Origin of the sequence: Ensifer soli, from assembly GCF_041928815.1 — a bacterium.
Taxonomy (GTDB): domain Bacteria; phylum Pseudomonadota; class Alphaproteobacteria; order Rhizobiales; family Rhizobiaceae; genus JBHFEI01.
Map to the genome: position 1 here is coordinate 115,344 of NZ_JBHFEI010000001.1, position 55,604 is coordinate 170,947.

Sequence of the window (55,604 nt, forward strand, 5' to 3'; positions counted from 1 at the left end):
GCAGATGGAACGGCTCCATCGTTCCCGCAGGCCCGAGGTCGGTAGCGTCGCGGCGAAAGATCTTCGCCCGCCCCTGCAGGCCGAGCGCCTCGATGTTGACGCGCAGGAGCCCGCGCCCCTCGACGCCCTGCTCGACGAAAAGCGCCTGCCGACAGCCGCGCGACAGCGCCTCGAGCCCGACCGCGCCGGTGCCGGCGAAGAGATCGAGGACGCGGGTGCCGTCGAGCGCCTCCGGATAGGCATGGCTCAGGATGTTGAACAGGCTCTCGCGCGTGCGGTCCGTCGTTGGACGGATGTCGTTCGACGCGGGCGCCGCCAGCGTCCGCCCCCGGAATTCACCGCCGACGATGCGCATGCCGGATCAGTTTCCCCGCCCGCGCGGCTTGCCGCCCGGGGACGGCCGTCCGCCCGGCTTTCCGGAAGAGGATTTGCCGGAGAAGGACTTTCCGGAGAAGGACTTGCCGCCCGGCTTGCCCGAGAAGGACTTGCCGGCGCCCGGCCTTCCTCCTGCCGCAGTCTTCGCGCCAAAACCCTTGCCGCGCGGCGTGTCGCCGAAGGTCTTCTCCGAGCCGCCTTTCGTCTCGCCGAAACCGCGCCCGCGGGGCTTGTCGGCGAAGGCGCGGCCTTCGCCGCGTTCCCCGAAGCCGCCCTTGCGGCCGCCGCGCTCGTCGCGGGCCTGCGGTTCGCTGGCGCGGATCCATTCGCCCTCGTCATCGGTGGTGCGCGTCACGGCGACGCGCGGCGCCTCGCTGCCTGTGGCAGCGCGCGCGGTCGTCTTGCGGTCCGGATCGAAACGCTTCGTCGACCGGATCGCCTTGCCCTCGGCATTGCGGCCGTAGCGCTTGGTCTTCGGCGCGCCTTCGGGCCGCTCGCGCCGAATCGGGGCTTCCGCGGCCGCGTCGGACGCATCCTTCTTTTCCGCCTGTGGACGGGCGCCGGGCGCCATCCAGACATTCGCCTTGCGGGCGCGCTGGGCCGGATCGCGCTTCGGCCGGTCGGCGCCCTCGTCGCGGAATCCGCCGCGCGACGGTCGGTCGTCGCGGCGCGTGTCGAGGCGCGAGAGCGCCCGCTCGCGCCGGTCGGCGGGCTTTTCGCGGAAGGCGGGACGCTTCTCGCCGCCGCCGGCCGCCTTTGCCGTCCTCTCCGTCTTCGCGGGCGTCTCCTCCGCCTCGCCCTGATGGAGCGGCGCGTCGAAATTGGCCTTGGCATCGGCGATCAGCCGGGGCCCGAGCTGGTCTCGCAACGTCCGGCCGCGGATCTCCTGCACGTCGCCCTCGGCGATCTCGCCCAACTGGAACGGGCCGTAGGAGATGCGGATCAGCCGGTTCACGTCGAGGCCGAGCGCACCGAGCACGTTCTTGATCTCGCGGTTCTTACCCTCGCGCAGGCCCATGGTGATCCAGACATTCGAGCCCTGCACCTTGTCGAGCGTCGCCTCGATCGCGCCGTAGAGCACGCCGTCGACGGCGATGCCGTCCTTCAGCCGGTCGAGCGCCGCCTGGTCGACCGATCCGTGGGCGCGCACGCGGTAGCGGCGCAGCCAGCCCGTCGCCGGCAGTTCCAGCACCCGGGCGAGGCCGCCGTCATTCGTGAGCAGCAGCAGGCCCTCGGTGTTGATGTCGAGCCGGCCGACGGAGAGCACGCGCGGCAGATCCTCCGGCAGGCTGTCGAAGACGGTCGGCCGGCCTTCCGGGTCGGAATTGGTGGTCACGAGGCCGGCGGGCTTGTGGTAGAGCCAGAGCCGGGTGCGTTCGATGCCGCGGATCGGCGCGCCGTCGACCTCGATGCGGTCGGCGAGCGTCGCATTGACGACGGGCGTGTCGAGCACCGTGCCGTTGAGGCTGACGCGGCCTTCCATGATCATCCGCTCGACATCGCGGCGCGAGGCGACGCCGGCGCGCGCGAGGATCTTGGAGATGCGCTGCGGCGGCTCGGCGGCCGCCTGGACCGGCGCAGCCGCGCGATCGCGCTTCGCCGCCGGGCGCGGACGGCTGCCCGCCTCTTGCCTTGCCTGGGGACGCGGGCTGCCGCCCGCCTCCTTGCGCGGCGGCCGCGAGGTGGCGACGGCCGCGGCCGTCTTGCCGAAACGCGCCTTTCCGTCGGCCGCGCGCGGCCTCCCCTCGCCGGATGCGGATTTGGCCTCCGCCGAGCGCGCCGGGCCCGAACGGGCGGGGCGGCCTTCGGACGCGGCCTTGGCGGCGGTGCGATAGGGCTTTCTCCCCTCGCCCGGCCGGCCGGTGCCGCGGCCCTTGCCGCCGTCTTGTCCTGCCGGCTTGCCTTTGCCGGACTTATCCTTGAATGTCATGATGTCGCCTGCCTTTTGCGGCTCTCGTACCAGCAGATGCCCGAGGGGTTAAGTCTCATATCACGGTTTTTCTATCATGGCTGCACCGCAAGGCTTCATGGACCGCGCCCTTGAGGAGGCGAGGCGCGCGGGCATGCGCGGCGAAGTGCCGGTCGGCGCGGTGGTCGTTCTTGACGGCGCGGTGATCGCGGCGGCCGGCAACGCCACGCGCGCGGCGAACGATCCGACGGCCCATGCGGAGATCGAGGCGATCCGCGCCGCCGCCGCCCTCATCGGCAGCGACCGGCTGCCGAACGCCGATCTCTATGTGACGCTGGAACCCTGCACGCTCTGCGCCGCCGCCATCTCCTTTGCCCGCATCCGCCGCCTCTATTACGGCGCGGAGGACGAGAAGGGCGGCGCGGTCGACAACGGCGTGCGCTTCTTTCAGGCCTCGACCTGCCATCACGCGCCCGAGGTCTATTCCGGCTTCGCCGCGATAGACGCGGCGACACTGCTCAAGGATTTCTTCTCACAACGGCGGTGAGATCAGAAGGGCCAGTACCACTTAGAGCCGCTGTTGGCGACCTCGGCTTCCTTCTTGCGGCGGCGCTCCTTGATCTGCTCGTCCTCGCCCAGATCGCTCTTCGCCTCCTCGGGAAGGCGGCGATAGTCGAGCGGCGGGTCGCTCAGATAGCGGCGCCTGTCGGAATAGGCGCCCATCTCGATGGCGCGCGCCTGGCGATAGGCCTGCTGCTGCTCCTTGGCCGAGAGGGTGCGGCCGTTGGCGCTGGCCTTCGCCAGCGGCGAGACGTAGCCCGGACGCCCGGCATTCTCGTCGGCTTCCTCGCGCAGGCGCTGGCGCGTTTCCTCGGGCGATTCCACCCAGTTCGGATTGCTCTCGCGGTCGGCAAGCGACTTCTGCGGCTCGACCAGCGCCAGTTCCTGCTGCGGCGGCAGCACAAGGCCGGGGCGGGGCTGGTACTTGACGTTCTTCTTGCCGGCCGGCTGCAGCGCCACGACGCTGCCGAGGTCGTCCATCAGGTGCTCGCCCGCCGTCTTGTCCGTGCCGTAGGTCGGGCCCCCGACGCAGCCCGAAAGCGAAAGCGACGCGGCGAGGACGCCGATCAGGCTTACCGATAGTCTGAGCATCCGCTCCATACTCCATCAAGCTCCGACGACAGGCACAGGAGACCGCCATCCGTTCACGGGCAGGCGACAACCACGGGATCGCCCCAATCGGGCCATGCCCGCAAAATCCGCCGAATTTCAGGCGCCTTGTACCGGATGAACGGCAAAAACGCAATTCATCCGGTCAACAAAGGGTTAATCCGCGTAACCGAGCTCGCGCAGCGCAGCCGCGTCGCGGGCGGACACGTCCGGGAAGGCGGGATCGGAGCCGACATCGGCGGTGATGCGCCAGGAGCGCGCGCATTTCGTCCCCTCGGCCTTTGACGGCACGACGGAGATCGCGGGCAGTTCCGGCAGGCGGAACGCCTCCGCCGGGCCTTCCGTCCTTTCGATCGTGATGCCCGAAGTGATGCAGATTTCGGAGAAATCCTGCCCGGTCAGCGCCTGGTAGAGCGCCTCGTCGGTGACGTAGACGACAGGGGCCGCCTCCAGCGAAGCGCCGATGCGCTTCTCGCGCCGCTCGACCTCCAGCGCGCCGGTGACCGCCGAGCGCACCGCGCGGATCTTGGCCCATGTCGCCGCCAGCGCCTCGTCCTTCCACCCGGCCGGCACATCGGGGAACTGTTCCAGATGGATCGAGACGGCGGACGGATCGCGCGACAGCCACGCCTCCTCGGTGGTGAAGGGCAGCATCGGCGCAAGCCACGTGACGAGGCAGTCGAAGATCTTGCGGATGACCGCAAGGCTCGCCCGGCGGCGCAGGCTCGACGGCGCGTCGCAATAAAGCGCATCCTTGCGCACGTCGAAATAGAAGGCGGAGAGCTCGACATTGGAGAAGTCGATCAGCGCGCGGGCGATCTTCTTGAACTCGAAGGCGTCGTAGCCGTCGCGCACGACCCGGTCGAGTTCCACCAGCCGGTGCAGCATCAGCCGCTCCAGTTCCGGCATGTCGGCAACCGCGATCTCCTCGCCGGTGTCGTGCTTCAGCGTGCCGAGCATCCAGCGGATCGTGTTCCTCAGCTTGCGATAGGCGTCGACATTGGTCTGGATGATCGCCTTGCCGAGGCGCTGGTCCTCCCAGTAGTCGGTGGTCATCACCCAGAGGCGGAGGATGTCGGCGCCGGCATCCTTCATCACGTCCTGGGGAGCGACGACATTGCCCTTCGACTTCGACATCTTCTCGCCCTTCTCGTCCATGGTGAAGCCATGGGTGACGACGGTGTCGTAGGGCGCGCGGCCGCGCGTCGCCGCACTTTCGAGCAGCGAGGAATGGAACCAGCCGCGATGCTGGTCGGAGCCTTCGAGATAGACGTCGGCCGGCCATTTCAGATCGGGCCGATCCTCCAGCGTGAAGCTGTGGGTCGAGCCCGAGTCGAACCAGACGTCGAGGATGTCCATGACCTGCGTCCACGTCGCATGGTCATGCGCATCACCGAGGAAGCGCTCCTTCGCGCCCGCAGCGAACCAGGCATCGGCACCCTCGGCATCGAAGGCCTCAAGGATGCGGGCATTGACCGCCTCGTCCTTCAACACCTCGCCGGCCTCGTCGACGAAGACGCAGATCGGCACGCCCCAGGCCCTCTGCCGGGAGAGCACCCAGTCCGGGCGTTGCTCGATCATGGCGCGCAGCCGGTTCTGGCCGGCGGCGGGCACGAAACGCGTGTCGTCGATCGCCTTCAGAGCCCGTTCGCGCAGCGTCGTGCCGTCGGCGAGCGTCTTGTCCATGTAGACGAACCATTGCGGCGTGTTGCGGAAGATGATCGGCTTCTTCGAGCGCCAGGAATGCGGATACTGGTGTTTCAGCCGGCCGCGGGCGAACAGCGCGTTGCGTTCGATCAGCGCCTTGATGACGCGATCGTTGGCATCGCCCTTCTTGCCGTTGTCGTCCATGACGCGCGCACCCTCGAAGCCGGGGGCATCGGCAGTATAGGCGCCGGCATCGTCGACCGGGAACGGGATTTTTGTGTCGATGCCACGCGCTTCCAATGCGCGGGCATTGTCCATCCACGCCTCGAAGTCCTCGCGGCCGTGGGAGGGTGCCGTGTGGACGAAACCGGTACCGGCATCGTCGGTGACGTGGTCACCGGCGAGGAGGGGGACGGCAAAATCATATCCCATATCGGCGAGCGGATGAGATAGCTTCAAACGCCCCATAACCGATGCAGGTACATCGGCAAGACGATTGAATCGCGTGACCTTAGCGGAAGCGAAGAAGGATGGCGCCAGAGCGTCGGCCAGAACGATAGTCTCTTCATACCCCAGCCAGTTGCCTTCTGGCGCATCCTCGACCTGATAGACTCCGTAGGAAACCTTGGGCGAGTAAGCAACAGCACGGTTGCCCGGGATCGTCCATGGCGTGGTCGTCCAGATCACCACTTTGGCGCCGGTGAGCCACGTGTTCAAAAGTCCAGCAGCGTCACGCTCAGCACGTGCATCCTCCTCCGTGAAGGAAGATGCCGGCTTGTTCCAACCATCAACAGGCGAAGATGGGAAATAGGTCTGGATCGGAAAACCAACGAAGATCGTGTCGCTCTCGTAGTCGTGATACTCGACCTCCGCTTCCGCCAGCGCGGTGCGCTCGACCACCGACCACATGATCGGCTTGGAGCCGCGATAGAGCTGGCCGCTCATGGCGATCTTCAGGAGTTCGCCGGCGATGCGGCTTTCCGCGTGAAAATTCATCGTCAGGTACGGATTGTCGAAATCGCCGACGATGCCGAGGCGCTTGAACTCGTCGCCCTGCACCTTGATCCATTTTTCCGCATAGGCCCGGCATTCGCGGCGGAACTCGATCATCGCGTCCGGTGACTTAAGGTCCGGCTTCGCCTTGCCCTTGGCGCGATAGTTCTCCTCCTCGATCTTCCATTCGATCGGCAGGCCATGGCAGTCCCAGCCGGGCACGTAGTTCGAGTCGTAGCCGCGCATCTGGAAGGAGCGGGTGATGACGTCCTTGAGGATCTTGTTCAGCGCGTGGCCGATATGGATGTTGCCGTTGGCATAGGGCGGGCCGTCATGCAGCACGAATTTTTCGCGACCGGCGGCCGAGGCGCGCAGCTTTTTGTAGAGGTCCATCCGCTGCCAGCGGGCGACCGTTTCCGGCTCCTTCTGCGGCAGGCCCGCGCGCATCGGGAAATCGGTCTCGGGCAGGAACAGGGTCTTCGAATAGTCGATCGTGTCGGCGGTCTCGGTCATCGGATCTTCATCGTCTTTCGGCGCGGCTCAGCGCAGGCCAGGGAATAAAAAGGGGGCTGCCGCAAGGGCAAGGCGTCCGCAAACGCCGACATCCCGGACCTCCCGGCCGTTTCAGGCAGCGCGGAAGGCCGGGCCCGTAATTCGCGCAGCGATCGTCGGGCGGGACAGCGTCATGATGGGCGGTTGTTTATGCCAGATGGGGCGGAAAGAAAAGGGGTACGCCGCGCCGGCCGCGCCTCAGAAGCACAGCGTCGCGTCGAGGTCGGTCAGCGGCGCCACGCCGGACAGAAGCGCGCGCGCCTCCTCCTCGTCCTTCCGGATCTGGGCGACCAGCGGCTCCAGCCCGTCGAATTTCAGTTCGTCGCGCAGGAAGCCGAAGAAGGAGACCGAACAGACCTCGCCGTAGAGATTGCCGGAAAAGCCGAAGACGAAGGTTTCGAGCAGGGGCTCGCCATTGCTGTCGACGGTCGGCCGGCGGCCGTAGCTCGCCACCCCGTCGTAAAGCGTGCCGTCCGCCCGGCGGAAGCGCACCGCATAGATGCCGTTCCTCAACGTGACTTCGCCGGGAAGACGCATGTTCGCCGTCGGATAGCCGAGGGTGCGGCCGAGCTGCTGCCCGGAGATCACCTCGGCGGCAACCGTGAAGCGGTAGCCGAGCAGGCCCGCCGCCTCGACGATCCCGCCCTCGGCGAGCGCGTGGCGGATGCGGCTCGAGGACACGACCGAGGCGCTCTCGTCGCGGAAAGCATCGACCAGGGTCACGCCGAAGCCTTCCTCCGCTCCGGCCGCCATCAGGAAGGCCGGACCGCCCTCGCGCCCCTTGCCGAAATGGAAGTCGAAGCCGGTGACGACATGGGCCGCATGCAGCCAGTCGATCAGCACCGTGCGGATGAAATCGGACGCCGACATCTGCGAGAAGGTGCGGTCGAAGGGATATTCGATGACGGCGCTGAAGCCCATGCCCTCGAGAATCAGCGCTTTCACCGGCGCCGGCGTCAGGCGGAAGACCGGCTCGTCGGGACGGAACACGCTGCGCGGATGCGGCTCGAAGGTCAAAACCAGCGCCGGACGCCCGCGCTCGGCGGCGACGGCCAGCGCCCGGTCGAGCACGGTGCGGTGGCCGCGATGCACGCCGTCGAAATTGCCGATGGCGATCACTCCGCCGCGCAGATGGTCGGGGAGCGGCTCGCGTGTCTCGTTGCGGTGGAAGACTGTCATGGGCGTCGCAATCATGAATGGCTGTCAGGCGAGATGGGGCATCCACCAGGCGGGCGTCGCCCCTTCGGCCTTGAGGAAGGCGGCAAGCTTCGCCTCGTCGGTCCGCTCGCCCGTCATATAGGCCCTGCTGTGGATGCCGCCGCTGATATAGAGAAGATCGAGGCCGAAATCCTGCGCGCCCCTGACGTCGGTCGGCATGCCGTCGCCGACCGCGAGCACCCGGGCCTGCTGGAAGCCCGGCTTCAGGGCCTTGGCGACGGAGAGCGCGGCGCGGTAGATCGCTGGATAGGGCTTGCCGGCGATCAGCGTCTCGCCGCCGAGCTCCTCGTAGAGCTTCGCGACCGCGCCGGCGCACGGGATGAGCTTGTCGCCGCGCTCGACGACGAGATCCGGATTGGCGCAGATGAACGGCACCTTGCGCTTGGCGAGCCCCATCAGCGTGTAGCGATAGTCCTCCGGCGTCTCCGTCGTGTCGTCGAAAAGCCCGGCGCAGACGATGGTCTTTGCATCGTCGGAAGCCGAAAGCTCGACGTCAAGACCCTCGATCAGCGGCAGGTCGCGCTCCGCGCCGATGAAATAGACCTTCCGGGCGGCATCGGCGATCAGCGCGCGGGTGACGTCGCCGGAGGTGACGATGCGGTCATAGGCGGCGTCCGGAACGCCGAGGCCGCGCATCTGCACGGCGACATTGGCGGCGGGGCGCGGCGCGTTGGTCAGCATCACCACCGCCGCGCCGTTCTGACGCGCCTCGACCAGCGCCTCGCAGGCTGCGCCGAACGCCTTCACGCCGTTGTGCATGACGCCCCAGACGTCGCACAGGATGACGTCGTAGCGGCCGGCAATGTCGCGAAGGCTTGAGATCCGAGCGCCCATGAAGGTTTCCGCGTGAGTAAGGACACCGGCTGACATCGCAAGGAAGCGGCGAGAATACAAGCCATTTCTCCGGAAAATCATGGTGTTTTCAGGGGTGGCAAGCTCATCCGCCGGAGCGGATCGCCGGCGACAGCCGGCAGGTCGACGCCGTCATCGCGCCATCCGATCGCGCGCAGGTTCCCTCTCGTTGAAAAAATTTTGTGCCGTCGTCGTCATTGGCGGGCGCGCGATCCTTGACTCTCGTCCGGGCAGTCCTTACATCGACCGTCGCTGGCACTCATCCAAACAGAGTGCTAATCGCCATCCTAGGATCAGGGATCCTGGTCCGCGACGTCATTTGATCGAGGGATTAGACAATGACAACCACGAACTTCCGTCCGCTGCATGACCGCGTCGTCGTACGCCGTGTCGAGTCCGAAGCCAAGACCAAGGGCGGCATCATCATCCCCGACACCGCCAAGGAAAAGCCGCAGGAAGGCGAGATCGTCGCCGTCGGCTCCGGTGCGCGTGACGAGTCCGGCAAGGTCGTGCCGCTGGACGTCAAGGCCGGCGACCGGGTGCTCTTCGGCAAGTGGTCGGGCACCGAAGTCAAGCTCAACGGCGAAGACCTTCTGATCATGAAGGAAGCCGACATCATGGGCATCATCGGCTGATCCTCACCGGTTCGCCTTCCCCTTCAAGACAACAAGAGACATTGGGAGTTTTCTCACATGGCTGCTAAAGATATCAAGTTTGGCCGCAATGCCCGCGAAAAGATGCTGCGCGGCGTCGACATCCTCGCGGATGCGGTGAAGGTCACGCTCGGCCCCAAGGGCCGCAACGTCATCATCGACAAGTCCTTCGGCGCGCCGCGCATCACCAAGGACGGCGTCTCGGTCGCCAAGGAAATCGAGCTCGACGACAAGTTCGAGAACATGGGCGCCCAGATGGTCCGCGAAGTCGCTTCGAAGACCAACGACATCGCCGGTGACGGCACGACGACCGCGACGGTCCTGGCCCAGGCCATCGTCAAGGAAGGCGCCAAGGCGGTTGCCGCCGGCATGAACCCGATGGACCTGAAGCGCGGCATCGACCTCGCCGTCGCCGAAGTCGTTAAGGACCTCCAGGCCAAGGCCAAGAAGATCACCACGCCGGAAGAAGTCGCCCAGGTCGGCACGATCTCGGCCAACGGCGAGAAGCAGATCGGCCTCGACATCGCCGAGGCGATGCAGAAGGTCGGTAATGAAGGCGTGATCACGGTCGAAGAGGCTAAGACCGCCGAGACCGAGCTCGAAGTTGTCGAAGGCATGCAGTTCGACCGCGGCTATCTCTCGCCCTACTTCGTCACCAACCCGGAAAAGATGGTCGCCGACCTCGAAGACGCCTTCGTTCTCCTGCACGAGAAGAAGCTGTCGAACCTGCAGGCGATGCTCCCGGTTCTCGAAGCCGTCGTCCAGACCGGCAAGCCGCTGGTCATCGTCGCTGAAGACGTCGAAGGCGAAGCCCTGGCGACCCTCGTCGTCAACAAGCTGCGTGGCGGCCTCAAGATCGCTGCCGTCAAGGCTCCGGGCTTCGGCGACCGCCGCAAGGCCATGCTCGAAGACATCGCCATCCTGACCGGCGGCACCGTGATCTCCGAGGACCTCGGCATCAAGCTCGAAAACGTCACGCTCGACATGCTCGGCCGTGCGAAGAAGATCTCGATCACCAAGGAAAACACCACGATCGTCGACGGCGCCGGCGCCAAGAACGAGATCGAAGGCCGCGTGGCCCAGATCAAGGCGCAGATCGAGGAAACCACCTCCGACTACGACCGCGAGAAGCTCCAGGAGCGCCTGGCCAAGCTCGCCGGCGGCGTTGCCGTCATCCGCGTCGGCGGCTCGACGGAAGTCGAAGTCAAGGAAAAGAAGGACCGCATCGACGACGCGCTGAACGCGACGCGCGCTGCCGTTCAGGAAGGCATCGTACCGGGCGGCGGCGTCGCCCTGCTGCGTTCCTCCTCGAAGATCGCCTCCAAGGGCGAGAACGACGACCAGGACGCCGGCATCAACATCGTCCGCAAGGCCCTGCAGTCGCTGGTTCGCCAGATCGCCGACAATGCGGGCGATGAGGCCTCCATCGTCGTCGGCAAGATCCTCGACAAGAACGAGGACAACTACGGCTACAACGCCCAGACCGGCGAATATGGTGACCTGATCGCGCTCGGCATCGTCGACCCGGTCAAGGTCGTCCGCACCGCGCTGCAGAACGCCGCGTCGGTCGCCTCGCTGCTGATCACCACCGAGGCCATGATCGCCGAGCTTCCGAAGAAGGAAGCGGCCGGCGGCATGCCGGGCGGCATGGGCGGCATGGGCGGCATGGACGGCATGATGTAATCAGCCGTCCGGATCACCCGATCCGAACGCATGCAATTGTGAAGGGGCGGGCCGCAAGGCTCGCCCCTTTTTCATGGCGGAAGGGCGAACCACGGTGTCCATACGGCATTCGACGCATTGCATCGCCGCGCCGAGCCTGCTGAAAGCGAAAGCGCCGGCCGACGCGCCGTCGTCACGTTAACCGTGTTTTAAGCATGGATTTGACGAAACCCTGCGAAAGCGCGATGACGGAGAGGCGTGAGACTTTGCGTCCGGCGATCGCCGCGGTGAGGGGCGTTGCGGTCAAGGCGGAAGACGGGCAGGCCGCGCGGAGGAACCGGGGATGTGATCCACGGACCCGCCGCTTTCGTAATCATGTCTCCCTTCAAGCCGACGCAGAGACCGCAGGCAGGAATACTCTCGATGCCCCGAGGTAGACGGTGTTCAAGATAGTCCAGGCGCGCTTGTCGCAGCCTCTCCTTGCGGATGGCAGACCGGCCGACAGCCTGTCGGCGGACATGCTGTCGACGTTCTGCACCTCGGAGGCCTGGCAGGGCGACCTGTCGACGGGACTGATGCGGATCGGCGAGACCTCGGCGCAGGTGCATGGCATTTCGCCCGGCCATTGCGGACTGCTCAGCCTGGTGCGGGCCTATGACGCCGAGGATCGCCTGCGCGTGCTCGAGCTTTTCGAGCAGGCCGCCGCCTGTTCCTCGTCCTTCTGCTTCTCCACCAGCGTGGTGCAGCCGCATGGCGGACGCCAGCCGCTCTTTTGCGTCGGACAGTCGACGGGGCTGGAGCGGCGCTATTGCGGCCAGATCGACGGCGTCTTCTTCTTTCCGAACTTCCAGACCTGGCCCGTCGGCCCCGCGCTGCACCGGCAATAGGCCGCCTCAGCCGAGAAGCGCCTTCAGGTCCGTCGCCGGATCGGCGATCGCCGCGCGTGGCGGCGTCATGCCGGCCTCGATCATCTTCTTGCCGACGACATAGGCCTTCGCGTCGTTGATCGCATCGACCGCGATCAGCGCGCCTTCGCGATAATACCAGACCGAGACGCTGCCGTCGCGCGCGCCCGGCCGCACCACCGTCTCGTCATGGCCGAGGCCGAAACCGGCGATCTGCAGCTTGACGTCGTACTGATCCGACCAGAACCACGGTTTCGGCACATAGGGCGCCGCGGCACCGGCAAGGATCGCGGCGACCGCCTCGGCCTGGTCGACGGCGTTCTGCACCGATTCGAGGCGGATGAGCATGTCGCCGAAGGGCAGCACGGCGCAGTCGCCGGCGGCATAGATCGCCGGATCGGACGTCCGGCCGAAGGCATCGACGACGATGCCGTTGCCGGTGTCGAGCCCGGCGCGCCGGGCTAGGCCGTCATTGGCGGCGACGCCGATGCCGACGATGACGAGATCGACCGCGATCCGGCGGCCGTCCGACAGGTCCGCGGCAACCACCCGGCCGTCGCGGCCTTCGAGGGCCCTGAGCCCGGTGCCTTCGAGCAGGGTGACGCCGCGGGCGCGGTGGATGTCGCGGACGATGTCGGAGGTCGCGGAGGCGGCGACACGCTGCAGGATGCGGTCGGCCATCTCGATCAGCGTCACCTCCAGCCCGCGCTGGCGGGCGACGGCCGCCGCCTCGAGCCCGATATAGCCGCCGCCGACGATGAGCGCCGTCCGCCCGGGTTGCATCGCCGCGCCGAGCCGGTCGGCGTCGCGATAGTCGCGAAGCGTGAAGACCCCCTCGAGGTCACCGCCGACGGCGGCCGGCAGACGGCGCGGCGCGGCGCCGGTGGCAAGCACGAGGGCGTCGTAATCGAGCAAGGCGCCGTCCGACAGCTGCACGCTCCGGCGATCCCGGTCGATCGCCGTGACGCTGGTCGACAGGCGCAGGTCGATCCGGTTGTCGTCGTACCAGGCGTGCGGCCGGTAGGTCAGCCGGTCGAGCGGAAGTTCGCCGGTCAGGTATTTCTTGGACAGCGGCGGCCGCTGGTAGGGCAGGCTCGCCTCGTCGGCGACAAGCGTGACCGGCCGCATGTCCTTCAGCGCGCGCAGTTTCGCCGCAAGCGCGAAGCCCGCCTGCCCTCCTCCGACGATCACCAGCCGATTGTCCATTCGCCCCTGCCCCTTCCTTCGGCCCCGGCCGGCATGGCCGGCCCATTTTTGCTGTCTTAGCCGATTATTTCGCATCGCGTGCCGCGCATTTGCGGCGAATGCGGTCAATCTCCGTCGCTTGCGGGCAGACTGCCGATCGTGCCGAGCCAGGGCACGGCGGAGCGGCACCAGATTGCCCCGCGCGGCACCAGCATCGCCCGCTCCTCGATCGCGCCCCAGCGGATCCCACAGTCGTCGGCCTCGTCTCCCTCGCCGGCGGTGAACAGCGGCGCGCCGCAATCGCCGCAGAAATACTGGCGGCGGCCGCGGCCGTTGTCGCCGACCTTGCGATAGAGCTTCGGCGTACCGCCGGTCAACCGGAGCGCGGCGCGCGGCACGAGCGCCGTCACCCGGAAGGGCGATCCCGTCAGCGACTGGCAATCGGTGCAATGGCAGACGCCGACCGCCTCCGGGTCGACCTCGGCCGAAAAGGTCACGCGGCCACAATGGCACCGGCCATTCACGCGCATCAGCGGGATCTCCCTTTCAAAACCGTATCGTCAGTCCCGCTTCGGGATTTCCATGCCGCGTTGTGCGGCCGGGCGCGCAAGACCGCGATCGACCCAGGCCATGACGTTCGGGAAGCGGGAATATTCCAGCACGTCGGCTCCGCCGTAGAATTTGCGCGCACCCTCGATCCAGGGATAGGTGGCGATGTCGGCGATCGTGTAGTCGTCGCCCATCAGCCATTGCCGGCCTTCGAGGCGCCCCTCCAGCACGCCAAGAAGACGCTTCGCCTCGTCGCGGTAACGCTCCATCGGATAGGAATTGTTGGCGACCTTGTCGGCGGCGAATTTGAAGAAATGCCCGAACTGGCCGAACATCGGCCCGACGCCGCCCATCTGGAACATCACCCAAGCGAGCGTCTCGTAGCGGCCGGACGCGCTCTTCGGCAGGAGTTTCCCCGTTTTTTCCGCGAGATAGACCAGGATCGCGCCGGATTCGAAGAGCCCGATCGGCGCCCCGTCCGGTCCGCTCGGATCGATGATCGCCGGGATGCGGCCATTCGGATTGAGCGAGACGAATTCCGGCGATTTCTGGTCGTTGGTGCCGAACGAGATCAGATGCGCCTCGTAGGGCAGTTCCAGTTCCTCCAGCGCGATCGACACCTTCACGCCGTTCGGCGTCGGCAGCGAATAGAGCTGGATGACGTCCGGGTTCTTTGCCGGCCAGCGGGCGGTGATCGGGAATGCGGAGAGATCGGCCATCGGAGCGGTCCTTGGGAGGGAGAGGCGGGAGGCCCGATATAGGCGCGGGCGAAAGCCGGAACAAGGGAGCGGGCCGACCGCCCGGCCCCTCATCCAGACGTCACCGAAGTGTCAACCTTCCATCACCCGGACGTCACGCAGCCCGCCTATCCGGTGGCCATCCGCAGCAACGAAAGGATAGCACCATGAGGAAGACCCTGCTGGCGTCCGCAGCCCTCCTTACCCTTCTCCCCGCTTTCGCGCAGGCCGGAGAGACGGAATTTCCGGCAAAGCTCGTGCGGCACGCGATCCTTCCGGCCAATACGATCATCGCCGCGCCGGCCGACGCAGCCGAACACCTGAAGACGTCGGGAAAATTCACCACACCGGACCGCACGCGCGCCGAGGGCCTCGGCACCGTCGTCGGCAAGGACGGCGTGCGCGAGACCGATCTGTCGCTCCCCTTCGACGGCCAGCCGATGCAGGGCTTTTCCGGCATCAAGGCGATGGCGGACGGCACGTTCTGGACGCTTTCCGACAATGGCTTCGGCTCGAAGGCCAATTCGAGCGACGCGATGCTGATGCTGCACCACATCCGTTTCGACTGGGAGAACGGCACGGTCGAAGCGGTCGAGACGGTCTTCCTCTCCGATCCCGACCGCAAGGCTCCCTTCCCGATCGTCATGGAAGGGGCGGAGAAGCGCTATCTGACCGGCGCGGATTTCGACGTCGAATCGATCCAGCCGGTCGCGGACGGCTTCTGGATCGGCGAGGAGTTTGGCCCTTACCTGTTGAAATTCACCCGTGACGGCACGCTGACCGACGTGATCGCGACGAAGGCCGGCGAGATCGAGGTCAAGTCCCCCGACAATCCGACCCTCGTCGTCCCCGCCAACCCGACGGCGAAAATTCCCGCCTTCAACCTGAAGCGCTCCGGTGGTTATGAAGGCCTCGCCTTGTCGATGGACGGGACGAAACTCTACGGCATGCTCGAAGGCCCGCTCTACGGGCAAGACGGCTCCGTCGAGAAAGACGGCGAGCTGACGGCGCTGCGCGTCATCGAATTCGATATCGCTTCCAAGGCCTGGACCGGCCGCACCTGGCTCTATCCGCTCTCGGCCGGCGGCGAGGCGATCGGCGACTTCAACATGCTCGACGCGACCACCGCCCTCGTCATCGAGCGCGACAACGGCGCCGGCCGCGCGCCGGTCTGCGCCGATCCGAAGGCACCGGCCCCGGACTGCTTCCAGGCGGAAGCGAAGCACAAGCGCGTCTACAAGATCGAGATGACCGAGGAGAACGGCGGCAAAGCCGTGCGCAAGGTCGGCTATATCGACCTGATGACGATCGCCGATCCCGACAAGCGCAAGCGCCAGGGCGGCGGCGAAGGTTTTTACGACATGCCCTTCGTCACCATCGAGAATGTCGACCGCGTCGATGAAACACACATCGTCGTCGGCAACGACAACAACCTGCCCTTCTCGGCCGGCCGCGCGTTGCACAAGACCGACGACAACGAGTTCGTGCTGCTCGACGTCGCCGATTTCCTCGCGGCGAAGTAACTGGTGAACGGAGGCGTCCGGTTCCGCCGGGCGCCTTTTTCGTCAGAGAACGGCGCGGACGCGCCGGACGATCTCCGCGATTTTAGGGTCGTCGTCGTGCGAGGCCTTGCGGGCGCGCACGAGGCAGGCCTCGGAGCGCAGGATGACGCCGTCCGAGAGGATCTTCAGGTGGTTGGCGACGAGCGTCGAGCCGGTCGAGGTGATGTCGACGATGATGTCGGCCGAGCCCGAGGCGGGTGCGCCTTCCGTCGCGCCGAGGCTTTCGACGATACGGTAGAGCTGGATGCCGTGGCTGCCGGAGAAGAAGGCCTGCGTCAGCCGCCAGTATTTCGTCGCGATCGACAGGCGCCGGCCGTGGCGGGCGCGGAAATCGGCGGCGACGTCGCCGAGATCGGCCATCGTCTCGACGTCGAGCCAGATGTCGGGCACGGCGACGACGACGTCGGCATGGCCGAAGCCGAGCCTTGCGCAGATCTCGACGCGGGCCTCGGCGTCCGCCAGCCCCTCGCGCACCAGATCCTCGCCGGTCACGCCGAAATCGACGGTGCCGTTGCCGATCTCGCGGGCGATCTCCGAGGCCGAGAGATAGGCGATCTCGACGCCCTCCTCGCCCTCGACGCGGCCACGATAGGACCGGCCGTTGCCGATGCCGGTGATCTTCAGCCCGGCGCGCTCGAAGACGGCGGAGGCGTCCTCCTTCATGCGCCCCTTGGACGGCAGGCCGATGGTGACGGTCATGCGCGCCCCCTCAATGCGTCGATCCGGTCGAGCCAGAGCGAGAAGCCGACCGCCGGAATGCGGGTCCTCGCGCCGAGCAGCGTCATCAGCCGGTCGAAGCGGCCGCCGCCGGCGAGCACCGCCGTTTCGCCATGGGCGACCACCTCGAAGACGAGGCCGGTATAATAGTCGAGCGGACGGCCGAAGGCGGCGCGATAGGCGATCGGCGCCGTGCCGACGCCCGCCCGGCCGAGTGCTGCGACGCGCGCGTCGAAGAGCGACAGCGCCCCGTCGAGCCTCAGCCCCGAGGTTTCCGCGAAACGGAACAGCACGGCCGGCGCCTCGGAAAGCGGCACGTCGATCGAGAGGAATTCGCGCAGGATCGACAGCGTGCGGCCGTCGAGCGCGATGCGGGCGAGCGAAAGCTTGTCGCGCAGCCGCCTTGCGATGTCGGCCGGGCTGCGGCTCGCATTGGTGGAATAGCCGGTCTCCTCCATCCGCCCGTCGATCCAGCGGACGAGCGCCTCCTCATCCGCGTCGGCGAGGAGGGCCTCGACCTCGGGCGAGAGGCCGGTGACCGGCTGCGGCGTGCGCAGGCGTGCGAGCAGGGCGTCGAGGCGCGCGGCATTGCCGAAGGCATGAATCAGCTGCTTCTGCCAGCCCGCCGGCAGGCCGCAGGCGGCGACGACCGCCTCGAACACCGTCTGGTCGCCGAGGGTGACGTCAAGCGTCCGGCCCGGAAGGAGGTCGGCGAGGATCGCGATCGCATCGCCGAGCGCGCGGGCGTCGGCAGCGGCGACGTCCGTCTCGCCGAGATCCTCGATGCCGGCCTGGTAGAACTCGTTCGGCCCCTCGCGGCGCTGGCGAAAGACCTCGCCGAGATAGGCATACCGCTTCGGCGTGCCGGTCGCGGTCTCGATATGGCGCAGGCAGACGGGAATGGTGAATTCCGGGCGCAGGCAGAGGCTTTCGCCCGTCTCGCTCGCCGTCATGAAGATGCGCCGGCGCAGGTCCTCGCCGGCCATGTCGAGGAAGGGTTCGGCCGGCTGGATCACCGGCGTGTCGACGCGCTCCGCGCCCCTGCGGGCGAAATCGTCAAGAAGCGCGCCGGAAAAGTCCGGCATGTCGATCAGCGGCATCGGCGCGCTTTCCTTCCCCTGTCCGTTCCCCGCCGTCCGGGCGCGCCGGCGGTCACGCCCCGGCCCGGGCGCGGTCCTCGGCCTGGGCGTCGAGGATCTTCCGGACCTCGGCGACGAGATCGGCTTCGGCGACCGAGACCTGCGCGGCGCGCGCCTCGCGCCAGGCGGCATTGTCGGTGATCTCGCCAGAAAGCCGCTTGCCTTCGATCAGGTCCTTGATCTGCACCTCGCCGGCCTCGCGCTCGGACGAGCCCTGGATGATGGCGACGGGCGAGCCGCGACGGTCGGCATATTTCAGCTGGTCGCCGAAATTCTTCTTGTTGCCCTGGTACATCTCGGCGCGGATGCCGGCATTGCGCAAGCTCTGCGTCAGCTTCTGGTAGCGGCCGAGACTGTCGATGTCGCGGTCCATGACGCAGACGACGACGGGAGCTGCGACATCGTCGGCGCCGAGCTTGCCGAGGTTCTTCAAGGCCGTCATCAGCCGCGAGACGCCGATGGAAAAGCCCGTCGCCGGCACCGGCTGGCCCATGAAGCGCGAGACGAGCCCGTCATAGCGCCCGCCGCCGCCGACCGAGCCGAACACGACCTTCTCGCCCTTCTCGTTGGTGACGGCGAAGGTGAGTTCGGCCTCGAAGACGGGGCCGGTATAGTATTCGAGGCCGCGGATAACGGAGGGGTCGATCTTGATGCGGTCGGCGCCGTAGCCGCCGGCGACGACCAGGGCCTCGATCTGCCGCAGTTCGTCCATGCCCTGGTCGTAGAGCGGGCTTGACGGCCGGAAGTCCGGGTCGCCCAGATAGGAGAGGATCACGCCGATCTGCCCGGCATCGAGGCCCGCGCCCTTGGTGAAGTCGCCGCTCTCGTCCTTGCGACCCGCGCCGAGCAGGAGTTCGACGCCGGCAAGGCCGAACTTGTCGAGCTTGTCGATGGCGCGCAGCACCGTCAGCCGGCGGCCGGCATTCTCGGCGCCGCTCAGGCCCACCGCGTCGAGCACGCCGTCGAACACCTTTCGGTTGTTGACCCGGATCACATAGTCGCCGCGCGCAATCTCCAGCGCCTCCATCGTGTCGGCCATCATCATGCACATCTCGGCATCGGCCTGGACGCCGGCGGCGCCGACCGTGTCGGCGTCGAACTGCATGAACTGGCGGAAGCGGCCCGGGCCCGGCTTCTCGTTGCGGAAGACGTAGCCGGCGCGGTAGGTGCGGTGGGGAAGCTGGATGTCGTTGAAATTCTCCGCCACATGGCGGGCGAGCGGCGCGGTCAGGTCGTAGCGCAGGCTCATCCACTGCTCGTCGTCGTCCTGCACCGAGAAGACGCCCTCGTTCGGCCGGTCGCTGTCGGGGAGGAACTTGCCGAGCGCATCGGTATATTCGAAGAGCGGCGTCTCGACCGGATCGAAACCGTAGCGCTCATAGACCTCGCGGATCTTCGCCGTCATCTCGGCGACCGCGCGGATGTCGGCGGCGGAACGGTCGACGAAGCCGCGCGGCAGGCGGGCTTTGAGCTTTTGCGGTTTCTTCTGTTTCTCGGCCATCAAAAATCGTCCGGAATTGCCAGCGTTTCGGGCGTTTCCCTATCCGATCGGGGGGGCTGCGGCAAGGGCGCGATCGGCCGCTCCGCCTATGGCGCGCGGACGAGCTCGTCCCAGCCGACGATCACGGCGCCGTGCTTGATCGGAGCCTCGGCGTAGGCGATCATCCGGGAATGGGTGTCGCAGCGCAGATGCCCGGCGATCTCCGACTGGAAGGTCATGCGCTTCACCTGGACGAACCCGTCCGGCATCGTCGTGTTCGACAGCGCCGTGCCGCCATAGATCTCGACGCTGGCGATCTCGCCGGCCTTGGCGCTTGCCATCAACGCGTGGTTCTCGGAAAAATCGCGGTAGAGGCCGGTCAGCAGCGGGCGGATGCTGCGGCCGATGACGGCGCGCATCTGCGGCGTCTCGACGAATTCGCGCGGCGAACCCGCGACATAGCGGATGTCCGCCCCCTCCCAGATGTTGCGCACGTCCGTGGCGGTGCGCACGGCGTTGAGCAGCGCCTTTTCCGTATGCGCATCAGCGCGGCGCAGGAAATCGACGATCGCGCCGATCGCGCGCAGGTCCGGCGCGCAGGCGCCGCGCTCCCAGCGAGAGACGGCCGGGACCGAGAAGCCGAGCTTCCAGGCGATGTCGGCCTGCGTCAGGCCCACCTTCAGCCGGTAGGCGCGAAGCTGGCGGACGAGTTCCGTGCAGGGCTGGAGCGATGGCTGGAGCGAGGGCGCGAAGGGCTGGCTCAACATGTCACCTATGCGGGAAAATTCGCCCAATGGTTGAGCAAATGATCAGTCAGGGCCGTTTCGGTATAAAGCATAAAACGCTAGTCTGGCGAGGATTTTATCGTCGCGCCCGCGTGCCGTTGCTGTCGCCCGGTCACGCGGCGCGCACGTCTTTCCGGGACGCGATCCCCAGGGGCATTGCTGCGGCTTCCGGCCCGGCGCTCGCCTCCGGGCGAAATCGGCCCATTCCACCGAAAGGACGGCGGCGCCATGGACATGCTGCGCTTGGCGGCACCCGGTTTCTGCGTCATCCAGCCCGCCATCGACGGCGCGCACGAGCATTGGGTGGCGAGCCTTTCCGGCTCCGGCCACCGCATCGAACAATGGGCCTGCGACCTTGCGAGCGGCATCTTCTCGATCGGACCGGCCGCCGCCCTCGCCCATGGCATCAGCGGCGCCTCCTGCGGCATCCTCGACCTTTTGCGCGCCTATCACCACGAGCACCGCACGCTGATCCTCAGCGTGCTCGAGAACGCGACAACGGCGCCGATCTCCTTCTGCTTCTGCGCCACGCCCGTCAGCGCCGGCGGACAGGCGACCCGGCTCTTCTGCATCGGCGCGTCCGGCACAGGCAAGGGTGCAAGCGGGGGCACCGAGCGTCTGGGCGGCATTTTCGCCCTCCAGGCCTGACGCCTTGATTTCGACGCGGGGTCGCGACAGTGTGGCACCCATGCGCCGCATCGTCCTTTTCCTCCTGATCTTTTCCGCCGTGATCAGCGGTCCGACGGTGACGCTGGCGCGGCTTTCGGAAAGCGGACGGATGACGGTGGACGCCCATCACGGGACCATGGCGCATCCTTGCGACGCCGATCACGGCACGGCATGCCGCGCTCATGGCAAGGCGCCGGTCCATCCGCTTCTTTGCGCCGCCTGCTTCGCGCTCTCGGTCGACCTGCCGGTTGCGCCGGCGCGCCATGCCCGCGTCGACCGCCTGGCGCCGGCGACCGTTCCGGCGATCCCCGACCGGCGGCCGCGACCGCAGGTGCCGCCGCCGCGATGAGGGATGCCGTGCCGCGCAAGGGCTGCGACCCTTGCGGCCCGACATCCCCATCCAGAAGGAAAATCACCATGAAGAGACTGACCCTGGTGCTTGCCACCATGACGGCGCTTGCGCTTTGCGCGGCATCGCCGGCATCGGCGGAAGACGATGCCATGCCGGGCCATGCCATGCCGCAAGAGGGCATGGCCGGCCACGGCGCGATGGACCACGCCGCCATGCCGGGCAACACCCCGGCGCAGGGCGACACCGGCCCGTCGAGCCGCGCCTTCGCCGCCGCCAATGCCGCGATGCACGCCGCGATGGACATCGCCTTTACCGGCAATGCCGACATCGATTTCGTCCGCGGCATGATCGCCCATCACGAGGGCGCGATCGCCATGGCGCGCATCGAGCTCGAACACGGCAAGGACGCCGAAATCCGCAGGCTGGCGCAGGAGATCATCGCCGCCCAGACCGGCGAGATCGAGAGAATGAAGGCCTGGCTCGCCAAGAACGGCGGCTGAACCGAAGCACCCCCGGGCGGACGCCCGGGGGTGCTTCCCATGCTCTGTCTTTTTGTTCTTGCCGCATTGTCCAACGCCGAAGCGATCCCGCTTCGGCTGGACATGCTTCTACGGCCGGACGAAGAGCCCGCGCAGCCGTTCGACCTCCGGGCGGCAGACGCAGCCCTCGATGTGATCGTTGACGAGGCCCATCGCCTGCATGAAGGCATAGACCGTCGTCGGCCCGACGAAGGTCCAGCCGCGCCTCTTCAGGTCCTTGGAGACGCGGATCGAGGCGGCGGTCGTCGGGTTGGCGACGAGGCTTTCATAGGTCAGGACGGCCGGCCGCTCAGCGGCCACCGGCTCGTGCCGCCAGAAGTAACGCGCCAGCGAGCCGAATTCCGCGCGCATCTCCTGCGCGCGGCGGGCATTGTTGATCGTCGAGACGATCTTGCCGCGGTGGCGCACGATGCCGGCATCGGCGAGGCAGCGCGCGACGTCGGCCTCGCCGAAGGCGGCGACGGCGTCGATGTCGAAACCGGAAAAGGCGGCGCGAAACCCCTCGCGCTTACGCAGGATCGTCAGCCAGGACAGGCCGGACTGGAAGCCTTCGAGGCAGATCTTCTCGAAGAGACGGCGGTCGTCGGCGACCGGGCGCCCCCATTCCTCGTCGTGGTAGCGACGGTATTCTTCGAGATTGCCGTGCCAGAAGCAGCGCTCCAGCCCGTCCTCGCCGGTGATCAGCCCCGTCTTCGTCATCGTTCCCTTTCCCTTCCTGAAACGTGTCGCGATCTTTGAGCTTTGCTCATAAGCGCGCGATCTGTCGTTTTCACGCCTGTCTTTTCGCAAGACCGCGGCTCAGTCCTGCGAAAGACGCTTCAGGCGAACCCGCCCGCCGATTCACGTTTCGCCAACCATAGGCCGACACCGGGCATTAACCCTACCGTAAGGTTTCATCCGGCTGCCGCCTTTTCATGAATGGCCGTTTACCAATCGATGCGAGGCTTTGGCCATCGCGCGGTGCCACGGCGGCATCGACGTCCCGATAGAATTTCATCCCGCTGCGGCCGACGTCCGGCCGGTGGCGAAGCAGTGTTCACGGCGAAAGGTTGCGAGTGCGTCCGATGAAGAAATCCCTTGTTGTCATGACATCCCTCTTGGTGGCCCTGACCGGCACCGCGCAGGCCAGCGACCGCTACGGCCAGTCGCGCCCGCCGGTGATCGTCAGCCCCGACCTGACCGCGCCCTGGCTGCTGCAGCTCGGCGGCGCACCCGGCCCGGTCGTCTATCGCGCAGCGCCGGCCCCGGCCACCCGAAAGGCGATGCGCGAACGCGATTCGGTCCCCCGCGCCGGCGCTGGCGTCGCCGTCGGCTCCGCCCTGCCGGATGGCCAGCAGGTCGCCGCCATTCGCGCCGAACGGCCGCAGAAGCAGCAGATGGACCCGCAATTCCTGCCGCAGACCGTCGCCTACGACACGAAGGAGCGGCCGGGCACCATCGTCATCGACACCAACAACCGCTTCCTCTACCTCGTCACCGGCGAGGGACAGGCGCGGCGCTACGGCGTCGGCGTCGGCAAGCCGGGCTTCGAGTGGGCCGGCACCCACAAGGTGACGCGCAAGGCGGAATGGCCGGACTGGCGCCCGCCGGCGGAAATGCGCGCCCGCGAACGGGCCAAGGGACATGACCTTCCCGTGCACATGGCCGGCGGCCCCGCCAATCCGCTCGGCGCCCGCGCGATGTATCTCGGCTCGACCCTCTATCGCATCCACGGCACCAACGCGCCCTGGACGATCGGCTATGCCGTCTCCTCCGGCTGCATCCGCATGCGCAACGAGGACGTCGTCGATCTCTACGAGCGCGTGGATGTCGGTACGAAGGTGATCGTCATCTGATTCGCGGCCATCGGGGCGGCGGTGTGGCCGCCCCCTGCCCGCTGGGTCAGGACGTGGCCCCGCCTTGCGAGGCGCACGCGCGCGCGCCCCGAAAACCTGCCGTCATTGTGGCGAAACCTTGAAACGGGCGAAAAATCGCCTAGCCTTCCTGCATGTCCGGACCGGCACGGGTCGCGGCACCATGCAAGGGGGAACATGATGAGACTGTCGATCAAGGCCTGCCTGGCGGCGTTCGCCACCGCCTGCGCGCTTTTCGCCGCCGGATCCGCCGGGGCCTTCACGCCTTCGGCCGGGCGGCCGCCCGCGGCATCCGAAGCGGCCGCGGTTCCGGACGTCCTGACCGTCGCCGCGCAGCGCCAGACCGTCGATCCCGCCTTCAAGCGGCGCAAGGTGACGCTCGTCACGAACGAGGCGCCGGGCACGATCATCGTCGATACCAACAACAAGTTCCTCTATTACGTCGAAGGCCGGGACCGGGCGACGCGCTACGGCATCGGCGTCGGCCGCGAGGGCTTCGGCTGGTCCGGCGTGGTCAAGGTCGGGCGCAAGGCGGAGTGGCCGTCCTGGACGCCGCCGGCGGAAATGCGGGCCCGCGAGCGCGCCAAGGGCCGGATCCTGCCGGCCGTGCAGGACGGCGGGCTCGACAACCCGCTCGGCGCCCGGGCGCTCTATCTCTACAAGGGCAACCGCGACACGATCTTCCGCATCCACGGCACCAACCAGCCGTGGACGATCGGCCAGAACATGTCGTCGGGGTGCATCCGCATGATGAACCAGGATGTGGAGCACCTCTACGATCGCGCCGGCCTCGGCACCAAGGTCATCGTCGTCGGGCCGGGCAACCGGCAGGGCAAGGTCAGCTTCGACGACCGGGGCGTCAATTTCCTGCGCGACCTGTTCAGCGCGCTCTGAGCGGGTCGGGTGCCGCAGCGAACGGGCTTCGGCACGGCAGGCCTTCCGATTTGTCGGCGGGTGATGCAGGCCTGCACTTGTGGGACGCGGCGAAACGGATCTAGATTCGGGCGAAAGCGACAGGCGTCCCCTGCCGTTTTTCCGGGGACGCGCTTCCTGCCGCGTCCCGGCCCCTCGTTTCTGACGGATCCAACCATGGCCCTTCGTGTCTGGTGTCTTCTTGCCTCGACCATGCTCACGCTGACGGCGACCGAAGCCTCGGCCGGGATGGACGTTTCGATCTATGGCGGCGTCCAGGGTGCGCCGCACAGTACGGTGACGACGTCCGACGGCACCGACTTCACCGCCGGCTGGGAGGGCAAGTCCTTCGCGGCCCCGCCCTATTACGGCGGCCGGGCGACCTGGTGGCTCGACGACCTCGACATTCCCGGCTGGGGCGTCTCCCTCGAATTCAGCCATGCCAAGGTCTATGCGGACGAGGAGACCTTCGCCAAGACGCCGGGCTGGAGCGTTCTCGAATTCACCGACGGCCTCAATCTCGTGACCATCAACGGCCTCTACCGCTTAGAGAGCCCGGGCCGGGCCTGGACACCCTATGTCGGTCTCGGCGCGGGACTGAACATTCCCCATGTCGAGGTGACGCGTCCGTCGGGCAAGACCTTCGAATACCAGGTCGGCGGCGCGACGCTGCAGGCCGAGGCCGGCATCGCCTATCAGTTCGCCGAACACTGGTCGGTGTTCACCGAATACAAGGGCAACTATTCCTTCGTGAATGTCGACATCGACCATGGCGCGACGCTGAAGACCGACATCTTCACCAATGCCATCAATGTCGGCCTCACCTATCACTGGTAGGACGCGGCGCGACCCCGTCTTTCAGGGGGCAAGCGCGGCCGGCTTCGGGCCGCCATAGGCCCAGTCGAGCAGTTCGACCGTGTGCAGGATCGGCAAAGCCGTGCCGGTGGCGATCTGGGTGATGCAGCCGATATTGCCGGTGGCGATGAGATCGGGCTTCGTCGCCTCGATGTTTTTCACCTTGCGGGCCTTGAGCGTCGCCGAAATCTCCGGCTGCAGGATGTTGTAGGTGCCGGCCGACCCGCAGCAAAGGTGCCCCTCCGCCGGATCACGCACGGCGAAGCCGGCATTGCGCAAAAGCGTCTTCGGCTGCAGCACGATCTTCTGCCCGTGCTGCATCGAGCAGGCCGAATGATAGGCGACCGTCAGGCCGCGCGCGTCCTGTTTCGGCAGATCGAGGCCGGCGAGATATTCGGTGATGTCACGGGCGAGCGCCGAGACGCGGGCCGCCTTGTCCGCATAGGCCGGGTCGAGCCGCAGCATGTGGCCGTAGTCCTTGATCGTCGTGCCGCAGCCGGATGCGGTGATGACGATCGCGTCGAGCCCGCCGCGCTCGATCTCGCGGATCCAGACATCGACATTGCGCCGCGCGGCGACGAGCGCCTGTTCCTCGCGGCCCATGTGATGGACGAGCGCGCCGCAGCACCCCTCCCCTTCAGGCACCACGACCTCGATGCCGAGCCGCGTCAAAAGCCGGATCGTCGCCTCGTTGATCTCGGGTTTGAGCACCGGCTGGGCGCAGCCGGTCAAAAGCGCGACGCGGCCGCGCCGTGCAGCGTCCGGGCGATGGGTGCCGGGCTCGGAAGCGCGCGAAGCGGGTGCGGCCCGCGCAGGCGCGAGATCGAGCATGACGCCGAAGGTCTTGAACGCCGGGATCCGCTTGAGGAGCGCGGCGAAAGGCCGACCGAGGCGCGCACCGGCGAGCGCCAGGCGGAAGCGCGCCGGGTAGGGCAGCACCATCGCCAGCACGCCGCGCACCAGCCGGTCCTTCAGCGGACGGCGATAGGTGCGCTCGATATGGATGCGCGCATGGTCGACCAGATGCATGTAGTCGACGCCGGAGGGACAGGTCGTGGCGCAGGACAGGCAGGAGAGGCAGCGGTCGATATGGGTGACCACCTCCTCGTCGGCCGCCCGGCCGTTTTCCAGCATGTCCTTGATCAGGTAGATGCGGCCGCGCGGACTGTCGAGCTCGTTGCCGAGCGTGACATAGGTCGGACAGGTGGCGGTGCAGAAGCCGCAATGGACGCATTTGCGCAGGATCTTCTCCGAGGTCGCGACCTCGGGATCGGCCAGCTGCGCGGCGGTAAAATTGGTCTGCATCAGTTTCCAGTCTCCGGCTCGAAACTGAATTTCACCGTGTAGCGCATCAAGCTGAGATTTGGAATCGCTTTAGATGCTGAGATCGTGCGCCTGTCAAATTCATGAGCCACAATAACACCACGAATAGCCTCAGCTTTATCCTCATCGACAAGGTCACCCATATAACCGAGTAATTGCCCTACAACGCGCGCATCCGTTTTTCCCGCTTTAAGCTCAACCACGACAAGAATTCCCAATTTGTCTCGACATAAAATATCAACAAAACCAGACGCAACTGCACGCTCCGCGCCATCGTCAACAATGACGAGCCCGGGTTCTAAAAGTTCAATATTCCTACGCAAGGCAGCCTGCATATCGCGTTCAAGAGAGAGCCTACGTCCCTCCAGGACTGACTCCTCAATGATCGGAGATACCGAAGTTATATTTTGCGTTCCAGCACTTCCCGCGCGACAATATTGCTCCAAAAACCCGCGATAACGAACGATAGCATTTTTATATGATTGCAGATTATTCCGAATATTTCCTTCGAATTTTATTTTTGAAGGATTTGCTTTCCCCATACGCTCATCATTCGTTGAGTAATTCAACTCCGCAATCAAATCATCATAAGAACCAGCCAAATAAAGAGACTCAAGATCTCCGTAGCACTGCTCCACTTTTAGAACTCTATGTATCTGAGCCACCTGAGTGTTTTCAGCATACTCTTGAGCTGATAGCCAATTCCGATACTCGCTTCTCATGTATTCACCCCATCCGGCCGGGATTGAAGATGCACTGCGGGTCGAATTTCTGCTTGAGCCGGACCGACAGCGCCGCGACGGGGGCCGCGAGCGGCTCGAACACCGGCACGGTGGCCTTCACCGCATCGCCGGCGCGTACCAGCGTCGCATGGCCGCCGCCGAGTTCCCGGATCAGCCGGCGCAAGAGGCCGGCCTCGGGATCGGCCTCCATGCGCAGCCAGACGAGGCCGCCCTGCCAGTCGTAGAAGGCATCGACGCCGGCATGCAGGCGCAGCGCCGCGACGACGAGGTGACCGGCGCCGGGGGCGACGGAGACCCGCCAGAGCGGCCGGCCGCTGCCGTCCTCGGCGTAAGGCGCGACGTCGCGGATCTCGCGCCAGAGGCCGGCCGTTGCCTCCCGGTCGAGCGTCGCGACCGGGCCCGCGCCGGCAAAGGCGGCGGCGAGCTTCCGTGCCCGCATCTCGACCGAGGCCGGCAGACCCTCGATACGCAGCAACGTCGCGGGGCCGGACGGCAGGGCGCCGCCATGCACCTTGCCGCTGACGAGCTCCGGCAGGTGCGCCGCACCGCTGACATCGCAGGGCAGCGCCATCGCACGCGCCATGCCGGCCGCCGCCTGCGCGTCGTCGAGGCCGGAGACGACCACCGTCGCCGAGGCGGGCGGTACCGGCAGGACCTTGAAGGTGACCTCGGTCAGCAGCGACAGCGTGCCGTGCGAGCCGCAGAGGAACTTGGCGAGGTCGAGGCCGGTGACGTTCTTCATCACCCGGCCGCCGGCCTTGATCGTCTCGCCGGCACCGTTGACGAAGCGCACGCCGAGCAGATGGTCGCGCGCCGCCCCCCCGGTGTAGCGGCGCGGGCCGGAGGCGTTGACCGCGATCGCCCCGCCGATCGTCGGTTCACCGCCCGTGCCGTAGAGGCCGCGATGGTCGATCGGCTCGAAGGCGAGCATCTGCCGGTTGTCGTCGAGCGCCGCCTGGATCGCGGCAAGCGGCGTGCCGGCACGCGCGCTCATCGTCATCTCGGCCGGCGTGTAGGTGGTGATCCCTGAGAGCCGCGCGGTCGAGAGCGACCGGCTGACCGCGACCGGATGGCCGAGGCCGCGCCGCGTGCCGCCGCCGAGGATCGCCAGCGTCGTGCGGCCCGACGCGGCCTCCCGGATCACGGCCGCGGCCTCCGCTTCGGTTTCGGGCAGGAGATCGGCACTCATGCGGCGGGGCGTCCTTCGAGCGGGAAGACCTTGGACGGATTCATGATCCAGTCCGGATCGAAGGCGGCGCGGGCCGCCATCTGCTGGTCGAGATCGACCTGCGCATACTGATGCAGCATCAGGTCGCGTTTCTCGATGCCGACGCCGTGCTCGCCGGTGAGACAGCCGCCGGCATCGACGCAGAGCCGGAGGATGTCGTTGCCGGCGGCCTCCGCGCGGGCGGCGTCCTCGGGATCGTTGATGTTGTAGAGGATCAGCGGATGCATGTTGCCGTCGCCGGCATGGAAGACGTTGGCGACGCGCAGGCCGTAGCGCGCGACGATCTCGGCGGTCTTCTGCAGCACGTAGGAAAGCTGGCCGAGCGGCACGGTGCCGTCCATGCAGATATAGTCGGCGATGCGGCCCGTGGCGCCGAAGGCGGACTTGCGCCCCTTCCAGATCAGCGCCGCCTCCAGCGCCGACTGGCTCTCCCTGATCGTCGTGACGCCGTGTTTCCGCGCGATCTCGATGATGCTCGCCAGCATCGCCTCCATCTCGGCCTCGGAGCCCTCGACCTCGACGATCAGCAAGGCCTCGGCGTCCATCGGATAGCCGGCCTGGGCGAAGGGCTCGCAGATGGCGATCGCCTGCTTGTCCATGAACTCGATCGCCACGGGGATGATGCCGGCGCCGATGACGTCGGCGACGCAGGCGCCCGCTTCTTCCGCCGAGGCGAAGCCGAACAGGACCGGGCGCGCGCCCTCCGGCTTGGCGATCAGCCGCACCGTCGCCTCGGTGACGATGCCGAGCTGGCCCTCGGAGCCGCAGATGAGGCCGAGCAGATCGTAGCCGGCCGCATCCAGCGCCTTGCCGCCGACCTCGATCACGGTGCCGTCATAGAGCACCATCTTGACGCCGAGCAGGTTGTTGGCGGTGACGCCGTATTTCAGACAGTGCGCGCCGCCGGAATTCATGCCGATATTGCCACCGATGGTGCAGGCGAGCTGCGAGCTCGGATCGGGGGCGTAGAAGAAACCGTCGGCGGAGACGGCCTCGGAGACCGACAGATTGGTGACGCCCGCCTGCACCGTCGCCGTGCGGTTGGAAAAGTCGACATCGAGGATGCGCGACATCTTCGACAGGCCGATCACCACCGCGTCCTCCTGCGGAATGGCGCCACCGGAGAGCGACGTGCCGGCGCCGCGCGGCACGACGGGGATGCCGTAGCGGCTGCAATAGGTGAGCACGGCCGCCACCTGCTCGGTCGTCGACGGCAGGGCGACGGCGAGCGGCAGGTTGCGATAGGCGATGAAGGCGTCCGTCTCGAAGGGCACGAGGCCGCGCGGATCGCTGACGAGCGCGCCTTCGGGGAGAAGGTCGGCGAGATCGGAGACGATCACCTCGCGCCGGCTCAGAACCTCCCTGCGGGGCTTGAGGAATTCGATCGTGTCCACCCGCGCCTCCCTTGAAACTGGTCTTTTTTGTTTACCACTTTCGCGCTGGCGGATCAAATGCTAAACAGTCTTTCCTTTCCGGCAACAATCCCCGGAGCCCGATGACCAATCTCGGCGACCTCGAAATCTTCGCCCGCGTGGTTTCGACCGGCAGCATGTCGGCGGCGGCGCGCGCGCTCGGCTATTCGCCGGCCGTCATCTCGAAACGCATCCGCCGGCTGGAGGAGCGGCTCGGCACGCGGCTCCTGCAGCGCACGACGCGCCAGATCTCGCTGACCGAGGCGGGACAGGGGTTTCACGAACGGGTGCTGGCGATCCTTGCCGGAGTCGAGGAGGCGGAATCCTTCGCCTCAGGCCGCTCCGGCCAGGTCCAGGGACGGCTGCGCATCTCCGCACCCGCCTCCTTCGGCCACCGCCACATCGCGCCCTCCCTTCCGGCCTTCCTCGAGGCCAATCCCGGCCTCGTCGTCAACATCGTGCTTTCCGACGCCTTCACCGACATCGTCGCGGAGGGCTTCGACCTGGCGATCCGGATCGGCGAGCTCAGCGATTCGAGCCTCGTCGCGCGGCGGCTCGCCGGCGTGCGCCGGGTGCTCTGCGCCGCACCCGCCTACCTTTCCCGCCACGGCACGCCGTCCGGCATCGCCGACCTCGACGCACATCACTGCATCCCGCAGCACAATGGCGACCCCTGGAAGCTCGAGGGGCCGGACGGGCCCTTCGTCTACCGGCCGCAGGGGCGCATCCTGACCAATTCGTCCGAGGCGGTGCGCGAGGTGACGCTGGCCGGCGCCGGCATTGCGCTGCGCTCGACCTGGGACGTCGGCGCCGACATCCGCGACGGGCGGCTGGTGCGGGTGCTCACCGACTGGGAGGGCTCGCGCAGCCTCGCCGTCTCCGCCGTCTATCCGAGCCGCCAGTTCCTGCCGGCCAAGGTGCGGCTCTTCATCGACCACCTTGCAGAGCTCTACGGGCCGGTGCCCGAATGGGAACGGTAGAGCATTTCCGGTGATCACGGGATCACCGGAAATGCTCTCAGTCGTTCTTTTTGTCGCATTCTCCGGCACCGAAGCGATCACGCTTCGGCTGGAAATGCTCTAGACGCGGCCGTCACGAAGCGCGTCGCGTCCCTTCAGGGCGGCTCATGCGAAGGGCCTCTCCGCCCTGACGCAGGACCTTTCGGCCAATGCCCGGCAGAGAGGCGTCAATGGGGCGCGTCGTCCTTGTGGCGGCGGCGGATGGCGCGCACCACCAGCCAGATGGCGAGCAGCACGAAGGGCACGGCAATGCCGGTCAGCACGCCCGACTTCAGCGGCAGGCCGGCGCTTTCCAGCGCCTTGGCGAGATAGCCGATCAGCCCGACGACATAGTAGGAGATCGCCGCGACCGACAGGCCTTCCACCGTCTGCTGCAGCCGGAGCTGGAGGTTTGCCCGCCGGTCCATCGACATCAGCAGGTCGGCGTTCTGCCGGGCGAGCTCGACGTCGACCCAGCTTCGGATCAACGAGGTTGCCCGCGACAGTTTTCGCGACAGGTTCGCCTGCCGCTCCTCGACCGACTGGCAGGTGCGCATCGCCGGCGCGAGACGGCGTTCGAGGAAGGTGGCGATCGTCTCGTAGCCGGCGACGGGCACCTCGCCTAGGGTGCGCAGGCGCTCCTGCACGATGCCGTAATAGGCGCGGCTCGCGCCGAAGCGGTAGAGGCTCTGCGCCGCGCCGGCCTCCAGTTCGGCCGCGAGCCGGGTGATCTCGGTCAGCATGCCGTCAGCCGTCTCGCGCACCGTCTTCGTCATCTGCTGGGTCACCGCCGTCAACCCATCCTCGATGCGGCGGATGTCCGGCCAGAGCGTCTGCGCCAGCGGCAGGCCGGTCATCGCCAGCGTGCGATAGGTCTCGATGTCGAGCAGGCGCTGCACGACGGCGCCGGTGCCGGCCTCGGTCATGCCGCGGTCGATGACGAGAATGGTGGTAAGCCCGTTTCCGTCCTGGCGGAAATCCGTGAGGATCGCCGCCTGCCCGTTCTTGATCTCGCTGTGACAGAGGCTCGCCCGGTCGAAATGCGCAAGCGCGGCGCGCGTCTCCTCCGTGTCCTTGCGCACCTCCAGCCGGATACCGGAGATCAGCGGCCCCGGCGGACGAAAACCGTCGCCGAAGGGATGCAGCGGCACCTCGCCGCCAAAGCGCTCCGGCGCCGGCGCATCCCAGAAATAGGTGGAGAACTCCGTGTGCCGCTCCCAGCGCAGCGTGCCGGGGCCGAAGGAGACCGCGTGATGGTTCGCCTCCGGCATCGGCGGCGCGACGCCGCGCGCCCGCGACAGGTCCGAGAGGATCTCATGGTCGAGCGCCGCCTGGCCCTCGGTCAGGAAGGCGAGCTGGAAGATCACGCGCGGCGTGGCGACCAGCGCGTAAGGGCGCGCATGCACCTCGCCGAGCGCCTGAGCCCGCGCCGCCGCCACCGGAAATGCGAAACTGCCCTTGGCCATGCCCTGCCCCCCGCCGCTGCCCATCACTACGTCCTTAACAAGAGAACACGCGAATGCAAGACGACCAAGGGCCGGGGCGCCGGATCCCTCCGGCGGGAGGCCTCGCGAAGAGGTCAAGGAAATTGACCAGTTTGCGCCGCGCCGCTAGACTGGCGGCCGGAGACACCCCGTGACCGACGACCCGATCGACCTCTATGCCCGCATCGACCAGAGCCGGAACGCCGACGACGTCGTCCGCCAGATCGAACTGCTGATCCTCGAGGGGATCCTCGGCGACGGCGACCGCCTGCCGGGGGAGCGCGACCTGTCGCGCCGTTTCGACGTGTCGCGACCCGTGCTGCGCGAGGCGCTGAAGGAACTGGAGGCGCGCGGCCTGCTCGTCAGCCAGCACGGCGGCGGCACCTTCGTCGCCGACATCACCGGGCAGGTGCTGTCGAAGCCGCTGCTGGCGCTGATCGGCCGGCACCGCAAGGCGGCTGCCGACTATCTCGAATTCCGGCGCGAGCTCGAGGGCGTGACGGCGGCATTCGCCGCCACGCGCGCCACCGCCTCCGACCGCGCGGCGCTGACTGCCATCATCGCGACGATGCGGCGGGCCCATGAGGAGGGCCGTTTCGAGGAGGAACTCGATGCCGACATCGCCCTGCACACGGCGATCGGCGAATGCGCCCACAATCTGATGCTGATGCACACGCTGCGCTCCTGCTACCGGCTGATGCGCGAAGGGGTGATCTTCCACCGCCGCGTCATCTTCGCCGCGCCTGCCACGGGCAAGGTGCTGCTCGCCCAGCACGAGGCGCTCTACGAGGCGGTGATGGCCGGCGATGCCGAGGCCGCGCGCGCGGCAGCGCGCGGCCATATCGATTTCATCATCGCGGCGATCGCCGAGGCGGAGCGCTCCGCCGACTGGGACCGCATCGCCCAGCTGCGGATGATCCAGCGCGGCCAGGATCCGGCGCGTTCCCGGCCGGCATGACGCTCCTGCGGCGGGATCCGGCGCATTCGTCATCAATTTGTCGCATCCTTTCCTGATAGAGGATGCGTGGCGTCTTGTGGTGGGCGCCAGACTCACCCTAGCCTTGCAGCAGACATGCATCGTTGCCGATCCGCCCTTCCGGCAGGCCGGCGGCACATTCAGAGGGATTCCCGACCGATTTGGCTCTTTTCGACCGTATCGCCCACGACATGCAGTTGATGTTCCGCCGCCCGACACGGATCCAGTACGGCGCGTTGTGCTACCGCGTGCGCAAGAAGGGCAGCGGCGCGGAGGCGCTTCTGATCACCAGCCGCGACACCGGCCGCTGGGTGATCCCCAAGGGCTGGCCGATGGACGGCAAGCTCGCCTACCAGGCGGCCGAGCGCGAGGCCTACGAGGAGGCCGGCGTCAAGGGCGAGATCGGCCGCGAGCCGATCGGCGTCTATACCTATCGCAAGGGCATGGATTTCGGCGTCACGATCAACTGCAAGGTCCAGGTCTATCCGCTGGTCGTCGAGGACATCGCCAAGAATTTTCCGGAGAAGGACATGCGCCGCTCCGAATGGATGTCCTTCGCCGAGGCGGCGAAGCGCGTCGAGGAACCGCTGCTCAAAACCCTGATCCTGAGCTTTGCCGCCCGGATCTCGAGCGCCTACGGCACGCGCGAGGACGACGGCATCGCCTGACGGGCGCATGCCGGCGATGCCGCGGTCGTTGCACTGCGGCGCGCGCAACCGGCCCGCGCGGTCAAATCGCACGATCGGCTCGCCCTTTTCTTTCAGGCGATTCCGTCGGCGGCGAAAATGCTGTAGGACGGAAACGATCGCGCCGGCGCCCGCCGGTGCATTCCCTTCAGAATCGGCGGGAGAGACCGAGACATGCCGAAGACGGGCATGGGCGAAACCGGCATGCGCCTTGAAAAGCCGACGCTCGACAAGGATCTCGACAAGGTGAGCCTTGCCGAGGAGATGACGCTGCAGACGATGCGGCCGGTCGCCGGCCTCGGCGCCGGGCTCGTGTTCCTCGTCCTCAGCGTCGCCTTCGCCGCCAGCGCCTTCACCGGCACGTCGGGCCTCGCCGTCATCCTTGCCGGCGCGGCGCTCGCCGCCTACATGGCGATGAACATCGGCGCCAACGACGTGACCAACAATGTCGGCGCCGCCGTCGGCGCCAAGGCGATGACGCTCGGCACGGCGCTTGCCATTGCGGCCGTCTGCGAGATCGCTGGCGCGCTGATCGCCGGCGGGGCCGTGGTCGAACGCGTCGGCTTCGAGATCGTCGACGCGGCGGCGATGCCGGACGGCGACGCGATGGTGCGCGTGATGCTCGCGGCGCTGCTGTCCTCGGCCGTCTGGATCAACATCGCCACCTATGCCAACGCGCCGGTCTCGACCACCCATTCGATCGTCGGCGGCATCCTCGGCGCCGGCTTGCTCGCCGGCGGGCCGCAGGCGGTGAACTGGCTGACGCTGTCGGGCATCACGCTGAGCTGGATGGTGTCGCCGCTTCTCGGCGGCGGCATCGCCGCGCTGATCCTGTTCTTCGTCAAGGAAACCATCATCTACCGCGACGACAAGATCGCGGCCGCGCGGCGCTGGATGCCGGTGCTGATCGCGGCGATGGCGGGCTGTTTCGCCGCCTTCCTCGCCGCGGCCGGCATTCCCGGCCTGTTCGACCTGTCGCTGACCGCAGGGCTCTTCGTCGGTGCCGCCACCGCGCTCGTCTTCTATCTCGGCAGCCGCGATCATATCCGGCGCCAGTCGGAAGGCTTCACCAATCGCAACCAGGACCTGCGCAAGCTCTTCCGCCTGCCGCTGATCGGCGCGGCGGGCCTCCTCTCCTTCGCGCATGGCGCCAACGACGTCTCGAACGCGATCGGGCCGCTGTCGGCCATCGTCGTTACCGTCGGCGGCAACGGCGGCGCCGGCGCGATCCCGGCCTGGGTGATGCTGATCGGCGCCTTCGGCATTTCCGTCGGCCTCCTGCTCTTCGGGCCGCGGCTGATCCGCATCGTCGGCCAGGAGATCACCCGCCTCAATCCGATGCGCGCCTTCTGCGTCGCGCTCTCCACCGCGGCGACCGTGATCGTCGCCTCGATGCTCGGCATCCCGATCAGTTCGACCCACACCGCCGTCGGCGCCGTGTTCGGCGTCGGCCTGTTCCGCGAATGGTACACGCGCAATTCCCGGCGCCGGCGCGACTATATCCGCCGCCGGACCGGCCATGTCCATTTCATGGAGGCCGACGAGACCAACACCGAGGAGGCGCAGCGCCGCCGCCTCGTGCGCCGCTCGCACTTGCTGACGATCGGGGCCGCCTGGGTGGTGACCCTTCCGGTCGCGGCCCTGCTGTCGGCCCTCATCTTCCTCGCCCTCGGCCTCGTCCTGCCCTGAAGGTCCTCCCCATGCGCGCCAATTTCCGCCTGCAGCGCCTGTTCGTCGAAACGCCGCTCTTTCCCGCCGCCGTCCACGAGGCGGACCGCGACCAGTTCAACTATCTCGCCAACGTGCTGCGCATGGAGGACGGCGCGCCGATCCTCGTCTTCAACGGCCGCGACGGCGAATGGCGGGCGGAGCTGCGCTTTTCGACGCGCAAGAAGCTCACCCTCGTCGCGGTCGAACAGACGCGGCCGCAGCCGCAGTCCTGCGACCTCCACTATCTCTTCGCGCCCTTGAAGACCGGCCGGCTCGACTATCTGGTGCAGAAGGCGGTGGAGATGGGGGCGGGCCTGTTGCAGCCGGTGATGACGCGGCACGTCCAGGGGCGGCTCGGCAGCCTCGACCGGCTGCGCGCCAACGTCGTCGAGGCCGCCGAGCAATGCGGTATCCTGTCGATCCCCGGCGTCGAGGAGCCGGTCGGCCTCGCCGATCTGCTGTCCGGATGGGACCGGAGCCGCCGGATCATCTATTGCGACGAGGGCGACGCGGGGCAGAACCCGCTGCCGCGCCTTTCCGCGATCACGGAAACCCGGCATGCGCTGCTCGTCGGGCCCGAGGGCGGCTTTTCCGAGGAGGAGCGCGGCCTGCTGCGCAGCCTCGACTTCGTCACCGCCATCCCGCTCGGCCCCCGGATCCTGCGGGCCGACACCGCCGCCGTCGCGGCCCTTGCCGTCATCCAGGCGACGATCGGCGACTGGCGCTGAGCGGGCCGCGACGTCCTGCGCGACGGCACAGGTTTTTTGAACCGACTTTGAAAGAATTTTGCTTGCACGCGCCCCTGATCCGGTCCAAGCACCATGCCGACCGGCTGCGATCAGAGCCCACCGAAGACGAAGAAGACACCATGGCCCGCGACACCACAGATGAGACACCGGTCACGTCGGCAGCCGAGCTTTCGGCCTATCTCGCCTCGGGATCGAAGCCGGAAAGCGCCTTCCGCATCGGCACCGAGCACGAGAAATTCGCCTTCTTCAAGGCCGACGACACGCCCGTTCCCTATTTCGGCGAGGCGAGCATCTCGGCGCTGCTCGCCGGTATGGCGCAACGCTGCGGCTGGGAGCCGATCGTCGACGCCGGCAACGTCATCGGCCTGGCCGAACCCTCCGGGATGGGGGCGATCTCGCTCGAGCCCGGCGGCCAGTTCGAGCTCTCCGGCGCGCCGCTCGAGACGCTGCACGACACCTGTCGCGAATCGAACCAGCATCTCGCGGTGCTGCGAGAGATCGCCGAGCCGCTCGGCATCCGCTTTCTCGGGCTGGGCGGCAGCCCGAAATGGACGCTCGCCGAGACCCCGCGCATGCCGAAATCGCGCTACGACATCATGAGCCGCTACATGCCGAAGGTCGGCACGAAGGGCCTCGACATGATGTACCGCACCTGCACGATCCAGGTGAACCTCGACTTCTCCTCGGAAGAGGACATGCGGAGGAAGATGCTGGTGTCGATGAAGCTGCAGTCGCTCGCGACCGCGCTCTTCGCCAGCTCTCCCTTCACCGACGGCCGGCCGAACGGGCTGAAATCCTGGCGCGGCGACATCTGGCGCGACACCGACAACAACCGCGCCGGCCTGCTTCCCGGCGCCTTCGCCCCGGATTTCGGCTTCGACGCCTATGTCGAATGGGCGCTCGACGTGCCGATGTATTTCGTCGTGCGCGACGGGCGCTACCATGACTGTACCCATGTGACCTTCCGGCAGTTCATGAATGGAGCGCTGAAGGGTGAGCTTGCCGACTGGGCGCCGACGCTCGGCGACTGGACTAACCATCTCTCGACGCTCTTCCCCGACGTGCGGCTGAAGCGCTTCCTCGAGATGCGCGGCGCCGACGGGGGGCCCTGGCGGCGCATCTGCGCGCTGCCGGCCTTCTGGGTCGGCCTTCTCTACGACGGCGAGGCGCTCGCCGCCGCCGACGCGTTCACCCGCGACTGGAGCCTTGCCGACGTGCAGGCGCTGCGCGACGCCGTGCCCGCCGCCGGCCTTTCGGCCACGATCCGCGGCCGGGGCCTACGCGACGTCGCCCGCGAGATCCTCGCCATCGCGCGCGCCGGCCTCGTGCGGCGCAACCGGCTGAACGGCGAGGGCGTGGACGAGAGCCATTTCCTCGGCCCCCTCGACGAGGTCGTCGCCAGGGGCGCGACGCTCGCCGACGAGATGCTGTCGCTCTATCACGGGCGCTGGAACGGCAGCGTCGATCCGGTTTTCGCCGAATACCAGTACTGAGGCGTAAAGCCCGGCCAAAGTCGGACGGCAAAGCGGAGAAAACCGGTTTGCCTTTGTTTTTTTTCGCCTATAGTGCGTCTCGACCGCCCCGCCGAGGAGGAGAGACAAGGCCATGCTTCCGCTGTTCGAGATGATGATGAAGGCGCAGAACGGCGAGGCGATGGGCGTGCTCGCCCGCCAGTTCGGCCTGGCGCAGGAGCAGATGGCGAGCGCGACCGCGGCGCTGATGCCCGCCTTCTCCGCCGCCTTCAAGCGCAATGCGACGAACCCTTACGATTTCGGCGCGCTGCTGCAGGCGATGGCGAGCGGCAACCACGTCCGCTACTTCGAGGACCTGCGCGAGGCCTTCACGCCGCAGGGCATGGCCGACGGCAACGGCATCCTCGGCCAGCTCTTCGGCTCGAAGGAGGTGTCGCGGGCGATCGCCGCCCAGGCGGCGCAGATGACCGGCATCGGCCAGGAAATCTACAAGCAGATGCTGCCGGTGATGGCGAGCTCGATCATGGGCGGCCTGTTCAAGCAGATGACCGGCGAAATCGCGCAGAAACCCTTCGATGCGGCGGCGATGTTCTCCCAGTCGCCGATGGCCGCCTGGATGAAGCCGTGGATGGACGCCGCCGGCGACACCACGTCGAAGCCGGCAGCGCCCCCCTTCGAGAACCCGTTCCTGCAGGCGATGCAGTTCGCGATGAAGCCGCAGGACGCGGCCGCCAAGGCGCCGACGCCGGCCGATCTTTTCTCCGCCAATCCCTTCTTCAAGGCCTTCGGCGAGATGATGCGCGGACCGGCCGCCCTCAAGGAAGAGGCGAAGGTCGAGGAGACGTCTCCGGCCTCGCAGTTCGCCGCCATGATGTCGAGCATGTTCGAAAGCGGCATCGAGGCGCAGAAGGAATACCAGAAGGCGATCGACGGCCTGATCGGGACCTATTCCGGCAGGAAGGCATAATAAAAATGCCCGGCAGAGGAAACCTCGCGCCGGGCAAGCGGCAGGGCCAGTTGGCTTGGCGACCCTGCGGGGAAGCAGAGAGCGCGCGACGGATCCCTTCGGACCCGCCGATCGCTCAGACGGACCTGCGGTAGAAGGCCTGCGCCCGCGACCGTGCCGCGCGCGTCAGATGGGCGGAGGGATCCTCGAAGAAGGCCGATGTCAGCGCGCCGTCGACATCGGCGCGGCTGAGGCCGATGTCGAGGAGCTGCGCATCGGTCAGGTCGCCAAGACCGCCGATGGCGCGTCGGTTGAGGAGCGCGCGAAGCAGCGTTTTCATGCGCCCGGTCCAGCCCGTGAGGCGGAACGCGGCATTCGCTCCGCCGTTTCCAAAGCCCGTGGCGAGGGTCTGTCCGGGGGTACGCATGGTCGTCGATCTCCTTTTGACCACAGCAAGGCCGGCTCCCGGACGCGGGAGGTCATGCGCCGGAGCGGGCCGAACCAAAAATGTGAACGCATGGGCGACATCCCGCACCGGCCGTCGAGAGGGCCGGTGGCATGGCGGTTCAGGTCGCCAGCCGAAGCGGAATGCCGTTTTGCAAGACCTCAATCGCAAATCCGTATTGATCAGTCCAACGAATGTTTCTAATAATATCCATCACGTTGTCTTATAGGTTAACCCCATGTCCGCGCCCCTCGACATCGACCAGCTGCAGACCTTCGTCGCCATCGCCGACACCGGCAGTTTCACCCGCGCGGCCGAGCGGGTGTTCAAGACGCAATCGGCGGTGTCGATGCAGATGCGGCGCCTGGAGGAGCGGATCGGCAAGGCGCTGTTCGCCAAGGACGGCCGCGGCAACCGGCTGACGCCGGAGGGCGACAAGCTCTTGAATTTCGCCCGGCGGATGATCCGGCTGAACAACGAGGCGATCGCCTCCTTCGACGACAACCGGCTGGAGGGGACGCTGCGGATCGGCACGCCGGACGACTATGCCGACCGCTACATGCCGGAAATCATCGACCGTTTCGCGAAAAGCCATCCGAATGTCGAGCTTTACATCGTCTGCGAACCCTCGGTCGACCTCGCCGAGAAGATGGCGAAGGGCGATCTCGACATCGCGCTCGTCACCCACAATCCGCGGGTGCGCACCTCCGACGTCGTGCGCACCGAGCCGCTCTGCTGGGTCGGCTCGATCAACCACCCGCTGCCGGAAAACGCGCCGGTGCCGCTCGCCGTCGGCCGCCACGACTGCCAGTGGCGCCAGGCGGCCTGCGCCGCCCTCGACGCGATCGGGCGCGACTATCAGATCCTGTTCACCAGCTGGTCATCGACGGTGATCGCGGCGGCGGTGCTGGCCGGCATGGCGGTCTCGACCATGCCGGAATCGGCGCTGCGCTCCGGCATGAAGGTGCTGACCCAGGCGGACGGCTTTCCGGCGCTGGCGCCGATCCAGATCGGCATCATGAAGCGTCCGGGCCTGTCGCCGTCGCTCTCGACCGCGATCACCAACCACATCACCGCCTGCCTCGACAACATCACGCCCGTCGCCAAGGCCGACGACCTCGACGGCGACCTGAAGAACGTCTCGCGCTTTCCGCGGCTGCGCCAGAGCCACATGCTGCCGAGCTGGTAGGAAAGACCGCCGCCGGCGATAAAAAGGGGACGCGCTCCGACCGGAACCCGCCCCCTCAAATCACCATGCAATGTGTTGCGCGCCGCAGGCGGCTTTGCCTTGAATAATCCTGATGAAAAAGGCTCTCGTTATCGGATGTCGCCATCCTAGCGCCTTTTTTCCTCCCGCCCAAGTTGAATTGCTTCGGGACAGCATCCGGGATGGCAATGAATCTTCGTTAAGGTTAATGCACTCGGCGGAACGGCCATGGCTGGAATGCAAGGCGGCCCTGTCGATCATTCCGTCTTGCCGCCGACAGGGATTCTGATAATTTTTTCGGATCATGCTGACCCTTCGCCAGATCCGCTATTTCGACGCTCTGGCCACCACGCGCCATTTCGGCCGGGCGGCCGCCCTTGTCAGCGTCAGCCAGCCGGCGTTGTCGACCCAGATCATGGAAATGGAGGAGCATCTCGGCACGCGCCTCGTCGAACGCAACCGGAGCGGCGCGCTTCTGACCGAGAAGGGCGAAAGCGTGCATGCGCAGATCAAGGTCATCCTCGCCTGCATCGACCATCTGGAGCAGTCGGCGCGCAGCGAGCGCGGCACGCTGACCGGCACGGTGCGGATCGGCATCATCCCAACCCTCGCACCCTATCTCGTCCCGACTCTCGTGCCGAAGCTGCGATCGGCCTATCCGGAGATCGACATCGAACTGCGCGAGACGCTGACCGACCGTCTGGTCGCCGATCTCCTCGACGGCAGGCTCGATGCGATCGTCGTCGCCCTGCCGGTCGAGGCCGAGGGGACGCAGGCGCAACCCCTCTTCTCCGACCGCTTCTTCATGGCGATGGCGGACAATGACCGGCAGGTGCTGATGTCGCCGCTGACCGAGGACCAGGTCGACGTCGAGCGGCTGCTGCTGCTCGAGGAGGGCCACTGCCTGCGCGACCAGGCGCTGGCCGTCTGCTCGACGGTCGGGCGGCGCAGCCTCGTCAATTTCGGCGCCACCTCGATGGCGACGCTGCTGCAGATGGTGTCGCACGGCATGGGCATGACGCTGATCCCGGAGATCGCGGTGCCGACGGAGGCGGCCCGCAACGCGCTGCGCATCGTCCCCTTCGCCGAGCCGCAGCCGGCCCGCGAGATCGGCCTCGTCTGGCGGCGCTCGAGTTCCCGCCGCGACGACATGGCGGCCCTAGCCGATGCCATCGTCGCCAGCCGGCGGGATATCGAGGCCTTGGTCGGCTCCCCGCCGCCGCAACTGGCGACAGGGAGCCTGTCCGGCCGAGGCGGGACCGCGTCGGCAACGGAGGATGGCGGAGGGTCGGCCGGATAGGGCGCGTCCGGCGGTGACCCCAGGCTTCGCCGGACAGGCCCTGGCGGCCGTCAGCTCAGGCGGAAAGATCGAGGACGATCCGGCCGTCGATCTTGCCGTCCTCCATCCGCCTGAAGATATCGTTGATGTTCTCCAGCCTGTCCCAAGAGAAATGGGAGGCGACCTTGCCCTCGCCGGCGAAGGCGAGCGATTCCTCGAGGTCCTGCCGCGTGCCGACGATCGAGCCGCGCACCGTGATGCGCTTCAGCACCGTGTCGAAGACCGGAAGCGAGATGAAGCCCGGCGGCAGGCCGACCAACGCCATCGTGCCCTTGGCGCGAAGGAAGCCATAGGCCTGCTCCATCGCCTTCGGCGACACCGCCGTGACGAGCGCGCCATGGACGCCGCCCGTCGCCTTCTGAACCTGTTCCACCGCATCGCCATCCCGGCCGTTGACGGTGACGTCGGCGCCGAGCGCGCGGGCAAGATCGAGCTTCTCCTCGAAGATGTCGGCGGCGACCACATGCATGCCCATCGCCTTGGCATATTGCACGGCCATGTGGCCGAGGCCGCCGATGCCGGAGACCACCACCCATTCGCCGGGTCGGACCTCGGTCTCCTTCAGCCCCTTGTACACGGTGACGCCGGCGCAGAGCACCGGTGCCGCGGCGCCGAATTCCAGCCCGTCCGGCAGGCGGCCGACGAAATGGGGATCGGCGAGGCCGTATTCCGCGAAGGTGCCGTTGACCGAATAGCCGGTGTTCTTCTGCTCGGCGCAGAGCGTTTCCCAGCCGGTGCGGCAGGGCGAACAGCAGCCGCAGGCCGTGTGCAGCCAGGGCGTGCCGACCCGGTCGCCCTCCTTGACCCGCGTGACGCCGGCGCCGACCTTGGCGACATGGCCGACCCCCTCATGGCCCGGGATAAAGGGCGGGTTCGGCCGGACCGGCCAGTCGCCATTGGCCGCATGCAGATCCGTATGGCAGACGCCCGTCGCGGCATAGCGCACGAGGATCTGTCCCGGTCCCGGTTCGGGAACCGGCAGTTCCTCGATCACCAGGGGTTTTGCGAACGCCCGGACCACGGCCGCCTTCATCGTCGCTGCCATTGCATTCTCCCTCTCTCGTTGTCGGTCGAAAGAAGGCCTAGCAGGCGGAGGGGCGGAACGGTTTGATCCGGATCAAGCGCGAGGCGTCGGCACGGTGGCACGCCTGTCGCGATCCGCGCATCGTGCACGCCCGGGTCGGGCCTCCAGGCCTCGAAGACGCCGGTGGGCACGTCCCGCGGCGGGAAAGCCCCTCACAGCGGGTCTTTACCCGCCGCAAGAATCGGGTACGCCGGGGACGGGTCAAACCCCGGCGAGAGTCCACGCGATCAGCACCCAGACCGCCGCCAGCGCGGCGACGCCGAGGCTGAACAGCCGCTGGCGCAGCATCAGCCGGTTGGAGGTGACGTGGACATAGGCATGGGCATAGCGGCTGGCGACGAACAGCCAGCAGAGCGCCACCATCGGCGTTCCCGCCGCGCCGGTCAGGTGGGCGACGACGACGGCGACATAGAAGAGGACCGGCAGTTCGAACTGGTTGATCAGGCTGCGGGCGACCGTCGCGCTCGGCTCAGGCTCGACCGTCGGGATCAGATAGGCCTTCGCCGGGACACGGCCGGTTCGCACGGCGGCGAAACGGCGCTTCGCCATCAGGATATAGATGGCGAAGACCAGCGCCACCTGGGCGATGACGGGCCAGAAGAGGGCGGTGCCGGATGCCATGCGGGAAACGCTCCGTTCGAAATGAGGGCGGGGATGGCTGCATGGCAACCATCCCCGCCCGATGCCGATCCGTGTCGTGCGGCAAGTGGATCAGGCACCGCCCGGATAGTTGGGGCTTTCGCGGGTGATCGTCACGTCATGGGCATGGCTTTCGCGCAGGCCCGCGCCGGAGATGCGCACGAAGGTCGCCTTTTCCTGGAAATCCTTGAGCGTCGTGCCGCCGACATAGCCCATGGAGGCGCGCAGGCCGCCGGCAAGCTGGTGCAGCACGCCCGAGACCGCGCCCTTGTAGGGCACCTGCCCCTCGATGCCCTCCGGCACCAGCTTCAGCGTGTCGCGCACCTCCGCCTGGAAGTAGCGGTCGGCCGAGCCGCGCGCCATGGCGCCGACGGAGCCCATGCCGCGATAGGCCTTGAAGGAGCGGCCCTGATAGAGGAAGACCTCGCCGGGGCTCTCGTCCGTGCCGGCGAGCAGCGAACCGACCATGCAGGCGGAGGCGCCGGCGGCGATTGCCTTGGCGAGGTCGCCGGAAAACTTGATGCCGCCGTCGGCGATCACCGGAATGTCCTCGGCCTGCGCCGCCTCGACCGCCGACATGATCGCCGCGAGCTGCGGCACGCCGACGCCGGCGACGATGCGGGTGGTGCAGATCGAGCCCGGGCCGATGCCGACCTTGACCGCGTCCGCCCCGGCATCGATGAGCGCCTTGGTGCCGGAGGCCGTGGCGACGTTGCCGGCCATGATCCTGACCGAGTTGGAGAGCTTCTTCACCCGGCCGACGGCATCGAGCACGCGCTGCGAATGGCCGTGCGCGGTGTCGACGACGATCAGGTCGACGCCGGCGTCGATCAGCCGCTCGGCCCGCTCGAAGCCGTCGTCGCCGACGGAGATCGCGGCAGCGGCGCGCAGCCGCCCCTGCGCGTCCTTCGAGGCGTTCGGGTTCAGCTGCGACTTCTCGATGTCCTTGACGGTGATCAGGCCGACGCAGCGGCCCTCGCCGTCGACGACGAGCAGCTTCTCGATCCGGTGCTTGTGCAGGAGGCGCTTGGCCTCCTGCTGGTCGACCGTCTCCTTGACCGTGACGAGGTTCTCGCGGGTCATCAGCTCGTAGATGCGCTGCGACGGATCGGAGGCGAAGCGGACGTCGCGGTTCGTCAGAATGCCGACGAGGCGGCCGGGCTTTGTCCCGCCATTGCCGGCATTCTCCACGACCGGGATGCCGGAAATGCCATGGGTCTTCATCAGCGCCAACGCGTCGGCAAGCGTCGCGTCCGGGCTGATCGTCACCGGATTGACCACCATGCCGCTTTCGAACTTCTTCACCTGCCGGACTTCCTCGGCCTGTTCGGCGGGCGTGAGGTTGCGGTGGATGACGCCGAGGCCGCCGGCCTGGGCCATGGCGATCGCCAGCCGCGCCTCGGTGACCGTGTCCATCGCGGCCGACAGGATCGGCAGGTTCAGCTCGAAATCCCGGGCGATGCGCGTGGCGATCTGCGTCTGGGCCGGCATGACCTCGGAATGTCCGGGCTGCAGCAGCACGTCGTCGAAGGTCAGCGCCTCCAGACCGGTTGCGGTTTCGATGATACGGGCCATGGCCACTTTCCTTGTTGAGCGAGAACGGAAGCCCTTCCGGAACAGGGGAAGCGTGCCGGTGTTCTGTCAGGGTTTCGAGAGGAAGTTGGCGAGGGCTGGTACCACGTCTTCCGGGCGAAAGGAATAGCAAAAACAGGATGGCTGCCCTGCGCGGGACGGCCGGCGGCCGCAAGTGACGAAACGTTATCCTTTCCCGCTGGCGGAACGTTAAACGCTGCTAATGTACAAGATCCCCACGGTCCGAGAAGACGACCGGAACAGGACAGAGCGAGAAACGGGGATCACGATCATGACGGCACTGAAGAAGAGAGCACGGGCGCTCGAAGCCGCTTTCGCCCACGAGCAGGATGCGGCGTTTCGCGCGCGTTCGCGCAGCAATGCGCTGGCCGGCCTCTGGGCGGCGGCGCTGATGCATCGCGGCGACGCGGAAGCCTATGCCCGCGAGCTGGCGATCGCCGACGTCGCCGATCCGCACGGCGCCTTCAACCGGCTGCGCCAGGACCTAACGGCCTCCGGCCTGCACATCACCGACGACGAGCTGCGCCATCGCATGGTGACGCTCCTGCGCGACGTCGCCGAGGACATGCACCGCGCCGCCTGAAGGCGACGGCCCGATGCGGCGCGCACAGCCGCTCCGCATCGGAGGGAACCTCGCGCGCGTGGCGATCTCACGGAGAGGCTCGCGCGCTTCGGTCTATTTTCCACCTGTCCTTTGACGAGACCGCCGCACGCCTTTGCGAGGCATGCCCGGGCCGGTCAGATCTCGAACTGGTAGCTCGCCGGCACGAAGCGATAGCCCTCGCCTGCCTTCTCGGCGAAGCCGACCGACGGGAAGGGCATGTGATAGCCGATGAAGGGCAGCCGGTCGGTCGCGATCATGTCGAAGACCTTCTTGCGCGTCGCCGCCGCTGCCTGCTTGTCCATGTCGAAGCGCACCTCCCAGTCCGGGCGCTGCAGCGAGAGCACGTAGTGGTTGGCGGTATCGGCGGTGAGCAGCAGCGACTTGCCGGCCGAATCGATCCGGTAGATCATGTGGCCCGGCGAATGGCCGAAGGCGGTGAGCGCGGTGATGCCCGGCACAACCGTGCCGCCGTCGCCGACGAAGGTCATCTTCTCGGCGAGCGGCACGACCTTTTCCAGAACCCCCTTGTGGCCGCCCTCGGCCGGCGTCCCGGCCCGCGCCGGGTCGCGCCAGAAATCGAATTCGGCCTCACCGGTGACGTAGCGCGCATTGGGAAAGGCCGGCTTGCCACCCTCCATCAGCCCGCCGATATGGTCGCCATGCATATGGGTGAGGACGACGACGGTCACGTCTTCCGGCGCGTGGCCGAGCTGGGCGAGGCCGGCGCGCAGCCGTCCGCCGCCCATGGCACGGGCCCCCTCGCCGAGACCGGTGTCGAAGAGGACGAGATCGTCCCCCGCCTTGACCAGCACGGGCGTGAAGCCGTTGGCGAACCTGTCGGCCGGCAGGAAATTCGCCTGCAGCAGGTCGGCCACCGCCTCCGGCGTCTGGTTCGTGCCGAAGGTCTCCTGCGGGTTCTCGGACACGCGGATGCCGTCGCGCACGACCGAGACGGTGACGTCGCCGAGCGGGAATTGCAGCGTCCGTTCCATCGCGGCATCCTTCCCGCTCTCGGCTGTCTCGGCAAAGGCGGCGCGCGACAGGATCGCAGGTGCCGCCACCGCACCGGCGGCCGCGGCAAACAGCGTGCGGCGTCCGATCGTCAGGGTCGAAGTCATGTCTCTCTCCTCGAAATGGATGGTCTTTCGAAATCGGTGACCTTCAGCGGATCCGCCCGCTCCCGGCGAAGCAGATAGAGCGCCGGCACCCGTCCGGATGACCGTTCACGGCCATTTGATCGGCAGAGGCGCGGCGATGATCCGCAGGAGGGGAAATCTCGCCCGCAGGACGGAACATGCGCGACAGGCCGGGCGTCATCCGCCTATACGTGCCTCGCCCCTCCTGCCGGACGCCCCGATGAACCGCATCGTTCCCCTCATTCTCGCCGTCGCGCTCTTCATGGAGCAGATGGATTCCACCGTGATCTCCACATCGCTGCCGGCGATCGCCGCCGATCTCGGCGTCGGGCCGCTGGCGCTGAAACTGGCGCTGACCGCCTATATGGTATCGCTGGCGATCTTCATTCCCGCGAGCGGCTGGATGGCCGACCGGTTTGGGGCGAAACGCATCTTCCGGCTGGCGATCCTCGTCTTCATCGCCGGATCGATCCTCTGCGCCGTCTCCTCGAGCCTGTTCGCCTTCGTCGTCTCGCGCTTCCTGCAGGGAATGGGCGGTGCGATGATGACGCCGGTGGCGCGGCTGGTGCTGGTGCGCGGCACACCGCGCCACCAGCTCGTCAACGCCATGGCGCTGCTCACCATTCCCGCCCTTGTCGGCCCGCTCGCCGGCCCGCCGCTCGGCGGCTTCATCACCACCTATTTCTCGTGGCACTGGATCTTCCTGATCAACGTGCCCGTCGGCGTCGCCGGCTATGTGCTGTCTGGCATCTACCTGCCGGAGATCGAAAGCGACGCGCCGCCGCGCTTCGATATCGCCGGCTTCGTCCTCAGCGCGGTCGCCGCCGCCGGCCTGCTGTTCGGCTTCTCCGTCATGAGCCTGCCGGCGCTGCCCGCCTGGATCGGGCTTGCCGCGGCCGGCAGCGGCGCCGTCGCCCTCCTCGCCTATGTCGTCCACGCGCGCCGGCATCCGGCGCCGATCCTCGACCTCAACCTCTTCCGCAACGGCGTGTTCCGCGCCGCCTCGATCGGCGGCACGATCTTCCGCATCTCCGTCGGCGCGGTCCCCTTCCTGATGCCGCTGATGCTGCAGCTCGGCTTCGGCCTGACGCCGTTCCAGTCGGGCCTCATCACCTTCACCGGTGCTGCCGGGGCGCTGATGACGAAATTCTTCGCCCCGCGCGTGCTGGCATGGGCCGGCTTCCGCACCACGATGATCCTCGCCGCGATCCTCGCCGCCGGCCTCACCTTCGTCAACGGCCTGTTCACGCCGGCGACACCCTACACCGTGATGGCGCTCGCGCTGCTTGCGGCGGGCTTCGCACGCTCCTTCTTCTTCACCAGCGTCAACGCGCTCTCCTTCGCCGAGATCAGCAATGCCGATGCCAGCCGGGCGACGACGATGACCGCCGTGCTGCAACAGCTGAGCCTGGCGATCGGCGTCGCCGTCGCCGCCGGGATCCTGGAGCTGCGCACGATGATGACCGGGCTGGCCCTGACGCTCGCCGATTTCCAGGCCGCCTTCATGATCATCTCGGGGATCACGCTGGTCGCGATCCCGCCCTTCCTCGCCATGGCGAAGGATGCAGGCGCGGCGATCTCCGGCCACGGGCGGATCACGGGCAGCGATCCGGACGTCCCGGTCAAGTGAGCCTTCAGGTGATGAGCGGCGCGACCGGCGGCTCCGGCCGTTCGCAGACGGCGGCGAGCTTGTTGCCGTCCGGGTCGCGGACGAAGGCGGCATAGAAATCCGCATGGAACGGACGCAGCCCGGGGGCACCCTCGTCGCTGCCGCCGAGCGCGAGCGCCGCGCGGTGGAAGGCATCGACGGAGAGCCGCGTCGGCGCGTCGAAGGCGACGGTCGCGCCGTTGCCATGGGTCGCGACGCGGCCGTTATGCGGCGTCACCACCCAGAAGCGGCAGCGCGTGTCATCATCGCCGGCATAGCCGATCTCGCCGGCGCCGACCTTCTGCCGGCGGTAGCCGATCAGCGGCAGCACCGTGTCATAGAAGGCGCCGGCGCGGGCGATGTCGTTGGTGCCGACGGTCACGTACAAGAGCATCGCTCACGCCTCCTCCGGCTCCGCCGCGTCCGGTGCCTCGCCCTTATCGGGGATCGCGCCGGTACCGCAGTGCCGTCCCTTGAAGCCCTTGGCCACCAGGAACATCTCCACCGATTCGGCCCGCGATGCGGCGGGCTTCACATGGATCACCTGGCGGAAATTCTGCTTGAGCAGGGCGAGAAGGTCGCGCTCCGTGCCGCCCTGGAAGGTTTTGGCGAGGAAATGCCCGCCCTCGGCCAGAACGTCGATGGCGAAATGGGCGGCGACCTCGCAGAGATGCATGGTGCGCAGGTGATCGGTCTGACGGTGGCCGGTCGTCGGCGCCGCCATGTCCGACATCACGAGATCGGGCGCGCCGCCGAGCGCCTCCATCAGCAGGCCGGGCGCTGCCGGATCGAGGAAATCGAGCTTCAGGAGGGTGACGCCCGGGATCGGATCGACATCGAGGAAATCGATCCCGGCGACGCGCGGATGGTCGGTGGTCGAATGGGTGACCTTGGCGGCGATCTGCGACCAGCTTCCAGGCGCCGCGCCGAGATCGATGATCCGCCGCGCGCCTTTCAGGATCTGGTGTTTCTCGTCGATCTCCAGCAGCTTGAAGGCCGCGCGGGCCCGGAACCCTTCGAGCTGGGCGCGCTGCACGTAAGGGTCGTTGATGTGGCGCTCGAGCCAGCGCCGCGACGACGCCTTGAGCTTGCCCTTCTTGACCTTCTGGCCGAGCTTTCGCCCGGTGCGGTTGCCGCCGACAGGAGGCTTCGTCATCGTCTTTCCCCCCGTGGCCCGTCGTCGTGGCGCGGCCGTCCGCGCCGCCAGACGCCGTCATCGGCCATCATGTCGGTGAGCAACCCCTCGCGCAGGCCGCGATCGGCGACGCGCAGCCGTTCCGAGGGCCAGCGCCGCCGGATCGCCTCGAGGATGGCGCAGCCGGCGAGCACGAGGTCCGCCCGGTCCGGCCCGATGCAGGGATTGGCGGCGCGCTCGGCAAAATTCCACGACAGCAGCCGCGCTTGCATCGCGGACACCTCGGCATCGGACAGCCAGATGCCGTCCACCTTGCGCCGGTCGTAGCGCGGCAGGTCGAGATGGACGCCGGCAAGCGTGGTCACCGTGCCGGACGTGCCGATCAGGTAGAAGCCGTTGCCGTGGCGCGCCAGCGCATCGACCGGCGGGCAGGCGAAACGGTCGAGCATGCCCTCGACCTCGGCCACCATGGCGGCGAAATTTTCCGGCGTCACATCCCGCCCGCCATGGCGTTCGGACAGGGTCACGACGCCGACCGGCAGCGAGGTCCAGTGGGTGATATGGTTGGCGAGCCGGTTCGAGCGCGACGTGCCGATGTCGAGCACGGCAATCTCGGAGGAGCCGCCGCCGATGTCGAAGAGGACGAGCGAGCGCGTCTCCCGGCCGACCAGCGACGAGCAGCCAGACACGGCAAGCCGCGCCTCGGTCTCGCGGTCGATGATCTCGAGTTCCAGTCCGGTCTCGGAGAAGACGCGGCGCAGGAAATCCTCGCCGTTGACGGCGGCGCGCGCCGCCTCCGTCGCGATCAGCCGGTGGCGGCGGATATTGTGGGATTTCAGCTTGGCGGCGCAGATCTTAAGCGCCTCGATCGAGCGCTGGATCGCCTCCGGCGACAGGGCGCCGGTCGCCGCAAGCCCCTCGCCGAGGCGGACGATGCGCGAGAAGGCATCGACGACCCGGAAGCTGCCCGGCCGGCCCGGCTGCGCGATCAGCAGGCGGCAATTGTTCGTGCCGAGATCAAGGGCGGCGTAAAGCTGCCGGTCGTCCTGGGGAGCCACACGGAAATTGCGTCCCTCCCCCGCAGGCCGGCCGGGAAAGCGGGGCGGGCCCGCCTCGCCCTGCTGCTGGCCTTCCAGCGGGCGATGGGACGCGTCCTGCTTCGGCGCCGGCGCCGACGCACGGTCGCCGCGCGCGCGATCGCTCGCCGCACGCCCGTCCTTCGCCTGCTCCGGCCTGCCCGAGGCGAGCGGACGGCCCTGCAGCGCCCGGCCATGCTGCGCCGGCTTGCTGGGCCGATGGAGAGACGGCTTGCGTGACGGTGGTGGTGCAGCCTCCAGGCCGCCCGCCTCCGCAGCACCTGCAGGCACTACCTCCGTGCGCACGGCGGCAGCGGACATTTCCGGCCGGTTCGCGCCCTTGCCGCGCCGGCGCCGTTTGCGCTTGCGCATCGCATCGGAGGCTTCAACGGTGTCGGGACGCCGCGCTTCGCCGGACACGCCGGCGGAAGCGGAAGAAGCGGAACGCGAAGCGGGAGGCTTGCGACGCCTCCGCTTGCCCTTGCCCTGGCGCGGCAATGCCTGCCCCTCGCCACGACCCGCCGCTGGCGCCCCGGATGCAGACGGCTTTCCGCCGTGATCGGGGTCGTTCACGTGTCTGTCCAATCGCGCCGGGCCGAGCCATGAAGGCCGCTCTCAGCGCATTTTCGAATGTTCGTTGGGAGGACATTACCAGCCACGCCCCGCTTCGCCAAATTCTTTTTGTCGCATCGCGATAGGGGGCGGGGCGGGCGCGATGCGATCGCCGGACGGAGACGGCTTTACGCCACGATGTCCTCGCCCACCGCATTGAGGGCGGCATCCCTGCCCGGCTGGCACCCTTCGGCAAAGAACCGGCCCGCGCTCATCGAAGCCGAACAATGGTCCGGCCTTGAAACCCCGAGAGAACAGACGATGATTCCTCGCACGCCGACGCAAATGGGTCTTGATCGGCGCGGCGAATCTGGTAGAAGGCGGCTCGAAACGAAAATGAACTTGTCGAACCGGGACAAAGAAGGCGCCCAGCCTGAGTTTTCGTATCAGTCCAAGTGATTGTTTTCACTTGCGGATTGGGGAATAGGTTAACGGTAGACCCACGGACTCTGACTCCGTTAGTCCTGGTTCGAATCCAGGTTCCCCAGCCAAGCATTTTCATCTGCTGACGTTTTATTTTCATCCACGTGGAAGCAGGATTTCAGGTCGGAATTTACCGGCCGGTACAGTTCGCTGTTTTTGATCGCAAATCTCCCGGATCTTCGCTTGCCGCCGGCCCGTGGCGGGACATATCTAGGTTTCCTTGAGGAGACACAGATGATTCACCGATCCCTTTCGACCCTTTTCGCGCTTGGCCTTTGCGGACTGACGCTCGCCGGCTGCGTATCCGAGACGAGCAGTGGCTACTACTATCGCGAAGAGCCGTCCTACGACGTCTATCGCTACGAGCGCCGCGTCATCTATACCGATCCCTACCGCTACGAGCGGCGGCCGCGGCCGGATTGGCGCGACGACCGGCGCGAGCGCGACCGGGAGCGTTACGAGCTGCGCCGGCGCGAGGAGCGCGCGGTGGAGCGTGCGGACCGGAGGGACGAGACGCGCGACGCGGTCCGTCGACCGCGCCGGGACGAGGCGGGTCGCCCGGGGCGCGACGACAGACGCTGCCGGCTTCCCGATTGCTCGGATCGCGATGCGGACGGCCGGGTCCGGCGCGACTGAGCCGCCTTCTGCACAACCCGCGCGAGCGCGACCGCTACCAGCGGCGCTCCTCGCTGCGGATGTCGGCGAGCTGGCGGATCGCGTCGCGCTCGCCGGTCTCGCCGAGCGCCTCGAACATGCGCCGGGCATCCAGACGCTGGCCGAGATTCTTGAGCGCGAAGGCGCGCAGCACCATCAGGTTGGTCGGTTCCGGGCGGAACTGCGTCCGCTGGTCGAGGAAGAGGATCGTTTCCCGGTAGCGTCCGGCACGGAAGCTGCTGATCGCCCGGTCGGCCAGAAGCGCTGCCTGGAGTTCCGCGCGTCGGCCCTCGTCCATCCGGGCGCGCGTCGCCGCGACGCCCGCCTCTCCGGTGAGGCCGGCCCGCAGATAGGCAAGGCTCTGGCCGTAGGCCGCGTCGCTCCGCGTCTTCCCCGCGCCGCCAAGCGCCACCTCGAAGGCCTTTGCCGCCTCGAGCGGCCGGTCGATGTCCATTAGGCACCAGCCGAGAACCAGGGCCTGAGCCGGAGGAAGCCCGACAGCATCCTGCGTGGTGCGGCAGGCGCGGCGCCCGGCTGCCGCCCTGCGCGCGCCACGCGCCGGCTCGGCAGAGGCCTCCGTATCGACGGCGGCCTCTGCCAGGCGAACGCCACGGCCTGAGGGCATCCGGGGCGTCTCATCCGCAACAGCCCGCGCCGTCAGGGGATCACGGGCGGACTTTGTCTGCGCCTCGTCGGCGGCAGGCCGGGTACCGAGTTCGTCGATCCGGGTGGAGCGCGCCGCCCAGTCGCGCTTCAACGCCGCAAGGCCCAGCCTGTCGTCGAGACGCAGCCGCGCGACCGCCAGCCCGTAGGCGGCCGGCTCGCTGTCGGCACGCCAGACGAGCGCCTGCTCGAACCATTCCGACGCCGTCTTCGGCTGGTTCATCGCCAGCGCATACCAGCCGAACTGCTCGGCCGTGCGCGGATCGCGGGCATCGAGCGTCGCACGCGCGATCCGGCCGAGCACGGGCTGCGCGATCACCGGCGGCGGATTAAGGCCGAGCAGGGTGGCGGTCGCCGCGAGATAGGTCGCGCGGGCGTCGTCGGAGGCGTCGCGCCAGTCATACATCACCGCCTCCGCCTCGACCGGCATGCGCCGCGACAGGAGAACGAGGGCCAGGCCCTGGGAGGCGGAGGCCGAGTCGGCGGCGGCGCGGGCCTTGCGGAAGAAGGGTTCGGCCGCCGCCATCTCGTCGCGCCGCAGGTGATACCATCCGAGCAGCAGCGCGTCCGTCGCAAGCCCGCCCTCGGCGAGGCTCTGCTCGACGATGCGCAGATAGGCGGGCGCCACGGTGATGGTCTGGTCGGTGCCGGCCTCGGCGAGGAAGCGGCGGGCGAGATCGGGGCGGATCGGATCGAACTCCCGCCCGCCGTCGCTCAAGGTGCGCTCGCGGGTCAGAAGCTCCTGCATGTCGGCATAGGACAGAACCTCCGCCGCCTTCTGCACCGTGGCGACGCGGATCGGCGCGTCGCCGCAGTTTTCGAGCATGTAGTCGTAGGCGTCGCGGGCGCGCTGCAGCCGGCCGAGGCGGCCGAAGGATTCGGCGACGCGCCAGAGCACGTCGGCATCGCTGCAGGTCAGCAGGCTCGGCGTTTCCGCGCCGATGCGCACCACGTCCTCGTCGCGCCTGGCGGTCGAGGCGGCGACAAGTTCGGCGCGTTTCTCGGCAACCTCCATGCGGTCGATCAGATCCTTCGGCGGCACCCAGTCCGGCTCGCGCGCCTTCCGGGCGGCAATCGCCGTGCGCAGGTCGGCGAAGCGCGACTGGCTGTAGAGCGCCCACATTTCCTCCAGCGCGCGGTCCGTGTTCTCCGGCACGGCGAGCGGATCCTCCGGCGGCGTCCAGGTCGGATAGAGCGCCCTCAGCCGGGCGATCTCGGCATTGAGGCGCGCCGTGTCGCCGCGCGCGGCGAAGTAGCGCAGCGCGCTCTCGTCGACAACCGGCGGTGACGTGACGGCATTGCCGGCGGCGGGCTCCGTGGCCGGTGCTCCGTCCCCGGTGGTCCGGGGTTGCGACGGCGACGGGGTCTGGGCTTGCGCCTGATCCTGATCCTGAGCCTGGGCCTGGGCGATCACGACGAAGCGGGCGGTCTTCAGAAGCAGGGGCGCCTCGCCGGATGCCACGGCCGGGTCGCCCGACAGGAGACGCCCGCCCTTCTGCGCCGCGATCTCGGGAAAATGCGAAGCGACAGGAAAGGCGCGGCCGAGATCCATCGAAAGGCCGACCACGCCGACGGCGCCGGTCACGAACACGGCAGAGGCCAGAAGGATCGTCTTCATCCCGTTTCCCTTCGACGCATGATCGAGGACGGCGCCGGCGCGGATGGCGCGGGCGTGACCTCGATGAATGCCGCAGAACAGCAAAGGGACCGCATCGTGCGGTCGTTTCCCCGATGAAATCCGATTAAGGTTAACCCCTGGTAAACATCGACGAAAAATACAACCAAAAAGTGAACTTTGAAATCCGAATCAGCCTTTGCGTCCGAAGAGCCGCAGCAGCAGCGCCGTCGACAGACCGAGAAGGCCGGCGAGCAGGCAGAAGATGCCCGCATAGACGAGGATGTTCGAGGACATCCAGTTCGCCGCGACGAGGCGGAGATTGCCGAAGGACAGCGGCTGCGTGCCGACGAAGCGCAGCCGTGTCGCCGGGCGCACGTCGAGCGTCGTCCCGTCTTTCGCCTCAAGGCTGGCAAAACCGTCGAGCTGCCGCCAGGCCGCATCCTTCGACAGCGCCTCCATGCCGGCATGCAGGGCGGCGCCGTCCGGCGCGGTGATCAGCGTCCAGGGTGCCGTCGCGCCGGGACTGTCGCCTTGCGCGACGAGCAGGCGGGCGCTGTCCGGGGGAAGGACCGGCGTCTCCGCATGCGGCAGCAGGCGCAGCGAGGACAGGGAGATGTCGAACGTCTCCTTCAGCCACTGCTCGAAGGCGGAAACCTGGCCGCGCCAGGATGAGCCGCGCAGGCGCGACTGCCATTCGTCGAGAACGCTGTCGGTGCCGGCCTGCGGCGACG

52 protein-coding genes and 1 tRNA gene (2 of these 53 cut by a window edge) are annotated in these 55,604 nt (G+C 67.5%); 24 read left to right on the forward strand and 29 right to left on the reverse strand.

The features are described from left to right. Both rsmD and ACEVQ6_RS00470 read right to left on the reverse strand, forming a co-directional pair. Positions 1-355: the 5' portion of a 16S rRNA (guanine(966)-N(2))-methyltransferase RsmD gene (gene rsmD, locus ACEVQ6_RS00465; protein WP_374886921.1), read on the reverse strand. The gene continues 209 nt to the left of window position 1, outside the view; the window shows 355 of its 564 coding nt (coding positions 1-355); it begins with the start codon at positions 353-355; its stop codon lies beyond the left edge, outside the window. A gap of 6 nt (positions 356-361) precedes the next feature. Next, positions 362-2,305: a pseudouridine synthase gene (locus ACEVQ6_RS00470; protein WP_374886922.1), complete on the reverse strand. Its 1,944-nt coding sequence runs from the start codon at positions 2,303-2,305 to the stop codon at positions 362-364. Between the two features lie 76 nt (positions 2,306-2,381). On the opposite strand from ACEVQ6_RS00470, the gene ACEVQ6_RS00475 reads away from it, so the two are divergent. Next, the gene (locus ACEVQ6_RS00475; RefSeq protein WP_374886923.1) at positions 2,382-2,831 is read left to right on the forward strand and encodes a nucleoside deaminase; all 450 of its coding nucleotides are present in this window, start codon (positions 2,382-2,384) and stop codon (positions 2,829-2,831) included. Positions 2,832-2,833: 2 nt separating this feature from the next. Here ACEVQ6_RS00475 and ACEVQ6_RS00480 read toward each other — a convergent pair whose 3' ends face one another. The 4 genes from ACEVQ6_RS00480 to ACEVQ6_RS00495 form a co-directional block, all read right to left on the reverse strand. After that, positions 2,834-3,445, reverse strand: a complete 612-nt coding sequence (locus ACEVQ6_RS00480) for a hypothetical protein (RefSeq protein WP_374886924.1) — start codon at positions 3,443-3,445, stop codon at positions 2,834-2,836. A gap of 165 nt (positions 3,446-3,610) precedes the next feature. Next, positions 3,611-6,607 (reverse strand): isoleucine--tRNA ligase, encoded by a 2,997-nt coding sequence (gene ileS / locus ACEVQ6_RS00485; RefSeq protein ID WP_374886925.1) that lies wholly within the window; start codon positions 6,605-6,607, stop codon positions 3,611-3,613. A 237-nt stretch (positions 6,608-6,844) separates the two neighbouring features. Then, the gene (locus ACEVQ6_RS00490; RefSeq protein ID WP_374886926.1) at positions 6,845-7,825 is read right to left on the reverse strand and encodes a bifunctional riboflavin kinase/FAD synthetase; all 981 of its coding nucleotides are present in this window, start codon (positions 7,823-7,825) and stop codon (positions 6,845-6,847) included. A gap of 24 nt (positions 7,826-7,849) precedes the next feature. After that, positions 7,850-8,698, reverse strand: coding sequence for a TIGR01459 family HAD-type hydrolase (locus ACEVQ6_RS00495; protein ID WP_374886927.1), 849 nt, complete (start codon positions 8,696-8,698; stop codon positions 7,850-7,852). A 356-nt stretch (positions 8,699-9,054) separates the two neighbouring features. Here ACEVQ6_RS00495 and groES point away from each other — a divergent pair, with 356 nt between their 5' ends. The 3 genes from groES to ACEVQ6_RS00510 all read left to right on the forward strand — a co-directional run bounded on the left by groES (position 9,055) and on the right by ACEVQ6_RS00510 (position 11,918). After that, complete coding sequence (gene groES, locus ACEVQ6_RS00500; RefSeq protein ID WP_374886928.1) at positions 9,055-9,351, forward strand: co-chaperone GroES; 297 nt, start codon at positions 9,055-9,057, stop codon at positions 9,349-9,351. Positions 9,352-9,408: 57 nt separating this feature from the next. Next, entirely contained in the window at positions 9,409-11,052 is a 1,644-nt protein-coding gene (gene groL, locus ACEVQ6_RS00505; RefSeq protein WP_374886929.1) for a chaperonin GroEL, read from the forward strand. 419 nt (positions 11,053-11,471) lie between these two features. Further along, complete coding sequence (locus ACEVQ6_RS00510; protein WP_374886930.1) at positions 11,472-11,918, forward strand: hypothetical protein; 447 nt, start codon at positions 11,472-11,474, stop codon at positions 11,916-11,918. Positions 11,919-11,924: 6 nt separating this feature from the next. Here the strand turns inward: ACEVQ6_RS00510 and ACEVQ6_RS00515 are convergent, their stop codons facing one another. From ACEVQ6_RS00515 to ACEVQ6_RS00525, 3 genes are all read right to left on the reverse strand, one after another. After that, positions 11,925-13,142, reverse strand: coding sequence for an NAD(P)/FAD-dependent oxidoreductase (locus tag ACEVQ6_RS00515; protein WP_374886931.1), 1,218 nt, complete (start codon positions 13,140-13,142; stop codon positions 11,925-11,927). Positions 13,143-13,246: 104 nt separating this feature from the next. Then, on the reverse strand, positions 13,247-13,651 hold the full coding sequence (locus tag ACEVQ6_RS00520) for a GFA family protein (RefSeq protein WP_374886932.1): 405 nt from the start codon (positions 13,649-13,651) through the stop codon (positions 13,247-13,249). A 30-nt stretch (positions 13,652-13,681) separates the two neighbouring features. Continuing rightward, positions 13,682-14,389 (reverse strand): glutathione binding-like protein, encoded by a 708-nt coding sequence (locus tag ACEVQ6_RS00525; RefSeq protein ID WP_374886933.1) that lies wholly within the window; start codon positions 14,387-14,389, stop codon positions 13,682-13,684. 185 nt (positions 14,390-14,574) lie between these two features. Here ACEVQ6_RS00525 and ACEVQ6_RS00530 point away from each other — a divergent pair, with 185 nt between their 5' ends. Beyond that, positions 14,575-15,930, forward strand: coding sequence for an esterase-like activity of phytase family protein (locus ACEVQ6_RS00530; RefSeq protein ID WP_374886934.1), 1,356 nt, complete (start codon positions 14,575-14,577; stop codon positions 15,928-15,930). Positions 15,931-15,972: 42 nt separating this feature from the next. Here ACEVQ6_RS00530 and hisG read toward each other — a convergent pair whose 3' ends face one another. From hisG to ACEVQ6_RS00550, 4 genes are all read right to left on the reverse strand, one after another. Continuing rightward, positions 15,973-16,668, reverse strand: a complete 696-nt coding sequence (gene hisG, locus ACEVQ6_RS00535; protein ID WP_374886935.1) for an ATP phosphoribosyltransferase — start codon at positions 16,666-16,668, stop codon at positions 15,973-15,975. Then, positions 16,665-17,786 (reverse strand): ATP phosphoribosyltransferase regulatory subunit, encoded by a 1,122-nt coding sequence (locus ACEVQ6_RS00540; RefSeq protein ID WP_374886936.1) that lies wholly within the window; start codon positions 17,784-17,786, stop codon positions 16,665-16,667. The genes hisG and ACEVQ6_RS00540 overlap by 4 nt, the downstream gene beginning before the upstream one ends. Positions 17,787-17,838: 52 nt before the next feature. Then, positions 17,839-19,326 (reverse strand): histidine--tRNA ligase, encoded by a 1,488-nt coding sequence (gene hisS, locus ACEVQ6_RS00545; protein ID WP_374886937.1) that lies wholly within the window; start codon positions 19,324-19,326, stop codon positions 17,839-17,841. Positions 19,327-19,412: 86 nt separating this feature from the next. Beyond that, entirely contained in the window at positions 19,413-20,069 is a 657-nt protein-coding gene (locus tag ACEVQ6_RS00550; RefSeq protein WP_374886938.1) for a helix-turn-helix domain-containing protein, read from the reverse strand. A gap of 249 nt (positions 20,070-20,318) precedes the next feature. Between ACEVQ6_RS00550 and ACEVQ6_RS00555 the strand changes: the two genes are divergently transcribed. From ACEVQ6_RS00555 to copM, 3 genes are all read left to right on the forward strand, one after another. Continuing rightward, positions 20,319-20,738: a hypothetical protein gene (locus ACEVQ6_RS00555; protein ID WP_374886939.1), complete on the forward strand. Its 420-nt coding sequence runs from the start codon at positions 20,319-20,321 to the stop codon at positions 20,736-20,738. A 40-nt stretch (positions 20,739-20,778) separates the two neighbouring features. Next, positions 20,779-21,108 carry a hypothetical protein gene (locus ACEVQ6_RS00560; RefSeq protein ID WP_374886940.1) on the forward strand — a complete coding sequence of 110 codons (330 nt, stop codon included), beginning with the start codon at positions 20,779-20,781 and terminating at the stop codon, positions 21,106-21,108. Between the two features lie 182 nt (positions 21,109-21,290). Then, the gene (gene copM / locus ACEVQ6_RS00565) at positions 21,291-21,611 is read left to right on the forward strand and encodes a CopM family metallochaperone (protein WP_374887344.1); all 321 of its coding nucleotides are present in this window, start codon (positions 21,291-21,293) and stop codon (positions 21,609-21,611) included. 108 nt (positions 21,612-21,719) lie between these two features. Here copM and ACEVQ6_RS00570 read toward each other — a convergent pair whose 3' ends face one another. Continuing rightward, positions 21,720-22,349 (reverse strand): DNA-3-methyladenine glycosylase I, encoded by a 630-nt coding sequence (locus ACEVQ6_RS00570; protein ID WP_374886941.1) that lies wholly within the window; start codon positions 22,347-22,349, stop codon positions 21,720-21,722. 365 nt (positions 22,350-22,714) lie between these two features. Here ACEVQ6_RS00570 and ACEVQ6_RS00575 point away from each other — a divergent pair, with 365 nt between their 5' ends. The 3 genes from ACEVQ6_RS00575 (at position 22,715) to ACEVQ6_RS00585 (ending at position 25,252) form a co-directional block, all read left to right on the forward strand. Continuing rightward, positions 22,715-23,485, forward strand: a complete 771-nt coding sequence (locus ACEVQ6_RS00575; protein WP_374886942.1) for a L,D-transpeptidase — start codon at positions 22,715-22,717, stop codon at positions 23,483-23,485. A 198-nt stretch (positions 23,486-23,683) separates the two neighbouring features. After that, a complete protein-coding gene (locus ACEVQ6_RS00580; RefSeq protein ID WP_374886943.1) occupies positions 23,684-24,397 on the forward strand; it encodes a L,D-transpeptidase in 714 nt (237 codons plus the stop codon). A 195-nt stretch (positions 24,398-24,592) separates the two neighbouring features. Continuing rightward, positions 24,593-25,252, forward strand: coding sequence for an outer membrane protein (locus tag ACEVQ6_RS00585; protein WP_374886944.1), 660 nt, complete (start codon positions 24,593-24,595; stop codon positions 25,250-25,252). A gap of 21 nt (positions 25,253-25,273) precedes the next feature. On the opposite strand, the gene glcF is transcribed toward ACEVQ6_RS00585, so the two are convergent. The 4 genes from glcF to ACEVQ6_RS00605 are packed head-to-tail and all read right to left on the reverse strand — an operon-like array spanning position 25,274 to position 29,958. Further along, positions 25,274-26,575 (reverse strand): glycolate oxidase subunit GlcF, encoded by a 1,302-nt coding sequence (gene glcF, locus ACEVQ6_RS00590; RefSeq protein ID WP_374886945.1) that lies wholly within the window; start codon positions 26,573-26,575, stop codon positions 25,274-25,276. Next, positions 26,575-27,315 carry an endonuclease NucS domain-containing protein gene (locus ACEVQ6_RS00595; RefSeq protein ID WP_374886946.1) on the reverse strand — a complete coding sequence of 247 codons (741 nt, stop codon included), beginning with the start codon at positions 27,313-27,315 and terminating at the stop codon, positions 26,575-26,577. The genes glcF and ACEVQ6_RS00595 overlap by 1 nt, the downstream gene beginning before the upstream one ends. Before the next feature lie 4 nt (positions 27,316-27,319). After that, positions 27,320-28,525: an FAD-binding protein gene (locus ACEVQ6_RS00600; RefSeq protein ID WP_374886947.1), complete on the reverse strand. Its 1,206-nt coding sequence runs from the start codon at positions 28,523-28,525 to the stop codon at positions 27,320-27,322. Then, positions 28,522-29,958 (reverse strand): FAD-linked oxidase C-terminal domain-containing protein, encoded by a 1,437-nt coding sequence (locus ACEVQ6_RS00605; protein ID WP_374886948.1) that lies wholly within the window; start codon positions 29,956-29,958, stop codon positions 28,522-28,524. The genes ACEVQ6_RS00600 and ACEVQ6_RS00605 overlap by 4 nt, the downstream gene beginning before the upstream one ends. 101 nt (positions 29,959-30,059) lie before the next feature. On the opposite strand from ACEVQ6_RS00605, the gene ACEVQ6_RS00610 reads away from it, so the two are divergent. After that, positions 30,060-30,956 carry a LysR family transcriptional regulator gene (locus ACEVQ6_RS00610; protein ID WP_374886949.1) on the forward strand — a complete coding sequence of 299 codons (897 nt, stop codon included), beginning with the start codon at positions 30,060-30,062 and terminating at the stop codon, positions 30,954-30,956. 206 nt (positions 30,957-31,162) lie between these two features. On the opposite strand, the gene ACEVQ6_RS00615 is transcribed toward ACEVQ6_RS00610, so the two are convergent. Then, positions 31,163-32,440 carry a DUF3422 family protein gene (locus ACEVQ6_RS00615; RefSeq protein WP_374887345.1) on the reverse strand — a complete coding sequence of 426 codons (1,278 nt, stop codon included), beginning with the start codon at positions 32,438-32,440 and terminating at the stop codon, positions 31,163-31,165. 169 nt (positions 32,441-32,609) lie between these two features. Here ACEVQ6_RS00615 and ACEVQ6_RS00620 point away from each other — a divergent pair, with 169 nt between their 5' ends. From ACEVQ6_RS00620 to ACEVQ6_RS00645, 6 genes are all read left to right on the forward strand, one after another. Beyond that, positions 32,610-33,416, forward strand: a complete 807-nt coding sequence (locus ACEVQ6_RS00620; protein WP_374886950.1) for a FadR/GntR family transcriptional regulator — start codon at positions 32,610-32,612, stop codon at positions 33,414-33,416. A gap of 179 nt (positions 33,417-33,595) precedes the next feature. Continuing rightward, positions 33,596-34,102 (forward strand): NUDIX hydrolase, encoded by a 507-nt coding sequence (locus tag ACEVQ6_RS00625; RefSeq protein ID WP_374886951.1) that lies wholly within the window; start codon positions 33,596-33,598, stop codon positions 34,100-34,102. Between the two features lie 207 nt (positions 34,103-34,309). After that, the gene (locus tag ACEVQ6_RS00630; RefSeq protein WP_374887346.1) at positions 34,310-35,809 is read left to right on the forward strand and encodes an inorganic phosphate transporter; all 1,500 of its coding nucleotides are present in this window, start codon (positions 34,310-34,312) and stop codon (positions 35,807-35,809) included. An 11-nt stretch (positions 35,810-35,820) separates the two neighbouring features. Further along, positions 35,821-36,558 carry a 16S rRNA (uracil(1498)-N(3))-methyltransferase gene (locus tag ACEVQ6_RS00635; protein WP_374886952.1) on the forward strand — a complete coding sequence of 246 codons (738 nt, stop codon included), beginning with the start codon at positions 35,821-35,823 and terminating at the stop codon, positions 36,556-36,558. A gap of 140 nt (positions 36,559-36,698) precedes the next feature. After that, positions 36,699-38,072, forward strand: a complete 1,374-nt coding sequence (locus tag ACEVQ6_RS00640; protein WP_374886953.1) for a glutamate--cysteine ligase — start codon at positions 36,699-36,701, stop codon at positions 38,070-38,072. 112 nt (positions 38,073-38,184) lie between these two features. Next, entirely contained in the window at positions 38,185-39,018 is an 834-nt protein-coding gene (locus ACEVQ6_RS00645; protein ID WP_374886954.1) for a DUF937 domain-containing protein, read from the forward strand. A 115-nt stretch (positions 39,019-39,133) separates the two neighbouring features. On the opposite strand, the gene ACEVQ6_RS00650 is transcribed toward ACEVQ6_RS00645, so the two are convergent. Beyond that, the gene (locus tag ACEVQ6_RS00650) at positions 39,134-39,337 is read right to left on the reverse strand and encodes a DUF1127 domain-containing protein (protein ID WP_374886955.1); all 204 of its coding nucleotides are present in this window, start codon (positions 39,335-39,337) and stop codon (positions 39,134-39,136) included. 343 nt (positions 39,338-39,680) lie between these two features. On the opposite strand from ACEVQ6_RS00650, the gene ACEVQ6_RS00655 reads away from it, so the two are divergent. Further along, entirely contained in the window at positions 39,681-40,631 is a 951-nt protein-coding gene (locus ACEVQ6_RS00655) for a LysR substrate-binding domain-containing protein (protein ID WP_374886956.1), read from the forward strand. Between the two features lie 322 nt (positions 40,632-40,953). Then, positions 40,954-41,949 (forward strand): hydrogen peroxide-inducible genes activator, encoded by a 996-nt coding sequence (locus tag ACEVQ6_RS00660; protein WP_374886957.1) that lies wholly within the window; start codon positions 40,954-40,956, stop codon positions 41,947-41,949. Between the two features lie 55 nt (positions 41,950-42,004). Here ACEVQ6_RS00660 and adhP read toward each other — a convergent pair whose 3' ends face one another. From adhP to guaB, 3 genes are all read right to left on the reverse strand, one after another. Further along, the gene (gene adhP / locus ACEVQ6_RS00665) at positions 42,005-43,033 is read right to left on the reverse strand and encodes an alcohol dehydrogenase AdhP (RefSeq protein WP_374886958.1); all 1,029 of its coding nucleotides are present in this window, start codon (positions 43,031-43,033) and stop codon (positions 42,005-42,007) included. A 240-nt stretch (positions 43,034-43,273) separates the two neighbouring features. Next, entirely contained in the window at positions 43,274-43,693 is a 420-nt protein-coding gene (locus ACEVQ6_RS00670) for an MAPEG family protein (protein WP_374886959.1), read from the reverse strand. A 90-nt stretch (positions 43,694-43,783) separates the two neighbouring features. Further along, a complete protein-coding gene (guaB, locus tag ACEVQ6_RS00675; protein WP_374886960.1) occupies positions 43,784-45,286 on the reverse strand; it encodes an IMP dehydrogenase in 1,503 nt (500 codons plus the stop codon). Positions 45,287-45,575: 289 nt separating this feature from the next. On the opposite strand from guaB, the gene ACEVQ6_RS00680 reads away from it, so the two are divergent. After that, positions 45,576-45,887: an ATPase inhibitor subunit zeta gene (locus tag ACEVQ6_RS00680; RefSeq protein ID WP_374886961.1), complete on the forward strand. Its 312-nt coding sequence runs from the start codon at positions 45,576-45,578 to the stop codon at positions 45,885-45,887. Positions 45,888-46,042: 155 nt separating this feature from the next. Here ACEVQ6_RS00680 and ACEVQ6_RS00685 read toward each other — a convergent pair whose 3' ends face one another. Continuing rightward, positions 46,043-47,026 (reverse strand): MBL fold metallo-hydrolase, encoded by a 984-nt coding sequence (locus ACEVQ6_RS00685; RefSeq protein ID WP_374886962.1) that lies wholly within the window; start codon positions 47,024-47,026, stop codon positions 46,043-46,045. A gap of 238 nt (positions 47,027-47,264) precedes the next feature. Here ACEVQ6_RS00685 and ACEVQ6_RS00690 point away from each other — a divergent pair, with 238 nt between their 5' ends. Beyond that, positions 47,265-48,674, forward strand: a complete 1,410-nt coding sequence (locus ACEVQ6_RS00690) for a DHA2 family efflux MFS transporter permease subunit (protein ID WP_374886963.1) — start codon at positions 47,265-47,267, stop codon at positions 48,672-48,674. Between the two features lie 4 nt (positions 48,675-48,678). Here ACEVQ6_RS00690 and ACEVQ6_RS00695 read toward each other — a convergent pair whose 3' ends face one another. The 3 genes from ACEVQ6_RS00695 to ACEVQ6_RS00705 are packed head-to-tail and all read right to left on the reverse strand — an operon-like array spanning position 48,679 to position 51,476. After that, positions 48,679-49,086 carry a VOC family protein gene (locus ACEVQ6_RS00695; RefSeq protein ID WP_374886964.1) on the reverse strand — a complete coding sequence of 136 codons (408 nt, stop codon included), beginning with the start codon at positions 49,084-49,086 and terminating at the stop codon, positions 48,679-48,681. Between the two features lie 3 nt (positions 49,087-49,089). After that, a complete protein-coding gene (locus ACEVQ6_RS00700; RefSeq protein WP_374886965.1) occupies positions 49,090-49,848 on the reverse strand; it encodes an RlmE family RNA methyltransferase in 759 nt (252 codons plus the stop codon). Then, positions 49,845-51,476 (reverse strand): Ppx/GppA phosphatase family protein, encoded by a 1,632-nt coding sequence (locus tag ACEVQ6_RS00705; RefSeq protein WP_374886966.1) that lies wholly within the window; start codon positions 51,474-51,476, stop codon positions 49,845-49,847. The genes ACEVQ6_RS00700 and ACEVQ6_RS00705 overlap by 4 nt, the downstream gene beginning before the upstream one ends. Positions 51,477-51,932: 456 nt before the next feature. Here ACEVQ6_RS00705 and ACEVQ6_RS00710 point away from each other — a divergent pair. Continuing rightward, positions 51,933-52,006 (forward strand) — tRNA-Gln (locus ACEVQ6_RS00710). Between the two features lie 166 nt (positions 52,007-52,172). Next, positions 52,173-52,574 (forward strand): hypothetical protein, encoded by a 402-nt coding sequence (locus ACEVQ6_RS00715; RefSeq protein WP_374886967.1) that lies wholly within the window; start codon positions 52,173-52,175, stop codon positions 52,572-52,574. A 34-nt stretch (positions 52,575-52,608) separates the two neighbouring features. On the opposite strand, the gene ACEVQ6_RS00720 is transcribed toward ACEVQ6_RS00715, so the two are convergent. Further along, positions 52,609-54,873 (reverse strand): cellulose synthase, encoded by a 2,265-nt coding sequence (locus tag ACEVQ6_RS00720; protein WP_374886968.1) that lies wholly within the window; start codon positions 54,871-54,873, stop codon positions 52,609-52,611. A gap of 189 nt (positions 54,874-55,062) precedes the next feature. Further along, positions 55,063-55,604: the 3' end of a cellulose biosynthesis cyclic di-GMP-binding regulatory protein BcsB gene (locus ACEVQ6_RS00725; RefSeq protein ID WP_374886969.1), read on the reverse strand. Its footprint extends 1,798 nt past the window's final position; the window shows 542 of its 2,340 coding nt (coding positions 1,799-2,340); its start codon lies off the right edge, out of view; its stop codon occupies positions 55,063-55,065.

Excerpts from the sequence above, each read along its gene's own strand:
- ACEVQ6_RS00480 (WP_374886924.1), bottom strand. The coding sequence starts at position 3,445 with ATGGAGCGGATGCTCAGACTATCGGTAAGCCTGATCGGCGTCCTCGCC.
- ACEVQ6_RS00595 (WP_374886946.1), bottom strand. The coding sequence starts at position 27,315 with ATGAGAAGCGAGTATCGGAATTGGCTATCAGCTCAAGAGTATGCTGAA.
- hisS (WP_374886937.1), bottom strand. The coding sequence starts at position 19,326 with ATGGCCGAGAAACAGAAGAAACCGCAAAAGCTCAAAGCCCGCCTGCCG.
- ACEVQ6_RS00585 (WP_374886944.1), top strand. The coding sequence starts at position 24,593 with ATGGCCCTTCGTGTCTGGTGTCTTCTTGCCTCGACCATGCTCACGCTG.
- guaB (WP_374886960.1), bottom strand. The coding sequence starts at position 45,286 with ATGGCCCGTATCATCGAAACCGCAACCGGTCTGGAGGCGCTGACCTTC.
- ACEVQ6_RS00610 (WP_374886949.1), top strand. The coding sequence starts at position 30,060 with ATGACCAATCTCGGCGACCTCGAAATCTTCGCCCGCGTGGTTTCGACC.
- ACEVQ6_RS00680 (WP_374886961.1), top strand. The coding sequence starts at position 45,576 with ATGACGGCACTGAAGAAGAGAGCACGGGCGCTCGAAGCCGCTTTCGCC.
- hisG (WP_374886935.1), bottom strand. The coding sequence starts at position 16,668 with ATGACCGTCACCATCGGCCTGCCGTCCAAGGGGCGCATGAAGGAGGAC.
- ACEVQ6_RS00670 (WP_374886959.1), bottom strand. The coding sequence starts at position 43,693 with ATGGCATCCGGCACCGCCCTCTTCTGGCCCGTCATCGCCCAGGTGGCG.
- ACEVQ6_RS00515 (WP_374886931.1), bottom strand. The coding sequence starts at position 13,142 with ATGGACAATCGGCTGGTGATCGTCGGAGGAGGGCAGGCGGGCTTCGCG.
- ACEVQ6_RS00630 (WP_374887346.1), top strand. The coding sequence starts at position 34,310 with ATGGGCGAAACCGGCATGCGCCTTGAAAAGCCGACGCTCGACAAGGAT.
- adhP (WP_374886958.1), bottom strand. The coding sequence starts at position 43,033 with ATGGCAGCGACGATGAAGGCGGCCGTGGTCCGGGCGTTCGCAAAACCC.
- ACEVQ6_RS00560 (WP_374886940.1), top strand. The coding sequence starts at position 20,779 with ATGCGCCGCATCGTCCTTTTCCTCCTGATCTTTTCCGCCGTGATCAGC.
- ACEVQ6_RS00580 (WP_374886943.1), top strand. The coding sequence starts at position 23,684 with ATGAGACTGTCGATCAAGGCCTGCCTGGCGGCGTTCGCCACCGCCTGC.
- ACEVQ6_RS00655 (WP_374886956.1), top strand. The coding sequence starts at position 39,681 with ATGTCCGCGCCCCTCGACATCGACCAGCTGCAGACCTTCGTCGCCATC.
- ACEVQ6_RS00525 (WP_374886933.1), bottom strand. The coding sequence starts at position 14,389 with ATGGCCGATCTCTCCGCATTCCCGATCACCGCCCGCTGGCCGGCAAAG.
- glcF (WP_374886945.1), bottom strand. The coding sequence starts at position 26,575 with ATGCAGACCAATTTTACCGCCGCGCAGCTGGCCGATCCCGAGGTCGCG.
- ACEVQ6_RS00615 (WP_374887345.1), bottom strand. The coding sequence starts at position 32,440 with ATGGCCAAGGGCAGTTTCGCATTTCCGGTGGCGGCGGCGCGGGCTCAG.
- ACEVQ6_RS00715 (WP_374886967.1), top strand. The coding sequence starts at position 52,173 with ATGATTCACCGATCCCTTTCGACCCTTTTCGCGCTTGGCCTTTGCGGA.
- ACEVQ6_RS00570 (WP_374886941.1), bottom strand. The coding sequence starts at position 22,349 with ATGACGAAGACGGGGCTGATCACCGGCGAGGACGGGCTGGAGCGCTGC.
- ACEVQ6_RS00490 (WP_374886926.1), bottom strand. The coding sequence starts at position 7,825 with ATGACAGTCTTCCACCGCAACGAGACACGCGAGCCGCTCCCCGACCAT.
- ACEVQ6_RS00635 (WP_374886952.1), top strand. The coding sequence starts at position 35,821 with ATGCGCGCCAATTTCCGCCTGCAGCGCCTGTTCGTCGAAACGCCGCTC.
- ACEVQ6_RS00495 (WP_374886927.1), bottom strand. The coding sequence starts at position 8,698 with ATGGGCGCTCGGATCTCAAGCCTTCGCGACATTGCCGGCCGCTACGAC.
- copM (WP_374887344.1), top strand. The coding sequence starts at position 21,291 with ATGGCCGGCCACGGCGCGATGGACCACGCCGCCATGCCGGGCAACACC.
- ACEVQ6_RS00660 (WP_374886957.1), top strand. The coding sequence starts at position 40,954 with ATGCTGACCCTTCGCCAGATCCGCTATTTCGACGCTCTGGCCACCACG.
- ACEVQ6_RS00530 (WP_374886934.1), top strand. The coding sequence starts at position 14,575 with ATGAGGAAGACCCTGCTGGCGTCCGCAGCCCTCCTTACCCTTCTCCCC.
- ileS (WP_374886925.1), bottom strand. The coding sequence starts at position 6,607 with ATGACCGAGACCGCCGACACGATCGACTATTCGAAGACCCTGTTCCTG.
- ACEVQ6_RS00650 (WP_374886955.1), bottom strand. The coding sequence starts at position 39,337 with ATGAAAACGCTGCTTCGCGCGCTCCTCAACCGACGCGCCATCGGCGGT.
- ACEVQ6_RS00600 (WP_374886947.1), bottom strand. The coding sequence starts at position 28,525 with ATGAGTGCCGATCTCCTGCCCGAAACCGAAGCGGAGGCCGCGGCCGTG.
- ACEVQ6_RS00575 (WP_374886942.1), top strand. The coding sequence starts at position 22,715 with ATGAAGAAATCCCTTGTTGTCATGACATCCCTCTTGGTGGCCCTGACC.
- ACEVQ6_RS00700 (WP_374886965.1), bottom strand. The coding sequence starts at position 49,848 with ATGACGAAGCCTCCTGTCGGCGGCAACCGCACCGGGCGAAAGCTCGGC.
- ACEVQ6_RS00520 (WP_374886932.1), bottom strand. The coding sequence starts at position 13,651 with ATGCGCGTGAATGGCCGGTGCCATTGTGGCCGCGTGACCTTTTCGGCC.
- ACEVQ6_RS00690 (WP_374886963.1), top strand. The coding sequence starts at position 47,265 with ATGAACCGCATCGTTCCCCTCATTCTCGCCGTCGCGCTCTTCATGGAG.
- ACEVQ6_RS00695 (WP_374886964.1), bottom strand. The coding sequence starts at position 49,086 with ATGCTCTTGTACGTGACCGTCGGCACCAACGACATCGCCCGCGCCGGC.
- ACEVQ6_RS00720 (WP_374886968.1), bottom strand. The coding sequence starts at position 54,873 with ATGAAGACGATCCTTCTGGCCTCTGCCGTGTTCGTGACCGGCGCCGTC.
- groL (WP_374886929.1), top strand. The coding sequence starts at position 9,409 with ATGGCTGCTAAAGATATCAAGTTTGGCCGCAATGCCCGCGAAAAGATG.
- ACEVQ6_RS00470 (WP_374886922.1), bottom strand. The coding sequence starts at position 2,305 with ATGACATTCAAGGATAAGTCCGGCAAAGGCAAGCCGGCAGGACAAGAC.
- ACEVQ6_RS00645 (WP_374886954.1), top strand. The coding sequence starts at position 38,185 with ATGCTTCCGCTGTTCGAGATGATGATGAAGGCGCAGAACGGCGAGGCG.
- ACEVQ6_RS00540 (WP_374886936.1), bottom strand. The coding sequence starts at position 17,786 with ATGCCGCTGATCGACATGCCGGACTTTTCCGGCGCGCTTCTTGACGAT.
- ACEVQ6_RS00555 (WP_374886939.1), top strand. The coding sequence starts at position 20,319 with ATGGACATGCTGCGCTTGGCGGCACCCGGTTTCTGCGTCATCCAGCCC.
- ACEVQ6_RS00475 (WP_374886923.1), top strand. The coding sequence starts at position 2,382 with ATGGCTGCACCGCAAGGCTTCATGGACCGCGCCCTTGAGGAGGCGAGG.
- ACEVQ6_RS00685 (WP_374886962.1), bottom strand. The coding sequence starts at position 47,026 with ATGACTTCGACCCTGACGATCGGACGCCGCACGCTGTTTGCCGCGGCC.
- groES (WP_374886928.1), top strand. The coding sequence starts at position 9,055 with ATGACAACCACGAACTTCCGTCCGCTGCATGACCGCGTCGTCGTACGC.
- ACEVQ6_RS00640 (WP_374886953.1), top strand. The coding sequence starts at position 36,699 with ATGGCCCGCGACACCACAGATGAGACACCGGTCACGTCGGCAGCCGAG.